At 36.8% G+C, this 57,671-nt stretch carries 51 protein-coding genes (1 of these 51 running past the window's edge); 10 read left to right on the top strand and 41 right to left on the bottom strand.

Annotated elements, in window-relative coordinates:
* A protein-coding gene (locus V6670_RS04015) for a CoA-acylating methylmalonate-semialdehyde dehydrogenase (protein ID WP_338652744.1) crosses the window boundary here: on the bottom strand, window positions 1–585 show its 5' end (the start). 936 nt of this gene lie to the left of the window's left edge; only the first 585 of its 1,521 coding nucleotides appear in the window; its start codon is at window positions 583–585; its stop codon lies beyond the left edge, outside the window.
* 16 nt (window positions 586–601) lie between these two features.
* Window positions 602–1,495, bottom strand: a complete 894-nt coding sequence (locus V6670_RS04010; protein WP_338652743.1) for an NAD(P)-dependent oxidoreductase — start codon at window positions 1,493–1,495, stop codon at window positions 602–604.
* A gap of 236 nt (window positions 1,496–1,731) precedes the next feature.
* Here V6670_RS04010 and V6670_RS04005 point away from each other — a divergent pair, with 236 nt between their 5' ends.
* The gene (locus tag V6670_RS04005) at window positions 1,732–2,343 is read left to right on the top strand and encodes a TetR/AcrR family transcriptional regulator (protein WP_338652742.1); all 612 of its coding nucleotides are present in this window, start codon (window positions 1,732–1,734) and stop codon (window positions 2,341–2,343) included.
* A gap of 48 nt (window positions 2,344–2,391) precedes the next feature.
* On the opposite strand, the gene V6670_RS04000 is transcribed toward V6670_RS04005, so the two are convergent.
* The 6 genes from V6670_RS04000 to V6670_RS03975 all read right to left on the bottom strand — a co-directional run bounded on the left by V6670_RS04000 (window position 2,392) and on the right by V6670_RS03975 (window position 11,617).
* On the bottom strand, window positions 2,392–4,398 hold the full coding sequence (locus V6670_RS04000) for a GGDEF domain-containing phosphodiesterase (RefSeq protein WP_141904830.1): 2,007 nt from the start codon (window positions 4,396–4,398) through the stop codon (window positions 2,392–2,394).
* A gap of 29 nt (window positions 4,399–4,427) precedes the next feature.
* The gene (locus tag V6670_RS03995) at window positions 4,428–6,584 is read right to left on the bottom strand and encodes an RNA degradosome polyphosphate kinase (protein WP_141904829.1); all 2,157 of its coding nucleotides are present in this window, start codon (window positions 6,582–6,584) and stop codon (window positions 4,428–4,430) included.
* Window positions 6,581–8,128, bottom strand: a complete 1,548-nt coding sequence (locus V6670_RS03990; protein WP_141904828.1) for a Ppx/GppA family phosphatase — start codon at window positions 8,126–8,128, stop codon at window positions 6,581–6,583. Before V6670_RS03990 ends, V6670_RS03995 begins: the two co-directional genes overlap by 4 nt.
* A 153-nt stretch (window positions 8,129–8,281) precedes the next feature.
* Window positions 8,282–9,184, bottom strand: a complete 903-nt coding sequence (locus tag V6670_RS03985; protein WP_036125743.1) for a chemotaxis protein — start codon at window positions 9,182–9,184, stop codon at window positions 8,282–8,284.
* 65 nt (window positions 9,185–9,249) lie between these two features.
* Window positions 9,250–10,572, bottom strand: coding sequence for an MFS transporter (locus V6670_RS03980; protein ID WP_058843413.1), 1,323 nt, complete (start codon window positions 10,570–10,572; stop codon window positions 9,250–9,252).
* 724 nt (window positions 10,573–11,296) lie between these two features.
* A complete protein-coding gene (locus tag V6670_RS03975; protein ID WP_036125834.1) occupies window positions 11,297–11,617 on the bottom strand; it encodes a helix-turn-helix domain-containing protein in 321 nt (106 codons plus the stop codon).
* A gap of 155 nt (window positions 11,618–11,772) precedes the next feature.
* On the opposite strand from V6670_RS03975, the gene V6670_RS03970 reads away from it, so the two are divergent.
* Window positions 11,773–12,165: a DoxX family protein gene (locus V6670_RS03970; RefSeq protein WP_036125836.1), complete on the top strand. Its 393-nt coding sequence runs from the start codon at window positions 11,773–11,775 to the stop codon at window positions 12,163–12,165.
* 60 nt (window positions 12,166–12,225) lie between these two features.
* Here the strand turns inward: V6670_RS03970 and V6670_RS03965 are convergent, their stop codons facing one another.
* The 3 genes from V6670_RS03965 to V6670_RS03955 form a co-directional block, all read right to left on the bottom strand.
* Window positions 12,226–13,092, bottom strand: coding sequence for an NAD(P)-dependent oxidoreductase (locus V6670_RS03965; RefSeq protein WP_338652739.1), 867 nt, complete (start codon window positions 13,090–13,092; stop codon window positions 12,226–12,228).
* Window positions 13,093–13,394: 302 nt separating this feature from the next.
* Window positions 13,395–13,571: an aspartyl-phosphate phosphatase Spo0E family protein gene (locus tag V6670_RS03960; protein WP_080717115.1), complete on the bottom strand. Its 177-nt coding sequence runs from the start codon at window positions 13,569–13,571 to the stop codon at window positions 13,395–13,397.
* A gap of 94 nt (window positions 13,572–13,665) precedes the next feature.
* Window positions 13,666–13,854: a hypothetical protein gene (locus V6670_RS03955; RefSeq protein WP_036125841.1), complete on the bottom strand. Its 189-nt coding sequence runs from the start codon at window positions 13,852–13,854 to the stop codon at window positions 13,666–13,668.
* 123 nt (window positions 13,855–13,977) lie between these two features.
* Between V6670_RS03955 and V6670_RS03950 the strand changes: the two genes are divergently transcribed.
* The 3 genes from V6670_RS03950 to V6670_RS03940 all read left to right on the top strand — a co-directional run bounded on the left by V6670_RS03950 (window position 13,978) and on the right by V6670_RS03940 (window position 15,614).
* Entirely contained in the window at window positions 13,978–14,166 is a 189-nt protein-coding gene (locus tag V6670_RS03950) for a DUF2187 family protein (RefSeq protein WP_004224583.1), read from the top strand.
* A gap of 79 nt (window positions 14,167–14,245) precedes the next feature.
* Window positions 14,246–14,863 (top strand): CPBP family intramembrane glutamic endopeptidase, encoded by a 618-nt coding sequence (locus tag V6670_RS03945; RefSeq protein WP_036125844.1) that lies wholly within the window; start codon window positions 14,246–14,248, stop codon window positions 14,861–14,863.
* Window positions 14,864–14,924: 61 nt separating this feature from the next.
* Window positions 14,925–15,614, top strand: a complete 690-nt coding sequence (locus V6670_RS03940; protein WP_058845178.1) for a hypothetical protein — start codon at window positions 14,925–14,927, stop codon at window positions 15,612–15,614.
* A gap of 85 nt (window positions 15,615–15,699) precedes the next feature.
* Here V6670_RS03940 and V6670_RS03935 read toward each other — a convergent pair whose 3' ends face one another.
* Both V6670_RS03935 and V6670_RS03930 read right to left on the bottom strand, forming a co-directional pair.
* The gene (locus V6670_RS03935) at window positions 15,700–16,146 is read right to left on the bottom strand and encodes a MarR family transcriptional regulator (RefSeq protein WP_141904826.1); all 447 of its coding nucleotides are present in this window, start codon (window positions 16,144–16,146) and stop codon (window positions 15,700–15,702) included.
* Window positions 16,147–16,266: 120 nt separating this feature from the next.
* On the bottom strand, window positions 16,267–17,634 hold the full coding sequence (locus V6670_RS03930) for an ATP-binding protein (protein WP_338652728.1): 1,368 nt from the start codon (window positions 17,632–17,634) through the stop codon (window positions 16,267–16,269).
* A 310-nt stretch (window positions 17,635–17,944) separates the two neighbouring features.
* Here V6670_RS03930 and V6670_RS03925 point away from each other — a divergent pair, with 310 nt between their 5' ends.
* Window positions 17,945–19,684, top strand: coding sequence for a radical SAM protein (locus tag V6670_RS03925; RefSeq protein WP_338652727.1), 1,740 nt, complete (start codon window positions 17,945–17,947; stop codon window positions 19,682–19,684).
* Window positions 19,685–20,677: 993 nt separating this feature from the next.
* Here the strand turns inward: V6670_RS03925 and V6670_RS03920 are convergent.
* The 7 genes from V6670_RS03920 to V6670_RS03890 all read right to left on the bottom strand — a co-directional run bounded on the left by V6670_RS03920 (window position 20,678) and on the right by V6670_RS03890 (window position 32,434).
* Window positions 20,678–22,033: a potassium transporter TrkG gene (locus V6670_RS03920; RefSeq protein WP_141904823.1), complete on the bottom strand. Its 1,356-nt coding sequence runs from the start codon at window positions 22,031–22,033 to the stop codon at window positions 20,678–20,680.
* Between the two features lie 108 nt (window positions 22,034–22,141).
* A complete protein-coding gene (locus tag V6670_RS03915; RefSeq protein ID WP_338652724.1) occupies window positions 22,142–22,903 on the bottom strand; it encodes a TerC family protein in 762 nt (253 codons plus the stop codon).
* A gap of 319 nt (window positions 22,904–23,222) precedes the next feature.
* Window positions 23,223–24,308: an SDR family oxidoreductase gene (locus V6670_RS03910; protein WP_141904821.1), complete on the bottom strand. Its 1,086-nt coding sequence runs from the start codon at window positions 24,306–24,308 to the stop codon at window positions 23,223–23,225.
* Window positions 24,309–24,328: 20 nt separating this feature from the next.
* The gene (locus V6670_RS03905) at window positions 24,329–27,382 is read right to left on the bottom strand and encodes an efflux RND transporter permease subunit (protein WP_338652723.1); all 3,054 of its coding nucleotides are present in this window, start codon (window positions 27,380–27,382) and stop codon (window positions 24,329–24,331) included.
* 181 nt (window positions 27,383–27,563) lie between these two features.
* Entirely contained in the window at window positions 27,564–29,141 is a 1,578-nt protein-coding gene (locus V6670_RS03900; protein WP_338652722.1) for a peptide chain release factor 3, read from the bottom strand.
* Window positions 29,142–29,275: 134 nt separating this feature from the next.
* Window positions 29,276–30,742 carry a UDP-N-acetylmuramoyl-L-alanyl-D-glutamate--2,6-diaminopimelate ligase gene (locus tag V6670_RS03895; RefSeq protein WP_036125930.1) on the bottom strand — a complete coding sequence of 489 codons (1,467 nt, stop codon included), beginning with the start codon at window positions 30,740–30,742 and terminating at the stop codon, window positions 29,276–29,278.
* A 303-nt stretch (window positions 30,743–31,045) separates the two neighbouring features.
* Entirely contained in the window at window positions 31,046–32,434 is a 1,389-nt protein-coding gene (locus V6670_RS03890) for an aldehyde dehydrogenase (RefSeq protein ID WP_141904817.1), read from the bottom strand.
* 209 nt (window positions 32,435–32,643) lie between these two features.
* Between V6670_RS03890 and V6670_RS03885 the strand changes: the two genes are divergently transcribed.
* Window positions 32,644–32,799, top strand: a complete 156-nt coding sequence (locus V6670_RS03885) for a hypothetical protein (protein WP_186436192.1) — start codon at window positions 32,644–32,646, stop codon at window positions 32,797–32,799.
* Between the two features lie 44 nt (window positions 32,800–32,843).
* Here V6670_RS03885 and ssuE read toward each other — a convergent pair whose 3' ends face one another.
* The 17 genes from ssuE to V6670_RS03800 form a co-directional block, all read right to left on the bottom strand.
* Window positions 32,844–33,377: an NADPH-dependent FMN reductase gene (gene ssuE / locus V6670_RS03880; RefSeq protein WP_141904816.1), complete on the bottom strand. Its 534-nt coding sequence runs from the start codon at window positions 33,375–33,377 to the stop codon at window positions 32,844–32,846.
* A 171-nt stretch (window positions 33,378–33,548) separates the two neighbouring features.
* On the bottom strand, window positions 33,549–34,763 hold the full coding sequence (locus V6670_RS03875; protein WP_338652721.1) for an NAD(P)/FAD-dependent oxidoreductase: 1,215 nt from the start codon (window positions 34,761–34,763) through the stop codon (window positions 33,549–33,551).
* A complete protein-coding gene (locus V6670_RS03870; protein ID WP_338652719.1) occupies window positions 34,723–34,890 on the bottom strand; it encodes an FAD-dependent oxidoreductase in 168 nt (55 codons plus the stop codon). The genes V6670_RS03875 and V6670_RS03870 overlap by 41 nt, the downstream gene beginning before the upstream one ends.
* A 127-nt stretch (window positions 34,891–35,017) precedes the next feature.
* Window positions 35,018–35,542, bottom strand: a complete 525-nt coding sequence (locus V6670_RS03865; RefSeq protein WP_338652717.1) for a hypothetical protein — start codon at window positions 35,540–35,542, stop codon at window positions 35,018–35,020.
* A complete protein-coding gene (locus V6670_RS03860) occupies window positions 35,521–37,602 on the bottom strand; it encodes a catalase (protein WP_186436191.1) in 2,082 nt (693 codons plus the stop codon). The genes V6670_RS03865 and V6670_RS03860 overlap by 22 nt, the downstream gene beginning before the upstream one ends.
* A gap of 127 nt (window positions 37,603–37,729) precedes the next feature.
* Window positions 37,730–38,305, bottom strand: coding sequence for an RloB family protein (locus V6670_RS03855; protein WP_338652716.1), 576 nt, complete (start codon window positions 38,303–38,305; stop codon window positions 37,730–37,732).
* Entirely contained in the window at window positions 38,302–39,579 is a 1,278-nt protein-coding gene (locus tag V6670_RS03850) for an ATP-binding protein (RefSeq protein WP_338652715.1), read from the bottom strand. Before V6670_RS03850 ends, V6670_RS03855 begins: the two co-directional genes overlap by 4 nt.
* A gap of 105 nt (window positions 39,580–39,684) precedes the next feature.
* The gene (locus V6670_RS03845) at window positions 39,685–40,626 is read right to left on the bottom strand and encodes an NAD-dependent epimerase/dehydratase family protein (RefSeq protein WP_036126473.1); all 942 of its coding nucleotides are present in this window, start codon (window positions 40,624–40,626) and stop codon (window positions 39,685–39,687) included.
* 186 nt (window positions 40,627–40,812) lie between these two features.
* Complete coding sequence (locus V6670_RS03840) at window positions 40,813–41,340, bottom strand: YceI family protein (protein ID WP_141904812.1); 528 nt, start codon at window positions 41,338–41,340, stop codon at window positions 40,813–40,815.
* A gap of 429 nt (window positions 41,341–41,769) precedes the next feature.
* Window positions 41,770–42,552 carry a class B sortase gene (srtB, locus tag V6670_RS03835; protein WP_141904811.1) on the bottom strand — a complete coding sequence of 261 codons (783 nt, stop codon included), beginning with the start codon at window positions 42,550–42,552 and terminating at the stop codon, window positions 41,770–41,772.
* 12 nt (window positions 42,553–42,564) lie between these two features.
* On the bottom strand, window positions 42,565–43,335 hold the full coding sequence (locus tag V6670_RS03830) for an ABC transporter ATP-binding protein (protein WP_338652713.1): 771 nt from the start codon (window positions 43,333–43,335) through the stop codon (window positions 42,565–42,567).
* Between the two features lie 6 nt (window positions 43,336–43,341).
* Window positions 43,342–44,307 (bottom strand): iron ABC transporter permease, encoded by a 966-nt coding sequence (locus tag V6670_RS03825; protein WP_338652711.1) that lies wholly within the window; start codon window positions 44,305–44,307, stop codon window positions 43,342–43,344.
* 94 nt (window positions 44,308–44,401) lie between these two features.
* Window positions 44,402–45,310 carry a heme ABC transporter substrate-binding protein IsdE gene (isdE, locus tag V6670_RS03820; RefSeq protein ID WP_141904809.1) on the bottom strand — a complete coding sequence of 303 codons (909 nt, stop codon included), beginning with the start codon at window positions 45,308–45,310 and terminating at the stop codon, window positions 44,402–44,404.
* 15 nt (window positions 45,311–45,325) lie between these two features.
* Complete coding sequence (locus V6670_RS03815) at window positions 45,326–46,612, bottom strand: NEAT domain-containing protein (RefSeq protein WP_338652709.1); 1,287 nt, start codon at window positions 46,610–46,612, stop codon at window positions 45,326–45,328.
* An 82-nt stretch (window positions 46,613–46,694) separates the two neighbouring features.
* Window positions 46,695–48,119 carry an NEAT domain-containing protein gene (locus V6670_RS03810; protein ID WP_338652708.1) on the bottom strand — a complete coding sequence of 475 codons (1,425 nt, stop codon included), beginning with the start codon at window positions 48,117–48,119 and terminating at the stop codon, window positions 46,695–46,697.
* Complete coding sequence (isdC, locus tag V6670_RS03805; RefSeq protein ID WP_338652707.1) at window positions 48,120–48,731, bottom strand: heme uptake protein IsdC; 612 nt, start codon at window positions 48,729–48,731, stop codon at window positions 48,120–48,122. It lies immediately after the preceding gene.
* Between the two features lie 475 nt (window positions 48,732–49,206).
* A complete protein-coding gene (locus tag V6670_RS03800; RefSeq protein WP_338652706.1) occupies window positions 49,207–49,779 on the bottom strand; it encodes a manganese efflux pump in 573 nt (190 codons plus the stop codon).
* Window positions 49,780–50,005: 226 nt separating this feature from the next.
* Here V6670_RS03800 and V6670_RS03795 point away from each other — a divergent pair, with 226 nt between their 5' ends.
* The 3 genes from V6670_RS03795 (at window position 50,006) to ugpC (ending at window position 53,391) form a co-directional block, all read left to right on the top strand.
* The gene (locus V6670_RS03795) at window positions 50,006–50,881 is read left to right on the top strand and encodes a glycine betaine ABC transporter substrate-binding protein (protein WP_338652704.1); all 876 of its coding nucleotides are present in this window, start codon (window positions 50,006–50,008) and stop codon (window positions 50,879–50,881) included.
* A 424-nt stretch (window positions 50,882–51,305) separates the two neighbouring features.
* A complete protein-coding gene (locus V6670_RS03790; protein WP_141904804.1) occupies window positions 51,306–52,211 on the top strand; it encodes a helix-turn-helix domain-containing protein in 906 nt (301 codons plus the stop codon).
* An 82-nt stretch (window positions 52,212–52,293) separates the two neighbouring features.
* The gene (gene ugpC, locus V6670_RS03785; RefSeq protein ID WP_141904803.1) at window positions 52,294–53,391 is read left to right on the top strand and encodes a sn-glycerol-3-phosphate ABC transporter ATP-binding protein UgpC; all 1,098 of its coding nucleotides are present in this window, start codon (window positions 52,294–52,296) and stop codon (window positions 53,389–53,391) included.
* Window positions 53,392–53,878: 487 nt separating this feature from the next.
* On the opposite strand, the gene V6670_RS03780 is transcribed toward ugpC, so the two are convergent.
* The 4 genes from V6670_RS03780 to V6670_RS03765 are packed head-to-tail and all read right to left on the bottom strand — an operon-like array spanning window position 53,879 to window position 57,658.
* On the bottom strand, window positions 53,879–54,799 hold the full coding sequence (locus tag V6670_RS03780; protein ID WP_338652701.1) for an ROK family protein: 921 nt from the start codon (window positions 54,797–54,799) through the stop codon (window positions 53,879–53,881).
* 54 nt (window positions 54,800–54,853) lie between these two features.
* The gene (locus V6670_RS03775) at window positions 54,854–55,870 is read right to left on the bottom strand and encodes an SIS domain-containing protein (RefSeq protein ID WP_338652699.1); all 1,017 of its coding nucleotides are present in this window, start codon (window positions 55,868–55,870) and stop codon (window positions 54,854–54,856) included.
* A 10-nt stretch (window positions 55,871–55,880) separates the two neighbouring features.
* Complete coding sequence (gene pfkB, locus V6670_RS03770) at window positions 55,881–56,819, bottom strand: 1-phosphofructokinase (RefSeq protein ID WP_338652697.1); 939 nt, start codon at window positions 56,817–56,819, stop codon at window positions 55,881–55,883.
* Window positions 56,816–57,658, bottom strand: a complete 843-nt coding sequence (locus tag V6670_RS03765) for a ketose-bisphosphate aldolase (RefSeq protein ID WP_141904801.1) — start codon at window positions 57,656–57,658, stop codon at window positions 56,816–56,818. Before V6670_RS03765 ends, pfkB begins: the two co-directional genes overlap by 4 nt.
* Window positions 57,659–57,671: the final 13 nt, after the last annotated feature.

Below are 57,671 nucleotides of genomic sequence, written 5' to 3'. Positions count from 1 at the left end.
CCACAGCTCACTAACAAACAATGCAGTCATTGGCACACGTTCTGATGCTTTTAACACAACAGCATTCCCTACAGCAATAGCCATACTTGTTTGAGCTAAAGGCACCATAATTGGGAAGTTAAATGGCGAGATGGCCGCCACTACTCCTAATGGATATTTTGCAGAATAGGCATTAATTTGCCCGCCAACATTAACAGAGTATTCCCCTTTCATTAAGTGTGGGGCACCGATAGCTAAGTCAACAGATTCAAGTCCTCGGGTGATTTCTCCTTTAGCATCTTCAAGCGTCTTCCCGCTTTCTGTACAAATAATTTGCAGTAGCTCCTCCATATTTTCTGTAATAAGGTTTCGAAACTTTAAGACAATTTCTGCTCGCTTTGCCACAGATGTGTCACGCCATTTAGGAAATGCCGCTTGTGCCTGCTCAATTGCCTCCCGTGTTTCTTCTATTGTGGCAAGTGGTACTTTTGCAATGACATCACCTGTTGTAGGATTGAATACTGAACCATAACGGCCGCTTTTTCCTTCCACTAAATGTCCGCCAATAAAATGTGTTAATGTTTGAATTTCTTGTGCTGTTGTCATTTTTCTTTTCCTCCTCTTAAAATTGTTCTATTTTAGCAGTTTCTTTTAAACTTAAATAAGCAGCAGACATATCGTTTTCACCATAGCCTTGCTGAGCAATTTCACTATACAAATCCACCAATTTTTCCCCGATTCGCAGCGTTAAGCCTGCTTCGTCTGCCATTTCCTTCGCTAGCTTTAAATCCTTTAATAGTAGGTTTGTCGAAAAGCCTGGCTCATAATTATCGTTTTTCATATATTCCACATAATTGCGTTCATAAATACGGCTTTGACCATAGCTATTACTTAACACTTCATACAGCACATCAGCATGAATGCCCATCTTTTCACCAAGTACGATTGTTTCAGCGACGGCCTCTGTATAAAATCCAATCATTAAATTATTTAATAATTTAATACGTGTACCTACACTTGACGAAATTCCTAGATGGTAACTATTTTTACCGACTATTGCGAATATTTTCGTAGCACTTTCATAATCTTCCTTGTCACCACCAACCATAATTGTTAGAGTAGCATTTACTGCTCCAATTACTCCCCCACTTACAGGTGCTCCTAAATATCGTAACCCTAAGGCTTTTGCTTCTTTATACAATGAATCGTTCAATTCGGGATTAACTGTACTAAAATCAATGAGTAAGCATCCCTTTTTAGCATGATGAATGATTCCTTGTTCTGATTGATACACCATTTCTACTACCTGAGGAGTCGGTAAGCTGGTCATCACCACATCACATTGCTGTGCAACGTCCTTTGCTGTTTCCATACCAATGCCACCCGCTGCTCTAAATTGCTCCATGGCCTTTGCATTTGTATCAAAGCCATACACCTGATAATTTGCCTTTAATAAATTGATAGACATCGGTAACCCCATATTGCCTAAGCCAATAAAACCTAATTTCTCCTTCATTTAGACTTCCCCCAATCTTTGAAAATTCAGCAGACAAGCTGCATGATACACTAGCCAACGCCTATTTTTTGTCGTAACATTAATAATGAGATACTTTCGTTGACCATAGTCAGTGACTGCGGTCAATTAAATCATAATCAAAATAATTCCATCTCGTCAATTAAAAAAAAGATATTTTCAGAATATTTTTACAGAAAATATTTTACAATACTTTACTTTGGAGGTAATAAGCTACGATGGAATCATTAACGAGCAGACAGAAAAAGGCATTAGAAACACGGGAAAAATTATTAAAAACCTCGTTAGATTTATTTAACAAGTATGGTTTTGAACATGTCTCTGTTGAACAAATTACAAAAGCCTGCAATGTTTCGAAAGGGACCTTTTATACATATTTCCCATCCAAATATGATGTTATATTAGAAAAATTTATGGAGCTGGATCAATTTTATAGCACTGTAGAAAAAAATATTGATCCTTCATTATCAGCAAGTGAAAAAATTTTATTTGTCTATCAACAACAAATGAACTATTTAACGAAAGTTGTAGGAAAAGATTTATTGCGCACAGTGTATACGGCTGCCATGACAAACCAAGTAGAACAAGATCACTACTTAATCAATCCACAACGTAAAATCTTTCAAATTATGAATACATATATCGAGGAAGGAATTCGACAGGGGGAATTCAGACAAGATGTATCTGCTCCTAACATACAAGCAATTATTCGGCGCTGTATGCGTGCCAATGTTTATGATTGGTTAATTCATAGTGAGGATTTTGATTTGGCCTCCGAAATGGCCCAATTCACAACTATTGTCTTGGATGGTCTTAAAAGCCATAAATAAAAAAGTAGCACTTCACCCATTTTAGGCGATGAAAGTGCTACTCGTTGATTAGCTAACAAAATATTGTTGAACAATTGTTTCCACTGGTAATGGTTTATTATATAAATAGCCCTGTCCTTTTTGACAGTGATGACGTTTAAGAAAATCAACTTGTGAAGCCTCTTCAATTCCTTCAGCAATGACCTCTAATCCTAAATTATGAGACATCGAAATAATTGCCTTAATAATGGCTTCATTTTTGTCATCTTTTGCAATATCTGCAATAAATGACTGATCGATTTTAATGATATCAATTGGATAGCGCTTGAGATAGCTTAATGAGGAATAGCCTGTCCCAAAATCATCCACTGACACATACACACCTAGTTGCTTCAACTCGGTCAAAATCGAGTAAGTTTCATGAACGTTTGTCATAGAACTTTCGGTTATTTCCACCTCTAATAATTCAGGTGGTACACTATATTTCTTCAAAGCCGCTTTAATTTTTCGAGCGAAATTTTCTTTTCTAAACTGCTTAGGTGAAATATTAACGGCTATCCGTACAGGACGATAGCCTTTCGATTGCCATTCTCTTTGGTAACGACAAACCTCATCAATAATCCAATCACCTATTTCGATTATTAAGCCTGAAGCCTCAGCAATCGGAATAAACTGTGCAGGTGACACAAAACCAAATTTACGATTATTCCATCGCAGTAATGCTTCAAAGCTATTGATGCTATTGTTTGCTAAATCCATTTGTGGCTGTAAATGGAGACTCAGCTCATTAAATTCAATGGCACGACGTAAATGTGCCTCCATTAATGCTTCATTTGGAAAGACAGCTGTCATATCTTCACGATAGTAACGGTAATGTGAGCGGCCATGCTCTTTAACAGAAAATAAAGCCTTATCAGCTTTCCGTACAAGTGTCTCTAAATCTCTTCCATCTGCTGGACTAAGCGAAATGCCAATCGATACGCTAATAAAATATTCCTGTCCATCTATCATAAACGGCTGTTTTAGAACATCCAATATTGCATTCGCAGTATGCTCAATTTTTTGGATGGTTGCATCTTTTAGCACAAAGATAAACTCATCACTGTTATAGCGATAAAGGGAGCATTTTGAGTAACAAAGCTCACGAAGCCTATGACTAAACATACGCATAAGCTCGTCACCCTTGCTCTCGCCAAGAGATTCATTAAATTTTTTAAAGCGATCAATATCAACCAAAATTAGGGCAGCTTGCTTGTGTTCTTGCTTTTTGTCATTTAAATGGTGCAGCCAGTGTTCTTTAAAAGCCTTCCGATTCCAAATACCTGTTAATTCGTCCATCAGCGCTAGGTAATAAAATGCCTCATGATCATTCATAAATGAATTGGCATCTTTGACAAATAAATGTACCCCTATTACCTCGCCATTATAATAAGTTGGATGCGTTCTTAAATAAAAAGGCTCTTGACTTAGCAATTGGCCCTTTAATAAACATCTAGGCATGCCAAAAGCTGAACCTTCAATGGTTTTAGCAAATAATAATTTAAATTCATTGCTATATCTACTTTCTAATAATGAAAAAATATCTAGTCCTATTAGGCTGTGCTGCTCTCTAGATAAGACAGAGGTAGCAGCAACGTTTTGATGGATAATACGACCTCGTATATCTGTCGTTAACACTGGGCTCACATGTTGCTCCACAAATTGTAAATAGGGCGCTACTTCGCTTTGTGTTGCACGAAGGATCATAGCAACCATAGAATTAGCTAAGTGCTGTACATGAATCACAAATGTTTTTTTTTGAAGATCAGTACCTAATGTTAGGACATGCTGTTGATTGACATCTTGATTTAGCAGTTCCGACAATTGCAGCCAGCATGGCTCTGAAAAAAAATGCTCCGCGTTCTTGGCTGAGCTATCCTGTAACTCAAGCAATAAAGATAGCTTATCATTAAATTCAACAACCTCAAATACGGCCGTATCCACTTTTTTCAAACAGACAACTGCATCAAATGGATTCAGTTGGATGAGCTGCTGATAATCTGCAAATGGCGCTACACTCTCTCTATATTTTTTCATTCTATCCCTCACTAAGTAGCGTGTTTGCTCTATTCTTCGTCTAGCGTAGGCTTTAATGCATCCTTTAAGAAAACTTCCTGGCTATTTAACGGATCTTCGCTACGATCAAACTCTTTGTAATGGTATTTACCATTTGAGTCTTGAATACGTGCTTTCGCAGTATCCATTAATTGTGCATTCATTATGTCAATAATACGAGTTTTTGCTTCACTTGCATATACAGGGAACAATATTTCTACACGTTTAATCATATTGCGTGTCATCATATCTGCTGACGATAAATAGACTTTATTTTCTCCATTATGATGGAACCAATAAATACGAGAATGTTCTAGGAAACGGCCAACAATACTTGTCACGGTAATGTTCTCACTTATACCAGGAATACCTGGTCTAATACAGCAAATACCACGTATAATGAGCTCCACTTTTACACCTGCAATGGATGCTTCATAAAGCTTCATCATTAAGTCTTTGTCTGTCAGTGAGTTCATTTTTGCCCTAATAAAACCATTACCATGTTTTTTATGACAAGCAATTTCCTCATCCATTAAACGAATAAATTCATCTCGAATATCAAATGGTGCCACGACTAAATGATTAAAGGTAGGCTTTTCTGTATAGCCGCTTAAGTAGTTAAAGAAGTTTGTCGCATCAATGCCAAACTCTTTATCTGTAGTTATTATGCCCATATCCGTATAAATTTTTGCAGTAGCATCATTATAATTTCCTGTCCCAAGATGGACAAAACGCTCAATTTTACCGTTACGACGACTAACAACTAGTGTTATTTTAGAGTGCGTTTTTAAATTATTCATGCCATAAATCACAAGACAGCCTGCTTGTTCTAATTGTTTTGCCCAGTGTACATTGTTTTCTTCATCGAAACGAGCCTTAAGTTCAACTAGCACTGTTACTTGTTTGCCATTTTCAGCCGCAAGTTTTAATGCTTGTATAATCGGTGAATTGCCACTTACTCGATATAATGTTTGCTTGATTGCTAATATATTCGGGTTAACCGCTGCCTCTGCAATAAAATCAACGATTGGAGCAAACGATTCATATGGATGATGGAAAAATATATCTTGTTGTAGAGCTTTTTCAAAAATATTTTCATCTGATTGTAAATCTAAAGGTGGCTGTGGAATAAAGCTTTCATATTCTAGATGCTCGCGGCCAACAGAAATACCTTTAACGAAAGAGAACATAAAGGTTAAATCCAAAGGCCCATCAATATGGAACACATCTGTTTCTTCAATTTCAAATTCATCTAATAAATATTGAAGTACTTCCTCATTCATTTCTCCAACTCGAACTTCTAAACGGCTCCCTACGCCCCATTTTCGTTTTTTTAGTTCCTTTTCAATTTCAACTAGCAGATCGCGAGCCCCCTCTTCATGGATCGTTAAATCTGCATTTCTTGTTAGACGGAAAGCTTGTGCTGATTTTACACTATAGCCATAAAATAGCTTTTCAATATGCGCTACAATCACGTCCTCCAATAAAACAACAATTGTTTTCCCTTCTTCGGATGGCACTTTTATATAACGGTCTAGGACAGAAGGGACTTGTACGATGGCTACTTTTTCCCGACTTTCAACTTCTGTCTCATCCTGCTCTAACAGTACGAGTAAATTCAATGTCTTACCAAATAATGTTGGGAAAGGACGATACGCGTCTACTGCTACAGGGGTTAAAACTGGGAAGATTGTTTCCGCAAACATCTCATTGATAAATGCTTTTTGTGCACTGTTTAAATCTTTCATATCTGCAATATGTACATTATGCTGTGGAAGCAAATCATAGATTAAATGACGATAAACTTCTGTCTGTCGACGAACTAATGCTTGTGTACGCTCTGCAATTTTCGCCAACTGCTCCTTTGGTGTTAATCCAGATTTATTTTCAGGCTTATGAAAGCCAGCTCGAACTTGATCTTGTAGCCCTGCAACACGCACCATGAAAAATTCATCTAAATTTGAGCTAAATATAGCTAAAAATTTCAAACGCTCTAGCAGAGGATTATTGATATCCTCCGCTTCCTCTAATACTCTTTCATTAAAGGCAAGCCAGCTCAGTTCCCGATTATTATAGTACTGAGGCTTGGCAATCTCCTCTAATAACCGACTATGTTTTTCTGAAAAGTCTTCCTCATGTAGCTCGTTTTTCGTTACTTCAGTTGTCATCCATTGTTCCACCCTTCTTCAATAAAATTGATCCTCATTGGGATTTTTAATGCTCGTTCTAAATGTTTTCTATGGCGATTGGCTTGATACTTTTCAGCAGCTGCATTCTTTTTTACATAAATATCCAGTTGTACATGATCCTCTTCTGTGCGCATCTCGATGGCATGGACAACATTGCGCTTTGACACATTTAAAGCATAGACAAATTTTAATAACGCTCCAAAATCTCGTAATTTGCGATATTCCTCACGATCCATCCATGTTGCAAACGGAGCGGCAAATCGTTCAAAATAATCTTTATTTTTATAGGATGCAAGAAGTGCTAGTTTTACTCGTTCTAAATGATTTAAACCATCAATGGATTGATTTGCGATTAAATAAAAAGTATGTTGGCTGGAAGAGCTTAATTCAATATACTCTCCAATATTAAAAACCTTGGCCGCTTTCGACAATAAATGCAAATCTTCTGGATGATATTGCAAATAACCTAAATGACAGCATTCACGATACAATTGGTCTGCTAAATTCATTAAATAATCAACTTCCATTTCAGTTCGACCATACTGACGTGCTAATCTTCTTGCATTCCCTTCAAATACATTGTATTTATCAAAGGCCTGTGCATCTGTTTGCAAAATCCGTTGAAAAATGAGTCCCTCACGTAAACCTCTCTTTGTCAGTTGGAATGTCCCACTACCAACCGCCTCCATTAACACTCTAAATACCTCTAATGCAGGTACAATAATATCTGCGCGATCCGATGAAAGCCCATCTAATTGTTTCAATTCCTGAAAGCTTAGTTGACCTAAAAATGAGCTTAAATCATCCAAATCTGCCTTAGACATTTCGTAGCCATGCACACTTGCAATTGGATAGTCATGCTTTTGCTGATGAATTTGTACAATATTCCGCGCACTACCACCAATTGCGATAATAGGTAATGCGACATTTTGTATCCAAGGGAGTGTTTGAAATTGCTCTTTAACAAAGGCAATGAGTTCCACTTTTTCACTACTATTCATAATGTCGCCTTTTACAAATCGTTGCTTTAAAGAAACTGTCCCAAATGGAAAACTATGTGATTGCTGAATTTCTTTATTTTCAAATAGCGTAATTTCGGTACTTCCACCACCAATATCAATCGTTACGGCCGATTTTGTACCCATGGAATAGGCAACTGCAACATAGCCAAAATAGGCTTCTTCTTCTTCTGATAAAAGCTCAATTTGGATACCAGTTCGTTTTTTCATTTCCTCTATAATTTGATCTCGATTAGTGGCTTGTCGGATAGCAGCTGTTGCAGCTGCTTTGACATCAGTTATTTCAAAATCCTCTAGCATCGCTTTGAATGTGAATAAAGTTTCTGATAACACTTGAATACCTTCTTCAGACATTTCTCCTGAAGGCAATATATATGTACGCAAACGTGCTACCGTTTTAATATTTCCTAGCTCACGAAGCCCCTCTTCATTATCATACTGATATAATACTAATCGAATGGTATTGGAGCCGATATCAATAATGGCTGTTTTTAGTTCATTCAAATCATCACATCCTCCAAGCCTATTTTGTTCATAAAATGTGGACCTATACAAAAAAGTCGGCACCTTTTTAAGGCATCCGACTTTTCTTTCATTTATTTTTACTTTTAGGATACCCATTATTAAAATTGTGAAGTATCTTGTAAGTCATTAACATTACAGAATAAGTTGGTCAACACGTAAAATGAGCTCTGCAATTTCTGGCTTACTAATTTGATCTTCTGCTCCTACTTGATCCCCTTTATGGCGAAGATCGTCTGTGATGAGACTTGAGAAAATGATGACAGGAAGCTTCTGAAGATCAGGGTGCTCTTTGATTTTTCGTGTCAAATGATGACCATCCATTTGTGGCATCTCAATATCAGTTACCACTAATTGAATATGTTCTGCGATATCGCTACCACTATTCGCAATTCCTTCTAAGTATTCATAAGCATCGCGACCATTTTCAAAGAATTCAACATTGTCATAACCAGCTTCGCTCATTGTGTCGAATAATAATTTGCGTAATAATGGTGAATCTTCTGCAATTAAAATACGCTTTCCAGAACGTTCACGTTTACCAAGCTTTTTAACAGATTCCACACTAATTCCTGATTCAGGATTGATATCCACCATAATTCTTTCGAAATCTAGCAATAGAATCATTTGTTCATTTTGTTTAATTACACCGATTACTTGTGATGTCCCACCTTGATACATATCAGATGGCTTTTCAATTTGATTCCATGAAATACGATGAATTTGTGTCACATTATCTACATGGAAAACAACACGTTGCTTATTGAATTCAGCCACAATATATTTTTGTTGTGGATTACGCTCCGCACCTTGAATTCCTAATACTCGCAGCATATCTACAACCGGTAATACTTCACCTCGTAATTGAATAATTCCTTCTACATGCGGGTGCGCGTGTGGGATAAATGTTACTGGTATCGGTTGAATAATTTCTTTCACTTTAATCACATTGATGCCGAATTTATTGTTTGCTACTTCAAATTCAACGATTTCTAGCTCATTTGTGCCACTTTCTAATAATATTCCTTTATGTTCCAATGCAATCCCGCTCCTTTCTCTACATCTATTTATAATTCAATTGTATCATAGGCAATACATTTCTCCTACTTGCTATTTCCATTTTTATCATTAACTTTTAGATGTACCAATAGGCCGATTACTGTCATCACTATTAATGTGGATAACGCGACACGACTAGCAAGGGTGCCATAATCCTTCATCCATAATGTCACTGTTCCATATACGGCTGGACCGATAATCGATGATACTTTACCTGAAAAGGCAAATAAGCCGAAAAACTGCCCGCGTTTCTCATATGGTGATAATTCAATAATATAGGTCCTAGATGTCACCCACATGGATCCAAGGGATATCCCAAATAGACTACCTGCTAGCCAGAACATCCATTGTGCTGAGGCAAAAACAGCGAACACTAAAGCGATAATCATAATGAGCGCAACTATCGTAATGGCACGTTTAGCTCCTATGGATTTCGTTATATAGCCAAATGCAAGAGAACCAATGATTGTTGATACCGTAGAGACCAAATAAAGAACGATAAACTGACCAGAACTAAATCCAACAATTGCCGTAGCATAAACAGCCATCATGGCGATCGTCGTAGCAATGGCATCATTTAAAAAGAAATAAGCAATCATGAACGTAAAAATGGCCTTATATTGCTTCATATCCTTAAAAGTTTGAATGATTTCTTTATAGCCGTCTAAAAACTTTATGGACTTGCGCTGCGCTTTTGGAATAGGTGTATCTTTATTAATTAAAAATAATGGCAATGAAAATAATAAATACAAGATAGCTGTTGGAATAAACGCTCGGTGAAAATCGCTGTTACCAACATATAAATATACAAGTAATCCAAAAAGTGTGCCCAAATAACCAATTGCAACTCCATACCCTGAGATTAATGGCATCTCTTCTTTTGTTCCTAAATCACCCATCATAGAGTCGTAGAATACTAGACTTGAATTAAAGAAAAATTTTGCAATGACAAAGCTTGCAACTACTAAAAATAAACTAAGAGGGACACCTGAGTAGTTGGTTGTCGATTGTACATTTGCAAAGATCCCCATCATAAATGTAAAAAGAATGGAAATAGATGCAAACCATACGATAAACCTCTTTTTGTAGCCAGTGTTATCAATCCAAACCCCAAAAAGCGGTGAAAAGATAACGAGCAACAAGCTTGCAATCGCATTGGCGTAGGATATAAAGGTGCTTGCTACTTGTTGCATGACTTCATTCGTACCCAGCACTTCATCCATGTAAAACGGGAAAAAAATTGTATTTATATTTGAAGAAAAAATTGTATTCGCAAAATCATAAAATGCCCATGAAAGTATTGGCAATGATAAATAAATGGCTAACTGACTTCGATGCTGTACATCGATTGCTGTACCTTTCTTCATATAAAACCTCCCCTCTATTTTCTATAATAATCAATTAACCTCTCTCTGTAATAAAAAATATCTTTTTTTAAAGAAAATTAATATTATTTACAATATAACAGCAATTTCATTGAAAAATAACTGCCAAATGATCGATAAATGAACACTCATTTTCCATCGTTTTCCGTGTAAATCAAAAAAAAGATCTTTTGACAAGGTGAGGGGGGTTGATTTCCGTTCCGCCGGCGTCCTTTCCAGGGGGCGTCCGATGAGCCGCTTCACTCACTGCGTTCGCTCCAGGGTCTCCTCTGGGACGCTAATCTCCTAGGAGTGACACTGGCTCCACTCCAATCAACCATTCTGTAAAAGTGTCTTTTCCTGAACAAAATAGCCCTTTATTTATATTATTAGAGAGAGGATAGGATCTTATTTTCAATGTGGAGAAGTGATGAGTGACAACACCTCACCATAAAGAGTAGTGAATACCCTTCACTTTATTTGAAGACCTTTGCTAAAAAGAAACATTTTTATGGATTGGAGTGGAAGGCTACTTGACTCCCGTGGGATAGCGAGACAGGCGAGCCTCTAAACGGAGCGGTAGCGGAGGAAGCGGCTCGGCGCTCGCCCACAGGAAAGCAAGTAGCCTGCAACGGAAATCCATTTTCACCTTTCACAAATTCTATTGATTGTTTGTTTTTCAACACTATAAAAAGGTATTCAAGCCCCTCACTTGAATACCTTTTTATCATTTTTCATTTAGTGTCACCCAGTCAGAAGACCATTGTTCAATTGCTTTTAGCACTGGCGCAATAGCATATCCCTTTTCCGTAAGCTCATACTCAATGACAACTGGTGTAGAAGGAATTACTGTACGTAACACGATTTGCTCTGTCTCTAACTCCTTTAATCGTTCTGTTAAAACACGACTGCTAATATTCAACTGATTTTTAATGGTTGAATAACGTTGTGGACCATCGAGCAACTGATAAATTAGCAAAGTATTCCATCGATGATTTAATATCATGAGTGCTTTTTCAAATCGTGGACAAATATTTTTTTGATCCAATCTACTAGCCTCCATTGTTGTTAGTTCCTATTTAACAGTATAGCACTTTTTCTAAAAAACCAATTCTAAAAATACATTAAGTTACTTGACAAAAGTTATTTTTAAAAATAAACTAGGTTACGAAATGTAAGTTAAAGAAAAGGAGTTATTTTATTATGCAAATGATTGGTTCAACTATTTTACGTGTCGTTCTTGGCATTATTTTTGCCGTACATGGTTTTCAAAAGTTTCAAGGTGGAATCAGCTACACAGCTGACTTCTTTGATAGTCTAGGTATACCAGGATTTATGGCGTATATCGTTGCGATTATTGAATTAGTAGGCGGAATTGCCATTATTTTAGGTTTAGCCACTAGAATCTTTGGCGCTTTACTAACGATTACAATGATCGTTGCTATCTTTACAGCAAAACTAAGCATTGGCTTTATCGGAGCTGATGGATTGGCTGGTTATGAATTAGATTTAGCTTTAGGCGCTATAGCTCTTTATTTTGCTTTAGCAGGAGCATCTAACTTCTCTTTAGATTCTCAACTTTTTGGTAAAGAGTAGTACTAAAAAACCTGAAGTCTCCCAAGAAATAAAGAGACTTCAGGTTTTCTATTCACGCCACTATTTATAATACTTTAGAAGAACTTGTGTACCATTATCACCATAGCCCTCTTCAATCAATTTCTCATACATGTCATATGCTAATGAAAGCCCTGGTAAAGAGATACCCATTTTTTTGGATTCATCTAAAGCAATTTTCATATCTTTGACAAAATGTTTAACATAAAAGCCTGGAGCAAAATCCCCTTGTATCATGCGTGGAGCTAAATTGCTTAAAGACCATGAGCCAGCTGCCCCTGATGCGATTGATTGTAATACCGTCGGTAAATCTAATCCTGCCTTTAAACCATATGCTAGTGATTCGCACACTCCAATCATACCTGAAGCAATGACGATTTGATTGCACATCTTTGCATGTTGCCCAGCACCCGCTTCACCTTGATAAACAATATTTTCCCCAAAATGCTTCATAATTGGCAATACCTTATCATAAGTAGCTTGATCGCCACCAATCATAATGGACAATGTACCATTTTGTGCTCCTATATCACCACCTGAAACAGGAGCATCTAAAGCCTCTACACCCATTGAAAGGGCGTGTTCATAAATTCTCTTTGCCAAGGAAGGCTCTGAAGTCGTCATATCAACGACAACGTTACCTTGCTCTGCTGTTTGGAAAAGACCATTTTGCCCAAAATATACTTCCTCAACATCTGAAGGATATCCAACCATTGTGAAGGCAATGTCACGATTTTTAAATGCTGCTGCTGGCGAACTTGCCCAAGACGCTCCCAATGCCACAAGAGGTTCTGCTTTTTCCTTTGTCCGCGTAAACACAGTTACTTCATGCCCATTTTTTATTAAATGTTTAATGATGCTAGCACCCATCACACCAGTGCCAATAAATGCTATACGTTTCTTCGTCATATGTACATGCTCCTTTATTTTAGAATGTCTGCACTCTCTGTGAGAATCCAGACTCTGTATCTTTTCAGTTTAGGTGAAGGAAACACATAATTCAAACTCTTCCCATAACTTGTACTAAACTTTTTATGTATGACATATATACCGAATAAGCGAAAAAAAAAAGAGAGCAAGTGATTGGGGGATCACTGCTCTAAAGGGGGAAATGAGAATGTTGCTGTGTTCATAGTAAGTTATTCCCCATTGAAATGCATTTTAAACATATATGTTAAAATGTTTTTACTCTGAATACTGGAACAATCTTTTTAGTTTTCTTGGTCTTTTTCTTCCTCAAATGCCATCTGTCTATAATAAGTGTTCATTAACTGATCTAATCTGCGACTCAGTTGAATGGTTTTTGCATTTTGTAACCCGTTTTCTACACCTGAGCGAATCATCATCTCACGAGTTTGTTCCATTTGTTTCAAGAGTAGATTGACCATTCATACAACCCTCCACACACAAATAATCATACCATTATTATACATTTATATTTTATTTCTTACAGCATTAACTTACGACAATGTTCGACAAATTTTAACTTCTCGGAAGTTCAGTATAAGTATATATAATCCGTCCATTTTGTTTGGCCTCACCCCTATAATGTTTAAATAAAGGATGCTTTACAAGTATTTCGCGAAATTCATAAAAATCTTCCTTTTGAATTTCAATACTTTCTATTTCCCCGTTTTGTAATTGTTTAAGCATATTTTCGTATTTTTCCATTTATTTTATACCTCTCTTTTCATCTTTTGTGTAATAAATTATGAATTATTTAAAAAAAGCTTTACGTTTCCCAAATTTTCATTCAAACTGTATATTATTAGTCGATGAAGGAGCTGACTGTCTGTGAAAATAGCTGAAGTTGGAAATATTATCGAGTTTAAAAATGGTCTACAAGGTATTGTCGAAAAGGTAAATGAAAATTCGGTGATTGTTAATTTAACATATATGGAGAATTTTGATTCCCTTGAGATTGAAGAGAAAACGGTCGTCAATCATAAACGTTATAAAATTTTATATACTAATGAAGCTTAATAGTCCGAATAGTCCCTATTTGTCTTTATAGATGATAAGGGGCTATTTTTTTGATAAAATTAAAGTATGGAGGTCGAATATGCTAACAAATTCGAAACAAACACTACTATTTCTCCTTTCTTTATTATTCGTTTATGGCATGCTTGCTTTTACCTTTGCTAACCAAGCAGTATTTTGGTACATGTATGCATTTACTTTATTAGTATGTATTGCCATCGCCATCTTAGCTGGCTCCATTGAAGATAAATTACCTACATGGCAATTTTTACTCTTTGGTATTGGATACGGTACCATCACATATGGTATCATTCGCTTTGGTTACTGGCTCGCTCCATATATTAATAATAATTTAGTACAATCCGTTCAAAAGTTTTTAACAAACTATGGACCACAAAATATTTGGCACTATGTTTTACTCGTATTCATCGTTGCCATAGGTGAAGAACTATTTTGGCGTGGTTATATCCAACAGCAGTTAAAACGCTTTATGCGTCCATCGTTGGCTGTTATAGTAACTGCAATACTGTGTGCGATATCAATTGCTCTAAGTGGTTTTATACTTGGTGTTATAGCTGTACTTTTGGCAAGTATTATTTGGGGCTTCATCTATGAGTGGAAAAAAAGTATGCCACTTGTTATTGTAGCTCATGTCGTTTTTGTACTATTATTATTTTTAGTGTTGCCTTTAACATCATAACATTTAATTTTGGAAACATTTTATCTTTACAAACGTTTAATTTAGAAAAGGAGGGTTTTTTATGCAAAAAAAATTATTTTCAATTCTTGCATTAGTACTAACAGCCGTATTAGTTGTAGGTTGTAATACCTCTGATAAAACAGGGGATTCAGATGCTCAACAAAATGAGCCATCCAATACTGGTGTTGATCAAAAACCATCTGGAGATGAAACTGCAGGCGAATCACAAGAAGAAGAGGAAACTCCTGCATCAGATGACACAAATACAGAGGATACTTCTAAACAGCCACAACAAGATGTGAAATACGTACAAAAAGGCGAAAATAAAACGGAAACAGCCACTCAGTCTGAAAGTGTCAATCAAACCTACAAGTTACAACAGCTTCCAGGATTTACAATGACACAGGAAGAACCAGGTAAAGATATGTTAGTATCTAATGATGATGACGAAGTGTTTATGCGTATTGAAACAATTGAAGCATCACAATCAAGCTTTGATGAAGTGAAAACAACTATGCAAGATTATATGAATGCTGTAGGCGAAACAGTAGCTTTAACTACTGAAGAATTAGCAGCATTTAAAAATGTTCAACATATCGAGGGTTATGTCGTAGACTTTGACACAGAGAAAGTTATTGGGGTTGTTTTTGAAAAAGATGGTCTCATTACAAAATTAACAATTCACGATAACGATAAACAAGATTTAACAGATGCTATGCTTAATATGGCAGCCACTATCTCTAAAAAATAGTAAGACAATAAGGACGATAGACAATGTCTATCGTCCTTTTATTTCCATTATAAAAAAGTTGTCTCAAATCAATGAGACAACTTTTTTAATAAGATAAATCCTTAATAGAAAGGCCAATTTTCTTTAATAACGTAATTGCTTGTTCCTTTTCTTGCGGCGATAGCACACTCATTAATTCATGCAAATGCTGCTCATGTTTTGGGAATAGCTCTGCCATAAAGGCTTCACCTTCATCAGTGATTTCTGCATATGTCACACGACGATCTGAAGGACAAGAAACACGTAATAAATAGCCTCTCTTTTCAAGCTTATCAATGACATACGTAATAGACCCACTAGCGAGCAAAATTTTATTGCCTATTTGCTGTAAAGGTTGTCTCCCTTTATGATAAAGAAGCTCTAGAACAGCAAATTCAGTTGGGTTTAAACCATTATCCTGAAATAATTGATGTGTTGTCTCATTGATCGCTTTCAATGCACGCGATAGTACAATATATAATTTTAAAGATTGTTTTAGATCTTCTGACTTCATATTCTTTTCCTCTCACTTCGCTCTTTATATGACATTATAGCGATATTAGAAAAGCATTGTCAAAAGCATTATATGATTTAGAAGGTTTTATTGTGAATTATCTCACCATTTTTACTCTATTTACGTTACTAAATAAGCAGAATCTTTTGAGGATACTTCCAATGTATCAAGTTGATTAAATGTGTAAATTGGGAACTGCAGATGGAAGCATGTCCCCTTCTGTAGTTCACTGTTAACGCCTATTACCCCATCATGTTCTTCAATCACCTTTTTCACGAAAGCAAGGCCCAGTCCTGTCCCTGTTGATTTTGTCGTGTAAAAAGGCTGGAATAGGTTTTGAAGTGTCGTGCTGTCCATGCCAACCCCTTCATCTTTAATCATAAGCTCGACAATCGCACAGTCATTTGTCGCCATTTCAACTGTAATTGTGCCACCATTATTCATGGATTCCATTGCATTTTTAATTAGGTTCATTAACACCTGCTTTAAGCGATTCTCGTTGCCACCGATATAAATTTGGTTAGAAGGAGAAATGTACTGAATCATAATATTTTTCATGAGTGCATCTGGTAGCATAAACTCAATGACTTGCTTTACAATATGATCCAGTTCTAATAATTCAACTTTCATCGTCGTTGGCTTAGACAACACTAAAAGCTCGGATAAAATTTGTTCCATCCGTTGAAGCTCACTGTCAATAACAGAGAGATACATGCGTGATTCATCATCAGCATTTAACTTTAATAATTCAGTAAATCCCTTTAAAGAAGTTAATGGGTTACGAATTTCATGCGCAATACTTGCAGCCATCTGTCCCACAACATTTAATGCTTGCTGATGCTCGACTTTATGCTGAAGTTGTTTTTTCTCTGTTTCATCATTGATAACCGTGACAATAATATTATTGTATTCATCAAAAATACTGGAAATTTCATAATAGCAAGTTCTGCTTACTTGTGTTTCATCGACCACATGAATACTTGCATGCTTGTCACCCATCAGCTTAGACAGGTATGATGTAATTTGTCCCTTTTTCAATGTAAATGAATCGAATATATGTTGATGTGCTTTATGGAGCAAATGCGAATTTTCAACTTTCAGAAACATTTCCGCATACTTATTAAGCCCAAGAATAATACCGCTAGCATCACTTACAATAACAGCATAAGGTAAATAATCGTATGCATTAAAAGATTGTGATCTTTCATGCGCCTGACTCATGTATAATTTATGAGCAACATCATCATTTAGTGTCGAAATTTGCGCAACAATTTCTTCTGTATTAGGATCATAAAAACATTTAAATGACAGCATTTCATAGTCGTTTCCAGTTGTACGAATATTAAAAATTTCTTCTGAACGTAAATCATTTTGTAATTGTTTGACGAATTTAGTCCATTTAAAATTAGATGGCTCGTCCATAGCTAAATAGCCAATATACGTTAAATTAAGATTAAAACGTTTAATAGCAGCCTCATTAACGTTCAAAATTTTTCCTGCTTTATTGAGTATAAGTGTTGGTGACGAAGTACTTTTCATAAGATTTCCAAAACATTGATTAATATCATTTTGCTTCAACTTTCTCACCGAACCTTTCAAAAGAGTAAAAAACCTCTAAATCGAATTTTGAGCCTTTACTATACTTTATGACAGCACGATTCTATTATTACAAAATTTAGTAAATTTAAGTATTTTAAATTATTTCACGAACCGTTCACAAAATAAATAGGTAAAAAGAATTATATTGTATGTCAGATACTTGACTGATACAATAAGATGTTGAAAGGAAGATTATTGCATGAATACTATTTTAACTACTTTAAATGCAAAGTATATTCACACAAATTTAGCATTGCGCTATCTTAAAGGCGCCGCTTTACCAGAATTTAATCCAATTATAGCAGAGTACACTATTAAGGATCCTGCTTTTAATATTGTATCAGATTTATTCCAAAAAAAACCTGATATTGTTGGATTTAGCTGCTACATCTGGAATATAGAAGAAACCATTCACGTTATAAAAATGTTAAAGACTGTCTGTCCAAATGTTAAAATTTTGCTAGGAGGTCCTGAGGTTTCTTACGACTCTCATCATTGGTTACGTCAAATACCAGAGGTAGACTTTATTATCATGGGCGAAGGAGAAACTTCTTTCAAACAATTATTACGCTATTTCCACGGTGAAATTTTGTTAGAGGATGTTCCAGGCATTTGTTATTTAGAGGATGGAAAAGTCAAAATTCACGCTATGCCACCTAAAATTGATCTGCGTGAATTACCAAGTCCATTCCGCTTTGAGGAGGATCTTCCCCATTTAGGTAAACGCATTCAGTATATCGAGACAAGTAGAGGCTGCCCATTTAGTTGCCAATTTTGTTTATCTTCCATTGAAGTAGGTGTACGATACTTTAACCGTGAAAAAATAAAAGAAGATATTCGTTTTTTAATGGATAACGGAGCTAGGACAATTAAATTCGTGGATCGTACCTTCAATATTAGCCGCAGCTATGCGATGGAAATGTTCCAGTTTTTAATTGATGAACATAAACCTGGTGTTGTATTCCAGTTTGAGATTACCGCAGATATTATGCGCCCTGAGGTGATTCAATTCTTAAATGACAATGCACCAAAAGGTTTGTTCCGTTTCGAAATTGGCGTACAATCTACAAACGATTTAACCAATACACTCGTGAAACGTCGTCAAAACTTTGAAAAGCTAAAACGAACAGTAACAATGGTGAAGGATGGCGGAAAAATAGATCAACATTTAGATTTAATTGCTGGTCTACCAGAGGAAGATTACGCAAGCTTCCGTCAAACGTTTAATGACGTTTTTGCGATGAGACCAGAAGAGTTACAGCTAGGATTTTTAAAGCTTTTACGTGGTACAGGCCTTCGATTAGAAGCTGAAAAGTTTGGTTATACCTATGTGGATGTCTCTCCTTACGAAATCTTTTCAAATAATGTGCTAACATTTGATGATATCGTACGCATTAAACATGCAGAGGATGTTCTTGAGAAGTATTGGAATGACCATCGGATGAATTATACGATTGAATACTTAGTTACTGAGGTCTTTGACACACCATTTGATTTTTTCCAAAACTTTGGAACGTATTGGGAAACAAAAGGTTGGTCTCGTATCGGCCATCAGTTGGAAGATTTATTCCGCCGTTTATTAATGTTTTTAGAAACTGTGGAGGGCGTGAATTTAAACATTATCCAAAGTCTCATGCAGCTTGATTATCTAATGGCACAGCAGTTCCAACCACGTAAGCTGTGGTGGAATGAACGACCAACAGAAGAGCAACAAAAAGCCCTTTATCAAGCATTACGCGAAGATCCTACTATCGCTGGCGAGGAATTTGCTAGCTTTAAGCTATCTGAGAAAGAGTTGTTTAAGCATACACTGATTATCCCTCATGGCCTTGACTATTCCAATTTCCTAAATGGCAAAATTGTACAAAAAAATGGCTATCTGTTAACCTATTTCCGTCACGGTCAGCAACCATATTTTGCATCTATCCACTCTAGTTAATAATAAAAGCTAGTCCTGTACTAACAGTCAGGACTAGTTTTTTGCTTTCTTAAACAATTCTTAAATCCTTTTCACAAAAATAACATGACTGTATATGTACTTTCTTCGACTAACTAAATGAGTTAGTCAAGTATTCATAGCCTCCCTTCAAAAGTTTAGGGCAAATGCCTTAAAGACAAGCTAGTTCTATTTTGTAAATAATACCCACAAAAATTTTAAAAATACGGGAAAAACAATTTTAAATTTTTTGAAAATTGTATGACAATTTCTTATTTTTCACCTTTTTTAATGAAAAATACGCTGGGATGTGATTTATTAAGTATCATTTGCTTCTAAACATTCCCCATTATTACGCATTTATTAGTGTAGCTTTTTTATGTGTTTTTTATTGTATTTGAACTACCTATGTTAAGGCAATTACTTTTTAATTCCTTAAAATTAACTTTTGATAGGGGACGCGAAGAAGGGGTATTCCCTTGTGTATATACATCTGTAATGACAGCTTTCGACAAATTACTTCTTTTTTATCTATATATAATAGAAGAAAGTCATTTACTATACTTACAACAACTACCAATAAATTTATTTTATTCATAAAATAATCTTTTACTTTAAACTATTATAAGATACCAATATTCAGAAACTAGATATTAGTATTGATTGGCCAAAATAGGGTAATTACTTTTTTAGAATCATATTAATAGTAATGTGTTAAATTCCTAGTTAGCATGAGTAACCGAGGTTTTTCAGATCCATACACTCTCTCAGTTATGAACTAAGAAGCTGATGTAGATATAACTTTGTTAGTACCATTCTTGCTCACAAAAATATAGAGATAACTGCAAATAGCTATTTACATGTAACCACTGAACATGAAAGAAGTCCCCTCAAAAAATTCAGTGATTATCTAGAAAATCGAACTTTCGGGGGCAAAAAAGGGCAATCTAATGATTGTCCCTTACAAAGCCCTTATATACCATCATTTCGTTATAATTACCCAATGATGATACGTTCCTTTGGATAATGGAAGCTTGATTTTTTCCCTCTACCCCCACCACCAAGTGTGTAAAGGAAGGAAATTAACCCTACTCGACCGATAAACATTAAAATAATGATAATGATTTTACCAATGACAGATAAGTCCTCGGTGATTCCTAACGACATACCACAAGTACCGAACGCTGAAGTGATTTCAAAAATGATCTGAATCAGTGATGCTTGTGGCTCTGTGATGAGTAAGATAAGTGTAGCAATTAACACCATAAAAAATGCTAATAAAATAACGACGAATGAGCGAAAGACATCTATTAAATGAATTTCTCGCCCAAATACTTGAATATCTTCTCTTCCCCTAGCAAAAGTAATTAAGAATAAAATAGCTAAGGCAAAAGTAGTTGTGCGAATCCCTCCACCAACTGAGCTTGGCGAAGAACCGATGAACATAAGGAAACTCATAAATATATCTGTTGCTTCACTAAATGTCGTAACATCGTATGTTGTCAATCCAGCCGATCTTGTTGATACTGAATGGAACATCGCCGAAAATAGCGCCTCGTGCCAGGACATTTCCTTGAAGGAATGGAAAGATTCAAGAAGTAAAATGACAAGTGCACCTACAACAAATAAAATAGCGTATGTGGATGTAGTAATTTTAGTAAATAAACTAAAACGAAAATTCGCACGTCGATTGAGCAAGAACGTTTTTAATTCGATTAATACTGGGAAGCCGATAGCACCTAACACGATCAGTACCATTGTAACCATTTGTACAAAGTAATCATCATGAAATGGCAGTAAGCTCATTCCAGTTATATCGAAACCACCATTTGTTGTAGCAGAAATGGAAGCAAATACCCCATGCAAAAAAGCTTCTTCTAATGTATCAAAATAATTGGTGAAATGCAGCGTTAAAATAATCGTACCCGCAACTTCAATGCCAAATAAAATCTTTATGATTTCACGAATTAATTTCACAACACCAGACAAATTATACTGGTTATGGTCAATCATAATTAATTGACGCTCACGCATCCCAATTTTTTTCCCCACTAGCAGCCACACAAAGGTACCAAGTGACATAATACCAATGGCCCCTAACTGTAAAATAACAAGAATCATCACAAGCCCAAAGGTTGTATAGGTTTCCGAAATAGTAATCGTTGTTAAGCCCGTGACACTAACTGCACTTACTGCTGTAAACAAGCTGTCTAAAAAGGAAATTCTTATGCCCTCTTGATGAACGCCTGGAAGTCGTAATAACAGGAAGGAAATCGCTATAGCTATAAAGTAATAAGAAACAAGTACCTGAAATGGTGTGACAAGTCTATTTGATGATTTTTTCCAAGGCACTTTAACAACTCCTCCCACATATGATGCCCAACTAGATAGATAATAGTATAGAAAAGATACATAAAAAAAGAAAGAGAAATAGTAACAACTATTCCTCCCGTTTAGATACTAATTATTTTTTTTATGACGAACTCCCACTAGGTAGCCCACAAATGCAATGCCTAGTAAGACTATCCAGAATGTTAATTCCCATGCAGTTGAATGGGGGAATTCTACAGATAGTATTCCTACTTTTTCATGAGCTAATGTTAAGACAACCAGCTTCACACCGACCCAACCAACGATAAGAAATGCTGCCGTTTCAAGTGAAGGATAATCGTTCAATACTTTAACAAACCATTGTGCTGCAAAACGCATCATAATGACACCGATAAATCCACCAAGAAGCATGACAATAAATTGTCCTCCATTGATGCCACCAATATCAAAATTTCCTAAGTGAGGCAAAGTTACAGCGATCGCAACGGCTGCCAGCATCGAATCAATAGCAAATGCAATATCTGCTGCTTCAACCTTAAGAACCGTTAACCAGAATCCAGAACCTTTTTTCTCTGCTCTTTCAGCTGTTTCCTCTTCATCATCTTTATGTTTACGCAAATCATATATATTTTTCGCAGACATAAACAATAGGTAGGCCGCACCGACTGCTTGGATTTGCCAATAGTTTACCAATACTGTAATAACAAACAAGGCGGAAAATCTGAAAATCAGTGCTCCAAATAGTCCATAAAATAACGCCTTTTTTTGCTGTTCTTGTGGTAAATGCTTGACCATCACAGCCATCACTACCGCATTATCAGCTGCAAGTAATCCTTCTAATACAACAAGGACAATTAACACCCAGCCGTATTGAAATATAATTGCTTCCATTCTAGTGCCTCCTCTAAGCTCTATCCCTAAAACGACCATTTTATCTAAAGTACAAAAGAAAAAAGCCTCTGCCCTAATTCAGGCAAAGGTCTCGCTAAGTAAATTCGTACCTATTTCTTTTATGGTACATCAATCTACACGTCATTACGTATAGAGCCATTCACTATCACACCCGATGGTCATAACCATGTCTTGACGAATGTGAAACCAGGACATATCATTCCTGCTAGCTACTCCCCTTTGACAAATTGTCGAAGGTATCTTCTTTCCATCATTATAGCACTATCATTTACAACTGACAAAAATATCTATATTGTTTTTACTTAATCTGAATTTGATAGCTCTTCTCTTCCTTATGTGCTAAATAAAAGGCAATCATTTTTGGCATCGTCTGTATAAAATCAGGGCAGGTAATACCACCTTTTTGTAAAATTTGCTGTGCTTCAGCTGTGTCAAATGTGGCATTCCATGTTAAGTAATCTAGCGTTTCTTGTTCAACTCCAAGTTTTTTTCGAATAAAAGGAACTTGTAACGATAGCTTTGCTAATGTAAATGGGAAACGTCCCTTTGGATAGACATTCGTTATTAATTTCACCATAGTACGGTATACTTCCTGTACAGGGTGAGGATTAGGATCTGTTAAATGAAGTGTCTTGCCTTCTGCATCTTGTTCATTCACTACAAAAACTGAGGCATTTAAAATATAATCAACGGGCACGACATTAATCGTTGATGTCGATCGGCCGATGTATGGAATAAAGGGTAAACCCTTTATTCGTTCTACTAAATTTAAAAAGAAGTAAGGTCCATCAAATTTAATGGTTTCACCTGTCATTGAATGCCCCCGCACTATTCCAGGTCTAATAATCGTAAGTGGTATTTCTGATTTTAAATCTTCAACTCGAAGCTCAGCCTCATATTTTGTTTCCTCATAGTAGTTTTTAAATGCTGGAGGCCGAATGAGTTCATTTTCACGGAGTATCCCTTCACGTGTGCCTGCCACATAGGCTGTACTAAAATACATATAGCGTTTTAAATTCGGTAAGGTGCGCACAAAATCATTGACCATTGTTGTACCATGGACATTCACTTTCCATGCAAGATCACGTGGTACCGCTAAATCATAAATAGCGGCTAAATGCCAAAGCACTTCTATTTGCGGTACAATTCCACTGATTATTTGATCATCTAAACCCAGATTTGGCAGCGTAATATCGCCTTCTACAATATGAATTGAACAGTCAGGAAAAGCTTCTATTATTTTGCTTTTCTCCTGCTCTGCCTTAATGGTTTCACCTGCCAACACAATCGCAATAACTTGTTGTGTCTGTCTCTTTTGGAATAATGTCCGAATGAGTTGACTTGAAATGAAACCAGGAAATCCAGTAAAAAAATGAACGTTCATCTCCTATTCCCCCTTGAAATCTAGCGCATCTTTCTTGTTTCTTTATCCACTAAACTATAGATAATCGGTACAATATATAATGTTAGCAATGTCGAGGTTACAAGGCCTCCAATAACCGCAATCCCCATCGGTTGGTTCATCTCTGTTCCTTCACCAATACCAAGCGCTAGTGGAAACAGCCCTAAAATAGTCGTTAACGCCGTCATTAAAATAGGTCGAAGACGATCTTGGCTAGCCAGTAAAATGGCTTCATAAGCAGACATGCCCTTCGCCTTTAGCTGGTTAATATAATCGACAAGCACAATGCCATTGTTTACGACAATCCCTACAAGCACTAAAATACCGATAACAGACGTCACACCGATTAAAGTATGTGTTGCGAACATAGCAATCGCCACACCGATGATCATTAATGGGACTGTAAACATGATGACAAACGGATATTTAAATGACTCAAATTGCGCAGCCATTACAATATAAACTAGTACGATTGCTAGCATAACTGCTAATAGCATATCGTCAATTGCACTATCATAAAGCTCTCGATCCCCACTAAAAACAATTTGAGTAGCAGGCGGTAAATGAACTTGGGTCAATGCTTTATCTACTTTTGCCGAAATGCCGCCCAATGATTCCTTTGTTTCATAATCTACAAAAAAGGCTACCGCTGCTGCCTGATCAGAACGACGAATGGACACGGGTCCCTCTTGTATAGAGACAGTAGCAACATCCTCTAATTTCACAAACAATCCTGCTGGAGAACGAAGCTGCATGGCTTTTAGCGCATCTATACTCGTATTAAATACCTGTCCAAAACCCGTATAAACGGGTAATACAGCGCCGTCCTCAGTAATTAGCTGGGACGTTAATTGTCCTTTTGTCATTTGGTTCACGGTTTGAGCAATTTGTGCTGGGATAAAACCGTAGTCTTTTGCTTTTTCTCGATCGACCTCAATTTGAATCTCTTGCACAGTCTGGTCTAGATCCGTTGAAACATTCGTTACTTCTTGAATCGCTTGTAGCTCTTGCTGCACTTTTTTAACAGTGTGCTGTAGCCTTTGTTCATCTGAGTCTGTTAATCGGAACGTTAATGTATGTGGTGACGAACCCGTTGCTGTTGATACATTAAATGTAATATCAGCTTGCTCTCCAAGCTCTCCCTTTATATCTTGCTCCAACTCTTCGACAAATTCAAAAATGGAACGTTGCCTTTCTGCTAATGGTACTAGTTTGACATACATTTCAGCTTGATTGGCGCTCGTTTGTCCACGCGCTTGCGATTGTTGCGTACCCCCAATTAAGCTAACATAAACATCCACATCTTTTTCCTGCTTCAAGCGCTCCTCAATATGCTTCACTACCTTTTCTGTTTCCGATACAGCGACACCTTTTTCAAGATTGACACTTATAGATGTGAATCCTTCATCGGTGGGTGGTAAAAATTCTGTACCAATTCTAGTCAGCCCAAATAAGGATAAACCAAAGCACATCACCGTAAAAATTAGTATTAGCAGTCGATGCCGTAATACCCATACAATAGAGGATTTGTAATGGTTGTAAAATTTAGAGCTACTGCGCTGCTCATAAAAATTGGCATTTTTCATTTTTAAAAGACGACTTGCTAGCATTGGGACGACAGTAAGCGCAACTACTAGAGAAGCGATTAGGCTGAACGAAATCGTTAGGGCGAATTCTGTAAATATTTGTCCAATCAATCCTTCGATAAACATAACAGGAATGAATACGGCTATAGTAGTTAACGTGGAAGCCGTAATAGCAAGTGCAACCTCCTTAGTTCCTTCCTGCGCTGCAGTAATAGGATCCTTTTCTAGCCCTAAATGTCTTTCGATATTTTCAATAACAACAATGGCATTATCCACTAGCATACCGATACCCAGTGCAAGAGCACCTAGTGTCATGATGTTAAGGGTAAAATCCGCAAAAAACATCAACACAAATGTCACAATAACCGAATAAGGAATAGCAATACCAATAATGATTGGACTCTTTACACTACGTAAAAAAACAAATAGGATGAACATCGCAAATAATCCACCTAAAATTAAAGAAGAGCCAATGTTATTAATGGCTAAATCTACATAATTACCTTGATCGACAAGAATGTCTGCCGTTATCCCCTTATATTGCTCTTTCTTTAGTAGTTCATCTAATGTTTGCTGAAACGCTTTCGAAACTTCTGCTGTATTCGCGCCAGATTCCTGTAAAACGGACATAAGGACTGCTGGATGCTCATTGGCACGAGTTGTCGTAATAGATTGTTGCTCTGTCCTCTCTACGGTTGCAAGATCGCTCACAGTTAGCGCTTCACCTGTTAACGGGTTCACTGAAACGATCAAACTTGCAATACTTTCAGGTGACGATAATGTACTTACAATACGTGTTGTTAACAGCTTACCATCATCTGTTGAAACAGGTTCACCAGGAAGAGATACATTATTCGCTTGGATTATTTGTATAATGTCTGTTTGTGTTAAGCCTTTTTCGACTAGCTTTGCTTCGTCTAATATTATTTGAACTTCCTCGATCAACTTGCCAGAAACATTTACACTTGCAACACCCTCTGTCCGTCGCAGTTCTTTTTCTAAGTCCTCTGCTAATAAACGTACATCTACATCACTATTTTCTGCACGTAATGATAGTTGAATAATGGGAAATTGAGACGGATCAAACTTTAAAAAACTAGGCTTGCCCGCATCATTTGGCAGTGGTGTCATATCAATTCGCTGTAAAATATCGAGTTGGATATCTTCCATATTCGTGGACCAATTAAACTCAAGCATAATTAAATTAGAACCTTCTTGTGAGGTTGACTGTAGTTTTTTTATGCCAGGTAAGGTGGCAAGTGTAGCCTCTAATGGTTTCGTTATCTTCTCATTCACCTCTGTTGGACTTGCCCCTGGATAAGAAGTGACAACAACACCTATGGGGGGATTTAACTCTGGAATTAACGTAATCGGTATTTTTAACAAGGAGACACCGCCTAACAGGATGACAAAAAGCATCGTAACAATTGTAAAGACGGGTCTTTTAATGGAAAAATGACTAATATTCATATAAACAAACTCCTTTTTCTACCTCTTCCTTTCTAGGATAGCCGATTTATAAATGAGCTAAGCCCCCTTCATTTAGTTCGTCGTGCAATATATTTCCTAATACTGTCTATATTCTACAAACAGTGTCAATTTTCCTTGCAAAAAAACACGAATCGCAAAATTGTCGATTCGTGTTTGGTAATTATAGAAGGCTATAAAGTTTAATGTTTTCGTTTTTATCAGCAAACCAGCGCATGGCAAACTCATTTTCAAATAGGAAAACAAGATTATCAAAGCGGTCTTTCACTAGCATAGATCGACCAGAAGACATGGACTCTTTAACATCATCTTCGTTTTCAATCCAACGTGCAATTTTAGAACCGATTGGCTCCATTCTTACTTCCACATTGTATTCATTTTTCATACGATGCTCAAATACTTCAAATTGTAATTGACCAACTGCACCAAGAATGACTTCCTCTGTATGCAGCGTTTTATAATATTGAATAGCACCCTCTTGTACCAATTGTAAAATCCCTTTATGGAATTGCTTTGATTTCATTACGTTTTTCGCTGTTACACGTACGAATAGCTCTGGTGTAAACTGCGGTAATTTTTCAAATTGGAATGTTTTCTTGCCACCTACAACAGTGTCCCCAATTTGGTAAGTTCCTGTATCATATAACCCAATAATATCTCCCGCAACCGCTTCATCTACGGTCTCACGATCATCTGCAAGGAACTGTGTAGATTGAGTCACTTTAAATGACTTACCTGTACGAGCTAATGTCATATTCATTCCGCGCTCAAATTTACCAGAAACAATGCGTACAAAGGCAATGCGGTCACGGTGGGCAGGATTCATATTGGCTTGAATTTTGAAAATGAAACCTGAAAACTCATCATGTTCAACAGGATCAATAAATTGCTCATCTTCGGTAATTCTAGGCTGAGGTGTCGGTGCAAATTGTAAATATGTTTCAAGGAACGTTTGTACACCAAAGTTTGTTAATGCTGAACCAAAAAATACAGGTGTTAATTCTCCACGACGAATTTTTTCCTCAGAATAGGCATTTCCAGCTTCATCTAGCAGTAAAACATCATCCATTGCTTGTGAATAATAAGAAGTAACTTTCATTGGGTGCTCCACAGCAAGCTCTCCATTGTCGTCAATTGGTAAGAATCGTTCAGCTTCATCTGTGCGGAATTGCTCAATACGTTTATTATAACGATCGTAAATACCAAGGAACTCTTTCCCCATACCAATTGGCCAGTTCATAGGATAAGCGTTTATGCCAAGTACTTCTTCAAGCTCTTCTATTAACTCAAGTGGCTCTTTCCCTTGACGATCCAATTTATTAATAAATGTAAAAATAGGGATACCACGCATTTTACAAACTTTAAATAGCTTTAATGTTTGAGCCTCGATCCCCTTGGCAGCATCCACTACCATGACAGCACTATCCACAGCCATTAATGTACGATATGTGTCCTCAGAGAAATCTTGGTGACCAGGGGTATCCAAAATATTCACACGAGAACCATTATAATCAAATTGCATTACGGATGAAGTAACCGAAATCCCACGTTGCTTTTCAATTTCCATCCAGTCAGACGTTGCATACTTACCTGTTTTTTTCCCTTTTACTGTCCCTGCGTCACGAATGGCACCACCAAATAGTAAAAGCTTTTCTGTAATCGTCGTTTTCCCAGCATCAGGGTGACTGATAATGGCAAAAGTACGACGTGATAGTATATCTTTTTCTAAATTTGAATTCATCTCGTCATTCTCCTTTTTTCATACTTAATAATAATAAAAGAAGACTTGCCTTTCGTACAACCTTTTTACATGAAATCTCAAAAAAGAAAACCCTTTAGTTCAACTAAAAGGGTTTCCTAACATTTAATCTTTCATTAAACAAATTTTAATCGGCCAGCTTCTATTGCAATTTCTGCATCACTATGTGGAAATTTTGTATCTTCAATAATTTGATAATCCTCATGACCTTTACCAGCAAAAATAATCATATCACCTGGTTCGGCAACCTCAATGGCATGGCGTACTGCCTCTGCCCGATCCCCGATACAAGCGTAATGGTCATGAAGCATCCCTTTGGCAAGATCGCCCGTAATGCTATCATAGTCCTCATAGCGTGGATCATCTGTCGTCAAAATGACATATTCTGCAGCAGACGCTTTTTCAGCCATCGCAGGACGTTTCGATTTATCACGATTGCCACCTGTTCCAACTAAGAAAATCAGCTTACCCTTTTTATAAGGCTGTGCCGCTTCAATCGCTTTTTCAATTGCATCTGGTGTATGGGCATAATCAATAAAAATTTGTACAGGTAAATCTGAACAAACTTTCTCCATACGACCTTTAACTGGCGGTAGTTGCTCTATTTGCTCAATAATGGACTCCATAGAATACCCACGACCGTAAAATGCAATCATAGCTGCCAACACATTGTAAATATTAAATTCACCAAGTAAATTCATTTTTACACGATAAATCCCTTCTGGCATTTCCACATCAAACAAAGTCATATAGTCGTGATATTCACAGTTAATGGCACGGAAATCGGCCTTTTCATTTTTTAAACCATATGTCCACACTGGAAATGGTGTCATTGCGGCATAGCGCTCTGACCAAGCATCATCAGCATTTAAGACAACAAATTTGCTCTTTTCTAAATCTTGTCCAAGTTGGGAAAATAATAAGCCTTTTGCATGGCCATATTCCTCCATCGTACCATGGAAATCAAGATGATCATGTGTTAGATTTGTGAAAATAGCGATATCATAATCAACGCCTGCTAAACGTCCAAGTGCTAAGCCATGTGATGAAACTTCCATCGTCATTAAACGACAACCTTCCATTTTTGCTCGGAAAATCATTTGTTGTGTCGATAACGCATCACTCGTTGTATTGGCAGATTCATATAAAATGCCATTTAAATTAAAACCGATTGTGCCGGATAAAGCGGATTTTTCGCCCATACCATGCATGATATTTTGAATAATTCCTGTTACGGATGTTTTACCATTCGTTCCAGTTACTCCAATCATCGTTATATCCTTAGAAGGATAATCAAAAAACTTTGCGGCTAATAAGCCTACCGCACGATCTGTATCTCTGACAATCACTTGTGCAATTGTCTCTCCTAACGGTAATTGACGTTCTGTTACAACGATTGTTGCGCCACCATCCACTGCCTTTTGCGCATAATCATGCCCATCCACTGTGTAACCTTTGATACAAACAAACATGCTATTTGGTTGCACACTTCTTGAGTCAATTACAATATCACTAACTTGATCTGGCAACACGCCAATTATTTTTTTCAAAGGTAATGCGCTTAACAATTCCTCTGCATACATTTCATAGTCCTCCAATCAATCTCTACACTCATATCATCATTTTTGATTACTCGACAAAAAACGACAAGATGAATACCCCCACGTTCTATTGAACTTATTTTACTACTTATTTCATGATAAATAAAATGCCTCAGATGTGTTTTTTCAACGAAAACGCTTTCATTTAAAGAAATAATTATGTTTTCTTCGAAATTTTCATTTATAATTACAAATCGACGATTTTCGACATAATTAGGAAGATTTTTTGAGGACAAAGAGGTTATTTTTCAAGGGAGACATCCTAAGATATCTCCCTTCTAATTTCTATTTCATAATGGACCGCACAATTTTCACTTTTTGTTTATATGGTGGGAACAATACATTTGTCTCAAGCTTAGAGGACTTCTTTAAAATGGATTTAGGATGTGTAAAGTTTTCAAAGCTTGCTTTGCCATGGTACGCTTTCACACCAGATGGTCCAACACCACCAAATGGTAAATGTAAATTTCCAACATGAGTGATGGTATCGTTTATACATCCACCACCGAAGGGTAATTCCTCCAAAAAGTATTGTATGGCCTTTTCATGTTCTGAGAAGAAATACGCCGCCAAAGGCTTTGGTAATTGACGAATTTGATGAATCGCCAGTGGTAACTCATTATACATCATAACAGGTAAAATAGGACCAAAGAGTTCTTCCTGCATAGATGGGCTTGTCCATTTTACATACTCGATGATTGTTGGCTCAACATATAAATCATCACGATCAATTCGGCCACCAAATGTAATGGCATCTCGTTCTTCCTTGATAATTTGTTGTAAACGATCGAATTGTCTCAAATTCACAATACGTCCGTAATCAGGGCTTTTTAAAGGATTTTTGCCATAAAACGATCGGATCGTTTCTTTTAAGATTTTCATAAAACGGTCATAAACATCTTTATGAACAAGTAAATAATCGGGGGCCACACATGTTTGCCCAGTATTTGTGAATTTGCCCCATACAATCCGCTTTGCTGCTACTTCTAAGTTTGCAGTTTGATCGACAATCGCTGGACTTTTTCCACCAAGCTCTAAAGCAATTGGTGTCAAACGTTCTGCTGCTGCCTTTGCTATCACTTTTCCAACAGCTACACTACCTGTAAAGAAAATGTAATCAAAGGACGCATGAATAAGAGTTGTTACTTCTTCTTTTTCACCTTCTACCACACGTACATAGGAGGAATGGAACGTTTCTTCAATTATTTTTTTCACAATAGCTGCTGTATGGACAGACGCTTCTGACGGCTTGACAATTGCTGTGTTCCCTCCAACAATGGCACCAATTAATGGTTCCATAACTAGTTGAAATGGATAATTAAACGGTCCAATAATTAATGTGACACCATAGGGTTCACGAACAATGAAGCTTTTGCCCATTTGATATTGTATCGGTGTTTTAACTGCTTCTGGCTCCATCCATTCTTCTACATGCTTTACCATATATGAAATACTATCTAAAACAATGCCAATTTCAGTTGCATATGCTTCAAATTCGCTTTTACGAAGATCTAAATACAGCGCATTCAAGATGTCTTTTTCGTATTTTAAAATGGAAGCTTTTAATTTTTTTAATTGTTCTTTTCGAAACTTTACACTTTTTGTTGCACGAGAAAAATAAAATTGACGCTGCTCTGTAATCATATTTTCCACATCTTGTGACGTAAAATTCATCAATAAAGCACCCCTTTTTTTAAAATGCCATACATAGTTTTTTCATTTTGAAACAAACTATCATTGTCTATACGATACAACATCGAAGGGCAAAAATCCTCTTTCTGCATCGGGGGTGAGATGGCTTTATGTGAAAATGAAATGTTTTAGTTTTTTTATCTCGGGAAATATACAACTACATATTAAAACTGAAATGGGGGCGTAGATGAATGACAACAACAACTGGGACATGGTGGGAGTCCATATTTTCTGGACCATTATCACACGGAATTTGTGAAGAAAAATTATTGCTATTGCAAGATGAAGCTTTTTTATATCTCTCTACAATACCTATGGAGAATGAAGAAAATGTTGAAATCAATTAAAGAAAGCGCATTATAGGATGCCCCTATAATGCGCTTTTACCACGTTAATTAACGATTAACACTTTCTGTAATTGTTCTAACACCGCTTCCAATCTGCTACTAGCCTCTTCTTCAATCGCAAAGCCACCTTCCTCAAGGCGAATAATTTGTTTATCCACAATATAAACAGAATGGGTAATTGATGTTGCTCCAAGCACAGCTAAAACTGGCTTTAATGCATATTCTAATGCCAATAAATGACCGATTGAACCTCCTACAGCAATAGGAAGTATGATCTTCCCAAGCAAGGCTTTTTGAGGCAGTAAATCCAAGTAGGTCTTCAAAATACCTGTATAGGAAGCTTTATAAATAGGGGTTAGTATGACAATAAAATCAGCTTCCTCAACATGCGCATTTTCTGCTTGGATTTCCTTACTGGCAAAATTGGCAGTGAGTAAATCGGTAGCTGGTAGTTCATGTACATAATTGGAATGTACCTCTATTCCTCGCGCAATAAAATGATTTTCCACCTTTTCATGAATGGCAGTAACTCTAGAATTTTTCGAATTGCTCCCATTCAAAATAACTGCTTTTGTCATTTTTCCCACTCCTTTTAATCATTATCATTGTCATAAAAAAGGCTTCTATTTTACAATCAGGCGGATTACCTTTTTGTAAAAATAGAAGCCTCTAGTTGCCTAGTCAACTCTAATACCTAGTATTCTTATAAAATTAATCTACCATAAATTCTCTGAATGTCAATAGCTTTTTCATGATTGGTGAATTGCTTTCCCAAAAACAGCCTTTGCAGCATCTCCAATATGCTCCGATACCGTTGGATGTGGGAAGATCATCTGCGCAAGTGATTGGGCTGTACCACCTGCATTTTTTGTTGCCAATATAGCATTAAGCATTTCTGTGGCACCATCGGCTACAACACATGCACCTAAAATTTGACCACTTTCTTCTGCTGCAATTAACTTCACAAAGCCTTCTGTATTCCCCTCCATTAATGCCTTAGGATTTGTCTGTAGTGGCATTTTGGTCACGGTGTAAGGTATTGTGACCTGCTCCTCTAATAAACCAAATGTAGCAATTTCCGGATGTGTATAAACGCAACGAGGAATTGATGTTTGGTCAATTGGTGTTGGCTGTTTGCCCACAATATAATCGACAACGTAAATGCCTTCAGCACTGGCAGAATGCGCTAGCTGATAACCATCTACTAAGTCACCTATGGCATAAACATGTGGCTGGCTTGTCTGTAAATGTTCATCCACTGCAATTAATCGACCATCTAAAGTTAAGCCTAATTGCAGAGCGATTTCTGTATTGGGACGACGACCAGTTGCAAATAAGAGATTTTCATATGTATAAGGACCTTTAGATGTATGGATGGTATTGCCTTCAAACTTTTCAAATTTGAAATCTGTTACAAGCTCGATATTAAGTTTTTTCATTTTTTCTCGAATCAGTGGTCTTGCTTCAGACTCTTCCGTTTGTAATATATCCTCACTATGATTCAGCAACGTTACCTTTGTACCAAGCGGCGCTAAACTAAAGGCCATTTCAACTGCAATTACCCCACCCCCAATAATAGTTAATTGCGCTGGTAACTCGTCTATATCAAAAAATGTATCCGTCGTAAAATAGGTCGAAGTTGCTAAACCCTCAAATGGCGGGACAAATGGTTTACTTCCTGTCGCTAAAATAATATCTGTAGCCATTATCGTCTCATTCCCAATTGTAATCGTTAAATCCTTTGCGACAGAGGCCTCACCACGATATAAAGTAATATGATTGCTGACAATATAGTGCTCAATATTGTTTAACAGCTGTTGAATAATTGTAGCTTTTCGCTGCATCAATCGAGGAAAATGAATTTCCACTTGAGGCACTTCAATTCCCCAGCTCGTTCCTCGTTTAATTTCCTGTACAAGCTTACTATGCTCTAATAAAATTTTTGAAGGAATGCAGCCAAACATTATAGCAGGCTCCCCCTAGTTTATCCCGTTCGATTAGAGCAACCTTTTTGCCATGTTTCGCTGCATGTATGGCAGCCACATAGCCACCTGGCCCCGCTCCAATGATAGCAATATCAAATTTTTCCATAATTTTCACCTCATGTACCACCATATCATTCGCAAAATTTGAATGCAATGACAGACAGAGGAAAAGCCTCTCATTCAATGAAAGGCCTTTTGACATGCACAATATTTACTTACCTTTTGCGAGTATTTCACTTCTCGTTCCGAGAGTATTCACTTCTCGTTCCGTGAGTTTTCACTTCGTTCCGCGAGTATTTCTCTTCGTTCCGCGAGTATTTCTCTTCGTTCCGCGAGTATTTCTCTTCGTTCCGCGAGTATTTCTCTCCGTTCCGCGAGTATTTCTCTCCGTTCCGCGAGTATTTCTCTCCGTTCCGCGAGTATTTCTCTCCGTTCCGCGAGTATTTCTCTCCGTTCCGCGAGTATTTCTCTCCGTTCCGCGAGTATTTCTCTCCGTTCCGCGAGTATTTCTCTCCGTTCCGCGAGTATTTCTCTCCGTTCCGCGAGTATTTCTCTCCGTTCCGCGAGTATTTCTCTCCGTTCCGCGAGTATTTCTCTCCGTTCCGCGAGTATTTCTCTCCGTTCCGCGAGTATTTCTCTCCGTTCCGCGAGTATTTCTCTCCGTTCTGCGAGTATTTCTCTCCGTTCCGCGAGTATTTCTCTTCGTTCCGCGAGTATTCGCTACTCACCGATCTATTTAATAGATATTTCGTTGCCAAAATCGTTGCTGGGCAATGGCTGCTACGAACTTTTTAGCGAAATCCTTGTTACCTGTAGCTAACACAATGCCAGGGCCTACGTTTGCATTAGACATATTGAAGAAGGTTGTGCCAGTAGCAGCAAATCCTATTGGCTTAAAGTGACGGTAAGCTTCATTGATATAATTGACGATATAAGTATTGAATTTCGCTTGATTGCTTGCCTTTACCCCAACAACATATAACGAATCAAATAATACTGCATCAGTTGTGATAAATGTGTCAGTAGCCGTTAATTGAACCCCATTATTTCCTGTCACGACGCCTAATCGATCGGAGATAATGCTGTAGCGTACACCTTGCCTTGTTAAATATTTCAATACTTCACCGACCTCATTTGCATCAAAGCCATCGCCAATTAAGACTCCTACTTTAAGTGTATAAGGCAATTTAATGGTATTGGCTTGACTAAGTGCTGGTGAGGAGGCTGTGACCTTGGACTGCTCTCCTGTAGGGCGATTAACACCAACATTGTCTGCCACTGTTGTAGCCATTACTTTATCTACATGGACAAACATATCCACAACTTGCTGACGAACTGATTTACTCTTCACTTTTCCTACCTCGAAGCTAAATGCCTCTATAATATGTTGTTTTTCAGGTGGGGACATACTGTTCCAAAAGAGTCGTGCTTGTGAAAAATGATCATCAAAGGATTTACTGCGCGCTCTTGTGATGCGTCCCTCAACCTTTTCCTCATAATGAACATATCCCCCTTCCCTTGCAGTAGAAGTGGCGGGTGTATTATTAGCCAGCGAATTTTTATGATAACTCACTCTTCCTAAATTAATGGTCTGTCGACTAAAGCCATTCCGCTGATTGTTATGCACTGGGCAAACCGGTCGATTGATGGGAATTTCTGCAAAGTTTGGTCCACCTAGACGGATTAGCTGTGTGTCTAAGTATGAAAATAATCGTCCCTGTAACAGAGGATCATTCGTAAAGTCTATGCCTGGTACAACACTACCTGGGTGGAAGGCAACTTGCTCTGTTTCAGCAAAAACATTATCCACATTACGATTTAAGGTCATTTTGCCAATCTTCTTCACTGGCACTATTTCCTCTGGCCAAAGCTTTGTCGCATCTAAAATATCAAAATCAAATTTAAATTCATCTTCAGGTTCAAGAATTTGGACAGCTAATTCAAACTCTGGATAATCGCCAATTTCGATGGCTTCCCATAAATCCCGTCGCTGAAAATCGGGGTCCTTCCCAGCAATTATCTGGGCTTCATCCCAAACGAGAGAATGTACACCGAGTACAGGCTTCCAATGGAATTTGACAAATCTCGATCTTCCCTTGTCATTGACGAAGCGGAATGTATGCACGCCAAAACCTTCCATCATACGAAAACTTCGTGGAATGGCGCGGTCAGACATAACCCACATCACCATATGCGCAATTTCCTGATTATTGGCTACAAAATCCCAAAAAGTATCGTGTGCAGAGGCTGCTTGTGGCATATCATTATGTGGCTCAGGCTTTACGGCATGAATTAAATCAGGAAACTTAATGGCATCCTGAATAAAAAAGACAGGAATATTATTACCGACTAAATCATAATTTCCTTCATCCGTATAAAATTTCGTTGCAAATCCGCGTACATCACGAGCTGTGTCCATCGATCCTAAGCTCCCTACCACTGTCGAAAACCTGACAAACACAGGTGTTTTCTTTTTTGGATCTTGCAAAAATTTTGCCTTCGTATACTCTGCCATTGATTCATACAATTCAAACTCGCCATGTGCTGCAAAACCTCTGGCATGTACGACGCGCTCTGGAATACGTTCATGATCAAAATGGGTAATTTTTTCTCTAAGATGAAAATCCTCCATAATTGTTGGCCCACGAACGCCTGCCTTAAGCGAATCCTCATCATTGGACACCCTTAGCCCCTGATTGGTTGTCATTCTCGTGCCTTCATTCTCAACACGGAATGGCTCTAGTTGCTGATCCTTGGCATTCTCCTCTAGATTTTTGCGTTGATTCGACTTTGAGTTATCCACACAATCCCCTTTCATCTATTTACTACTTTCGCTCCATATACACTATATGTTTTTGAAAAATAAACATGCTTTCATTTCGACAATGCATTGTGTAAAAATAAAAAAGCAGGTCTCTATTTGAAAATAGAAAACCTACTCATGCTTAAAATATGTATCGTATCATTTCATGTATGTTACAGTAAGGGTTGTCGCGGCTCTCCGTCTTTCGAAGAGCCATCATGTCTGTACAATTTTTAATCGCTACCTCATGTCGTAATGCGATGGGGGCAATAATGGATTCATCTGCCTTGTGACGGAAATAACGACTTACGCCAAGATGCTGTTCCATCTTGTCATTCAAGACAGCACGAGGATACTTTTCTGAACTGTCGACTTCCTCAAAATGCAGGAGTAGCCACAATTCAAATGCTTCATTTGTATAGGCAATGCGAATATTTTTTTCCTCGCAAAATTGATTGACTTCCTCTAATTGCTTTTCGGTTAAGTCATCCTTATCAAAAACAATCCAAACCTCATCAAAATATTGATAGCTGGAATCTCGATAAGCATGTTGAGCAAGCTTAATAGCTGAACGTTTAACGTTTTTTATTTTGACACTTACCATTTTAGAGCGCTTTAATATACGCATTTGTTCAAAATAAATACGTTCTGTCTCACCTTCACAATAAATTAAAATCGTTTTACGCAGTGTTCGGGTCCCTTGTTGACGTACTCTCAAGGCTCAGATACCTCCGCTTCTTCTAAATATTGTTCAGATAAATACTCATTGATAACAGGCATTGCACCAAACTCACCTTTTATATAGCGTTTCGCATAAGAAAGATCTCCACGCTTCTTTTGTAAATCTGCAAAATCAAATAAAGAGTAAAGTTCTGATTCATTTTTAAAGCTTTTATTAACAAACCAAATTTGATCTGAACGCAATGGCTGATCTAGCAATTCTATTTCATGACTTGTCACGATAAATTGATTATTTCGATTGCGTTTGCTGTTCATAATGGCCATTAAAAACTCACAAATCGACACATGGAATGCCGTATCGAATTCGTCTATAAAAATCGTTTTTCCTTTATTATAAGCATCCACCATCACACATGCTAAATGTAGCATTCGTACTGTGCCTTTCGAATCCATTGTCCAATTAATCGTTTCCGTTCCTATCGGTGCACCTGCTTCATCAAATGATAAGTAATGTAGGTCAATATCTACTTCTTGAATCACCTCAGACGATTCATACTCATAACCAATTGTATTTTTCTCTCGACGTTCCACACGTCTGGCTGTGACATCTTGAATGGATAGGTCTGCAATTTTAAGGAGTTTGATCACTTCTTTTTTAAAGGGCTTCTCTTCAAGTTTACGAATTAGAGGATGACTTGATAACCGATTTGCTTCATCAAGAAATAGAATTTTATGTAAAAACCAATCGAATATCTTTAAAGCATCTGAATCATTAAAAACATGCAAGACAGACAAAAAGGCTGTATTGTTACGTGTATATTTTGTCAGCTCCTGTGCACTCGTTTGAGCTGTTTCATATGAATATTGTGTACCATCCCATTGTCTGACAAACAGCTCTTCTTTTTGCGACTTGTTCGTCTTCACAAGACGCTCATAGAGAACTTGAGAAGCATTGTACTGTATTTCATAATCATAAAGAGCACCATCTAAAAAAAGCGATATCATAAACTCTGTTGGTGTGCCCTGCTGTCTTCCTAACTTAAACGGTTGATAGGGTAAACGTAACTGTTTAACATTATTTAAATTTTCAAAATTAAAAAGCAAAGTACGTAATACTTTAATAGCCGTAAAAAGATTGGATTTCCCACTACCATTTGGTCCAAAAATAAATGCACTTTTCACAAGTCGAAGTGAATCGAATTGAATGGTATGAGTATCCTTCCATTTTCGCAGACGGCTGCCCGCTACCATTGAAAATAACGTATCATCTTTATAACTTAAACAATTTTTCACTCTAAAATCTACAAGCATCAATAAGCCTCCGTCCACAACCATTTCTTTAATGAATTATTATACTATAGACATAGAAAAAGACATATTACACGATGTAATATGCCTACATAATTTAAATGCCCTTTATCCACTATTTTGTTGTATTTCTGCTAGTTTTTCATTTTGTAATGCATGCAATGTACGTTCGATTCCTTCTGCAAAAGAAGTTTTTGGCCTCCAGCCAATGGCCTTGGCTAATTTGTCGTTATTTAAAAATGAATGTTCGATGTCTCCTTCTCGTGCAGGGGCATATTGAATTTCAAGTGGGTGATTTAAATGTTGCAGCAGTAAGATGACTTGGTGAATAGACCAAGCTTCATTTGTGGATACATTATACGTGCCTTGCAAACGGGCAGATACACCAGCGTAAATAGCATCTGCAATATCATCGACATAAATGAAATCTCGTGTTTGTTCACCGTCACCATAAATCGTAAAAGGTTTGCCGGCCATACTGCTTTTTAGCATACTTGGGATCACTGCTGCTTCGCCCTGCATTTGTTGCCTTGGACCAAAAACATTAGCAAATCTGTAGATGAGAATAGGTAAACGATAATCTTTATGCCATTTCTCACAGTAGGTTTCCCCAATGCTCTTATTGAGTCCATACATAGATATCGGTTCACAGACATCTGTTTCTTCTAATGGCGGATAATGACTATCTCCATACACTGATGCTGACGAAGCAAAAACAAAATGCTGTACATTATACTTAGAAGCTAAAAAAAGCATTTGGCTTAGCCCAACGATATTTGTCAAAATATCCTTTACTGGCTCCTGGATGGATTGTTGTACGCTCGTTTGTGCCGCACAATGGATGACTACATCAAAATGTATTTCTTTAAAAAGATGCTCACAAACCTCATCCTCTACATTTAAAAGATAGGATTTATGCTCAAAGTCAACATTCCGTAAATGACCCGTACTTAAATTATCAATAATATAAATTGTTGCACCTTCTTCGAAAAAACGCCTACCTACGGCACTGCCAATAAAACCATAGCCACCTGTCACTAATACATTCATCCTATCGCCCCCAAAAACAATATGATGATTTATATGCAGTAATTACTAAAAATATGCAAGAAACTTATTTGATGGTAATTTCTAACAGAATAGCATTACTAGAATGATTAACTAAAAAACGTCTATATTTTTCTATATAAAAAGCATGCTTGAAAATTACTTCAAGCATGCTCTAATCATCTATTTTTAAGCTGGGTTTATTTCTAATTCAACCGTTACTTTAATATCTTTTCCAACAAGAACCCCACCCGTTTCTAACGCGGCGTTCCAAGTTAGGCCAAAGTCTTCACGATTGATTGTTGTTTCAGCTTCGAAACCATATACTTCTTGTCCCCATGGATTTGTACCTTTTCCATTGAATTCTGTATCAAACGTTACGGACTTTGTCACGTCTTTAATTGTTAAATCACCAGTTACTGCATATTCATCTCCTGCTTTTTTAGCAATGTTTGTCGATTTAAATGTAATTGTTGGATATTTTTCAGCATCAAAGAAATCTTCTGCTTTTAAATGATTATCACGATCCTCACTACGTGTATTAATACTCGCTGGATCAATTGTAAAGCTAATGTTAGCAGTTGTTAAGTCTGCAAGGTCTGTCGCTTCAATATCAGCTGAATAGCTATCAAATACACCTTTAACTTTTGATACCATCATGTGTTTTACTTGAAAGTTTACTGCTGAGTGTCCTAAATCAATGTTCCATTTTGCCATTATAAATTCCTCCAAATAAGTTGATTTTATCTCGATTTCGAGATATATTTTAAAATATGAAGCAACTACAGTATTTATGTTACCCAAAACGAAATTGGATAAACATTTGTAGTTACTCGATTGGTTAAACACTGTGATTACGAAAAGCAATCAATTACTTTATGTAACTTACTATATATTAATAATCAAGTTACGTCAAGTAATTTTAAAAAATAAAAAAGGATATCCAAATTATCGGTACATCCTTTCAGACGGTAGAGATCATTCTGTCTATTGATATAGGCTTTTATGAAAGTTTAATCATGAGCATTTAAATATGAAGAGATAACAATGAATGAAGGCAAGCTCCAACTCGCTGTGAAAAATCAAGGTTGGAGCTATTTTTGCCAACAAGCTTAAAGGTTCACCCACCCTTTGCATTTCTTCCCCTCAACGCTTGACTAACTTGCCTTGCACAACAAAGCGATGGTCGTCACTTAAAACCGCATCCTTACAAGTAGATAACGTCAGAATTTTATCGTCTGGACTTAGATCGACATCCATCTGAATAGAAGATCGCTGTTGTATCTCCTCTAAAAAGTTTTGGTAAGCTTCATTGTTGGCAAAGTCGGTCTCAATATAATAGAAATCAATCGTCGTCTCATATGCAGCAAAAACCTCAATATCATAGCCCTCATATAAGGTATCAAGATATAGGATGGGATGCTCATCTGCATAGTCTTGCTTTAAGTAATTTTTTAAACTACCGAACATCGTCTCGTTCTTCATGGCATGACCATATAAAATCGTATTTTTGTTCATGTCTAGTATTTGATTTCGATAATCCATAAAAACACTGCCTGCACGACTCTCCTTATTTTTAAAGTTATGGTTTAAATAATAGTCATTATTGTCAGCTTGTAAAATGGGGTTATTCAGCTTTGTTCCATCTACTGAAATCCACCCAATAATTTGAGGATTAATCGCCAATAAATCAAGGAATTGTGGTCGTATAGTTAATGCTGATACATCATTTGTCGTTTCTGTCTCCTTGATTTGTTCTGCCGGCTGTTCTTCATTAGCTGCTAATGTGGATTGATAAATATCCTGTACTTCTTTTAATGATTTTGACGTTTCGTAGTACGTATATAGATACTTCGCAAGTGAAAAAACAGAAAATAAAAATATGCCTAAATATAGAAGTGTTAGCAACTTGGATACTTTCTTTTTCATCGGATTACCTTCTTATATTCCCATTGGCATCATATAATAGCCAAGCTGTTTATCTTCATTAAAGATTGCATCCACTCCATACACTTCTTTAATCATATCTTTCGTAATCACATCACGTGGCGTACCCTCTGCAAAAATTTGACCTTCCTTCATCAAAATAATATGGTCGCTATAACGAATGGCTTGATTAATATCATGCAGTACCATGATAATCGTTAAACCATGCTGCTCGTTTAATGTTTTCACCAGCTCTAGCAATTCTATTTGATAGTATATATCCAAATAGGTTGTAGGCTCATCTAAACATAATATTTCTGACTGTTGTGCTAATGCCATAGCAATCCACACTCGCTGCCGCTCTCCACCTGATAACGCCTCTAAACTTGTTGTACCTTTATGCTGTAAATTTGTACAGGCAAGTGCCCATTCAATGGCTTTTGAGTCCTCATCGTGATTCTTTTTTAGCATTGTTTGGTGTGGCAAACGACCAAACCCAACTAGTTTTTCAATCGTTAAATCTCTCGGTATGTCATTCTGTTGATACACAATGGCCAGTTTTTTAGCAAATTCTTTCGGCTTATAGTGCAGTAAATCTTTATTTTCTAACGAGACAGTCCCTGATTTAGGTGAATGAAGGCGAGAGATAACACTTAATAATGTAGATTTCCCACAGCCATTTGGGCCAATGATTGTCGTAATTTTTCCTTGGACAATCGTTGTTGAAACACCATTTAAATGGTTACGTGTATTATCATGCGATACAATGATGTCTTGTATATCCATGTTTCGTCACTCTTTTCGTAATAAGAATATTAAGAATGGGCCACCTATTATTGCCATAATGGTAGAGGCCGGAATTTCAATAGGTGCAACAATTGTCCGCCCAATCGTGTCTGCTACTAAAATTAATAAGCCACCAGCAAGTGCTGTAAAAGGAATAAGCACAAGATGATCATGTCCAACCAATCTGCGTGCAATATGAGGTACTAATAGCCCCACAAACGAAATAACTCCAGCCACAACTACTGAAACAGCTGCTAATAGAACCGCGACAGCGGCAATCAGTAAGCGTGCCCGTGCTACTTGAAACCCTAAACTTTTGACTGTTTTATCTTGTAATACAAGCAAATTACACCAACTATATAATGCAAATGCGCCAATTAATCCGATTGTCCCATAGGTCACAATCGTGGAGACATCTTTCCATGTACGCATCGTTAAATTAGAACCGATCACACTGGAAGCTGACGTATTTAAGGAACCACCTAAGCTAATAAGTGCCTCTGTTAATCCTGTAAACATGGCGTTAATGGCAATCCCCACTAAGATCAATTTAAGTGGACTCAAGCCGGATTTCCACGAAAGTGCAAATACGAGTGAACAAGCCAATGCACCACCCATAAATGCTAAGACAGGTGTCATAAAAAATAATGCGGGGAAAAAGGCAATGATAGAGAGCTGTACAAATGCTGCACCAGAAGATATCCCAATGACACCAGCATCAGCCAAAGGATTACGCATCACGGATTGTAAAAGCACCCCAGAAACTGAAAGTGCTGCACCTGCAAATAATGCCACAATGATACGTGGAAACCGTAAATCTCGAATAGCCTCCATTTGGCTATTCCCTTCCTCAAATAATGCCCCTATAAACTCGAAAAAGCCCATTTTTATACTACCTGTTGTAGCTGAATAAACGATTGTCACTAGTAATAAAACAGTTACAATTAAAAAACTGACGATTCTTTTTGTCATATTGGATTTCCTTTTTTATATTTATATTCTCTCAGGATAAGAAAAACGCTCTATGACGAGTAGTAATACATCATACGAGCGACAATTCTAGTTACTATTTACGATAGAAGATTTCCATCAGTTGTCCTAAAGCTTGAGGTACTTGTAAGGAGGCTGTCGTCCCAAATAATTCTTCCTCTAAATCATACACTTTACCGTTTTTCACTGCATCGAAATGTTTCCAAATATCATTTGTTTTAAATTCCTCATCAAACATTTTCACAACCTCATCAGGCATACCATGTGATAAGCGTAAAATAATATCAGGATTACTGCTATGTAAATGCTCCGTATTTGAAGATAAATACTCAGCATCTTGCCCTTCCATGACATTGATTCCTCCTGCTCGTTTAACAAGATCCCCTGCATAAGAGTTTTCAGTTGCGACTAAATAGCTTCCTGGAATACCAAGTAAAATTAAGACACGAGGACCTTCTTTATTCGCAGCAACACCTTGAACCGCTTCCATATTTTTCTGTAAATCCTGTACTAATTCCTCAGCTTGTGCTACACGATCATAGCGTTCACCAAGTGTTGTGATTTCCGTTAACATCGCATCAACACTTTGTAAATTTAAAAAGTCTACAGGAATATTCAACTGTTTAAACTTATCCTTTAAATCGTACTCTAAGGTCGATACCGATAATACTTCTGTCGGATTCAATGATTTCACAATTTCCATATCAGGCTCCATTGCATTACCAATGGTCGGCAAATCCTCAAAACGTTTGGCTAATTGCTTTTCCGTTTCCGGTACTGCGATTGCGTCAAGCTCCAACTTATCTAGAATATCTGCCACTACAACTGTTCCAGCAATGATTCGTTGCTCACTCTCTTCAGCTACTTGTTCACTTACTGCAACGGTTTTATCCTTTGTTGCTGGTTTGTCACTGCCACTACAACCAGCAAGAAGCAGTGATAGTAATGTCACTAACAGTGCCCCTATTTTCCAATCCTTTTTCATTGTGTCATCTCCTACTTATTTCTGCTCAGTACGATCTTTTTTGGCTTTTTTAATACGGCGAATGAGTAACCAACCTGATACAAGACAAATAGCGATAAGCAACATAATTTTTACAATGTTTAACGGCTCTATCTGCTGCTTTGCCGTAGAATGGTTCACTACCTTATCAGTGGCAACCTCTTCTTTTTTATTTTCCTCTGCTACCTCTTCCTCTGCTTCGTCTACTGATTCATCCAGTGTCCGATCAAATGCTAGTTTTTCTTCCTGTGGTACAACAAGCATTGATTGAGTAGTTGGTACTGTCGATGTAGCCGAGCTCGCTTCCTTCTTCACATGGTTTTGTTCCGATGGCGTTTGCACTTGCTTTTGCACTTTTCCTACTATTTTTGCTGTTTTATCACTGTCTTTGGGTTCGGAGGATACTTCTTCTGAAGGTTTATCTAAAATCTTCGCAACCTGTGCTGGATCAAATACTAATTGAACAAAATATTGATGATGATAAGAAATATCAGGAATATCGATCTTCACCCACAATCGTAATGGTTGTGTTAAATCTTCAACCTCAAATTCCACGATTCGTACATTATCTAAAAGTGAAAGTAGTCTAGGTTCAACTTGCTGTCCTTTATAATCTACCGTTAATCCTGTGATCCAAGCTGATTGTAAAATCGTCATTTGTGCGTAGTATCTACCATCTTTTTCGATTACCTTTGCCACTGGATTCACATAGCTATTCATAATAGAGTGTTCTTGTTTACCATCTACCATTAACTCATAATCTAATGACCATTCCTGGCCCATTGTTCCTTCTGAATTTATTCCCTCAGTCACTTCTTCACTACCTTCACCTTGTGGAATATTTGGTGACAGTGTCTGCACTTTGAGGCGAAGCTCTTGGGAAAACGAAGCATATTGTTCTTCTGTTGCAAGCTCTATATTGCCCTTTAGGACAATTGGTTGTTGTAAGGCTAAAACATCAAACTGAACTAAATTTTCTATTTTATCTAGTGTAAAAGAAAGCTCATTGCCTTGCTGCTCGATATGTATATCTCGTATAGGATTGAGTTCTTCAAGTTTCATTGTTAATTGATATTGCCCATCCTTAACTGCGAGCGTTGCTACTTGTTTGAAAATCCTTCCTTCAAAGCCTTCGATCGGAGAAAAACTTAGTTCAACTTGATAACTACCATCTGCAATAACAGATTCCTCAGCTTCTGCTTCTAGAAAAATGAATGGAGAAAAAAAGATTAATAAAATTGTACAAACAGCCACTATGCAAAGGTTATTTGTCTTTAGAATCATTGCATCATAGCCTCCCATTTCTTTAAAAGCACAGGAACTTCCTTCCCCATCAATATGAGAAAGGAAGTTGCAGTGAAGATCATTATTTGTTGATGTATTGCAATGAACCATTTAAAATTTTCGCCATATGTGAACGTTTTAATGGGCTATTTGCATCAATAACTGTTTTACCATCTGCAGTAGGTGAACCAGTCATCACCTTACCTGCATATAGAAGTGCGAATGCTTTTTTCGCTTCTTCATCTTTCACTTTTACCCCATCAGCATAGTAAGAAAGACTTGGGTCGCCAAAGTTCATTTCTTTACCTGCTACATGTGTTACTGTGCGGTAAATCATCACAGCTGCTTGTTGACGAGTTAATGTGTCATTTGGATTAAAGTTTGTTGCTTTTTTAACAATCCCAGCTTCTGCTAATGCATTTATAGCTTGAACAGCTTCTGCACTAAGCTTACCTGTATCTTTAAATCCTGCATCTTTTGTAGAAGAGACGTTCAATGCACGTGCCACCATTAAAGCAAATTGAGAACGTGTAATGTTATCGTTTGGATTGAAGTTGTCTTGTCCTTTAACAATTCCTAAGCTGTAAAGTGATAGAATGGCTTCTTTATTCGCATCTTTACTAATATCTTTAAATGGATTTACAACTGGCTTTACTGCACCTTCGACAGCAAAACTAAATTGTACTGTATGATTCGAGTCATACTTCACACCTTGTGCTGGTTCATTAACAACGATGTGTAATTGAGCATTCACAAGTTTCTTTAAATCTGCTACTTCAAATGAGTATGTGCGTGCATTTGTAGCATCATCTTGTTTCACTAAAGTTGCTTCTTTCCCCTCTACAGTGAAACCTTTTACATATTGACCTTGAGGGAATGTCATTGTCACAATATTTTTACCGTCTTTAGCAGAAACGCCTACTTTCGGTGCAATATATTGTTTCATCATAGATTCTTCTGTTGTACCATTTTTGTAAACAGTAACAGCTACTTCATCCACTTTTACTTCTTCTTTTACTTCTTTCACTGCTTTTAAATCAAAATCATACCATTTGTCCATATTTGCTGAAGGAACAACCACATGGATTTTTGCTGATTTCACTTCATCAACAACAACAGGGAAACTGTATGTAATTGTGCCATCACTATTTTTCACTTCTGTAGCATCTACAAATTTATCACCTTGCTTTGTTTGTAGACCTGCAATCATTGGTGCTGATTTAGCTGTAATCGTTAAATTCGCTTCAAATTTTCCGTCTTTTTCAACGATTGAACCTTGAGGTACTAGATGAGAGCTAATAGCAGGTTGTGCTTCTGTTGTACCAGGTTTGAAGATTTGGAAATTGATAACTGCTGCCGTTTTGTCAGCTTTTGTTGCTTCTGCCTTCACTTCTGTATTTGTAGTTACTACCTCTGCTGCCGATGCAAAAGATGGAACTGAAAGAGATGCCGCTAGCAATGAAGCTAGTACTATTTTAGTTGCGCGAGATTGACGTTTTTTAGCCATTTATTGACCCTCCGTTTTTGTTTGGTATTTTTTTTTATAAAGTAAAAATGCTGATCCCACTAAAGCAACAATTAATAGATAAGGTGTTGCGTCACCTGTCTGTGGGTTCGGCACTTGACTTTCTGTTGTAGATGCTTGTGGTGTCTTTGATTCATTTTGTGTTGCTTGTTGCGTTGTAGCAGCTGGGCTAGCAGTCGATACGGCATCAAATACAAGCGATACACTGTATTCATGGTGATAATTAATATCATCAATATCAATTTTCATAGCTGTTACTACTGGTTTTGATAAGTCATTAACTGTGAATTGTACAGTGCGAGTATCTGCTGCTTTATCCTCACTCACAACAGTTGCTCCACCAGGTGGTTGAAATTTTGTAATCCACGCACTGCTTTTTAAAGTAATTTGTACTGTAGCAGTACCATTTTTCACTGTTACATTCGCTGGTTTTACAAAATAATCGTTGGCAATGGATGCAGAGTTACTGTCAGGTTTATTGACCTGATATTTTATCGAATGTGTGCCATCAGCCAGTTGAGCAGATGCTTGTGTCAACCCTAAGTTAACGACAATAATACTAACAAGCATGATCAACATGAGCATTTTCTTCATGTATTGCACGCCTCCCTTGGTCATAGTAAAACATCATAATTGAAAAAATATCCTCATGAAAGCACTTTCACCTAAACGAAAATTATTCTCAATTACGATTCTACTCCCAAGAATAATCGTTGATACCAGTGTATGTCAACTGTAAAACCAAATTAGTCCTCAATATGTCAAATTTTCCTCCTAATAAAAAGAATATAACCAAAATTTGGTTATATTCTCAGACTGTAGACAAACTCAATGAAATAAAGTAAAGCCGTTCATTTCCACTATGAGCGGACGCTTTCCGCGGGCGGGGTCGAGCTGCTTCCCTTGCTTCGTTACTGTCGCTTCGCTTTCGTACAGAAAACATCCGCTCAGTCTAGGATCTCGACTTTCCCGCTTTTCCCGCTGGAGTCGCTACTCTTCGTTCCAATCAACTTCTACATAAAGTACTCCATCTACATATGGTGTGGAGGTTACCCATTGTTTTCATATGTTATTTAGCAAAAATCTCGAAAATGCCAATCATAATTAGCAGCCATCCTGAGATCGCAGTTGAATGCTTACCAATATACGTTTTTGATAGTAAAGAGCCACATTGACCCCCCACTCCCACTGTAATAAACGAAAACAAACCAATAGATATGACCGTCCAAAGGGCCGAAATGCCATTTGCCCCAATAGCAATGCCCCCTGCTAAACAGTTCGCTGATAAAACGAAGCCGAGTGCCATTGCCTCTCGCGTTGAAATCACTAAGTTTTTATCTTCATCAAATAACTCAGGGTTGCCAGCTATCTGTTGTTTAGAAAAATTATTGGACATTAAAGTCCAGAGCCCAATAATACACAACAGCAAGCTGCCTAATAAATTGGCAGTATGCGGTGAAATATACGCAACAACTGTGCTGCCTGCTGTTACTGCGATGTATGTGACAATCATTGACATGACAGCAATCACAGCATTGGATAAAATCGGAATTTTAACTTGTTTGACGCCATAAGCTAGGCCGATTCCCAAATTATCTAAATTCGCTGCAATTCCTATTAAAATAATGGTAATCCAATGCATACTAAGCCTCCTCAAATCACAGTTTCCATTTTCACCTATCATATGTGATCAATAGAAAGATTTTTGGGCAGCCCAATATAGACTGCACGGCTAATCCCATGATTCCCCTCATGATTTGTACAACATCCATTTGACAAAAGTAACAACTTGTCATTAAAATTAAGTTGTTACTTATTGATTTTTTAATTTTCACAAGAATATAAGAATTACTGGAGAGGGGAAATTTATGAGATATCTAAAATTACGGAAAATAGGTTTTTCTTTACTATGTCTACTTGTTTTAACAGCATGTGGTTCAGCAGATGCAGGATCTAAAAAGGAAGATCGAAAGACAATCAACCTAGCCTATGTTGAATGGGATACTGAAGTAGCTTCTACTCACGTAGTAGGACAAGTTTTAGAGGATTTAGGATACGAGGTAACATTAACGCCACTCGACAATGGCATTATGTGGGAGGCACTTGCAAACGGAGAGGTTGACGGTATGGTATCTGCTTGGTTACCGCAAACACATGCTCCGCAAGTAGAGAAATACAAAGATAAAATTGAGAATTTAGGTGAAAATCTAACTGGTGCTAAAATTGGCTTAGTTGTACCAAGCTATATGGATGTCGATTCAATCGAAGACTTAACCATCGAAGCCAATAAAACAATTACAGGTATTGAACCTGGGGCTAATATGATGGCTACGACAGAAAATGCCTATAAGGAATATAACAATCTAGAAGGCTGGAATGTACTTACTTCTTCTGCTGGTGCAATGACAGCTGCCCTTAGTCAAGCCATTACTAATAATGAAGAAATTATCATTACTGGGTGGTCACCACACTGGATATTTAATGCATACGATTTAAAATATTTAGATGACCCAAAAGGTTTATATGGGACAGAAGAATATATTGGCACATTTGCTCGTAATGGCTTGAAAGAAGATGATCCCGATGCCTATCGTGTCCTTGATCATTTCCATTGGACTTCTGAAGATATAGAAAGTGTGATGTTCGATATTATGGAAGGTATGAGTGCCACAGAAGCAGCAAAAAAATGGATTGAAAACAACCAAGACAAAGTAGCGGATTGGACAAAAGATGTAAAGGCATAACAACTACAAAAGATCCAATTACTCATCATTAGTAATTGGATTCAGACTGTAGACAAACTCAAAAAATTTGAGAGTTTGCCTACAGTCTTTTTTCTTTTACAATTAAATGAAGTAAAGCCACTAATTTCACATAAAGCACTCTATCTACATATATAAATGAAAAATAAATCCTTTGAGGTGATGCTCCATGAATCAAACCTATACTTATTAACTTTTTTATCCTAGCACTTATTATTACTAGTAATAGGAGAAAAATTTATATCACATATTTTTTGATTGTACATATTTGGAGTTTTATAAGCCTTTTGAAATGCTTACATTTAAACGTTGTTTTTTTCCAACTTATGTCTTTTACAAAATTGTATGACTTTCATTTAGCGCTTTTTATATTTTTTACTATATATCGAAAGAAGAGGAATATTTAATGAACTTAAATCTCAAAGCATTGTTTCCTTCATATCGTTATTATCGAACAAAGCCAACTCAGCTATCATATGACTCTTATATTTTCTACCATCACCAAATAAAAGAATGGTTTTCCATCTCGAAGCATGAGGTGTCACAGCGAGACTACCAATGGCTTACTGTTTTTTATACTGAAGCTACCTCTTCACTATTCCAGGCATCGGATACTTGGTATGAATTTATCTATTCAAATGGTGATATACCATCCAATTTATCCTTTAATAAAGCTCGAGTTATTCAAATTACTTTTATAAATGAAAACCCTCCTTTAGAGGCTTTAAAAGAAGCTCTTTATAATTTTTTTCAGGAAGATACGATATTAATTCAAGTTACTACAAATCAATTTTTACTCATTGAACCTAAGAGTCATTCAATGAATGAAAAAGAAGATTTTATTGCACTTATTCGTACAATTGAAGCAGATTTTTATGTCAGAATCCAGTTATATCTTGGAGAATTTTATGAAATAGATAAGGAATTTCCATATAAATTTCAAAGAGAAGCACAATGGTTCAAGGAATGTTTACATTTAAGATTTGCTGAACCTTATTATTCATTTCAAACGATATTCCCTATTTTACTAACACAACAATTGCCTACTTCTATTCTAAAATTTTTAGAAGAGCAAATTATTATACCTTTAAAGTCTGATAGAGAATTACTTGAAACTGTTAAAACTTTTTATGAATGTGGTTTAAATATTTCGTTGACATCCAAAAAATTGCACATGCATCGTAATACATTAACCTATCGTTTATCAAAATTCCAAGAAATTACAAATATTAACATAAAAAATTTAGATGGTGCAATACTTGTTTACTTTGCTAGTTATCTTTGGTCATTTTTACAAAATGCACAAAAATAGTTAACTGAACATTATGCATTTTAGACATTGGTTTTCTTCCTCACTTTATTTAAACTGTAAAAAAGAACAAAGGGGATTAAATATGGAGAAAATCATACTTAATAATATTTATAAAATATACGATGGCGGTGTAACGGCTGTATCTGATTTTAATCTAACTGTTCAGGATAGAGAGTTTATTGTACTTGTTGGTCCATCAGGTTGTGGGAAATCAACCACCTTACGTATGATAGCTGGCTTAGAGGAAATCTCGGAAGGCGATTTTTTTATTGATAACAAGAGAATGAACGATGTACCTTCAAAGGAACGTGATATTGCGATGGTTTTTCAAAACTATGCATTATACCCTCATATGACGGTATACGACAACATGGCATTTGGCTTAAAGCTTCGAAAATTTTCAAAACAACAAATTAAAGAACGTGTCCACAATGCAGCAGCCATTCTTGATTTAGAAAAGTATTTGGATCGCAAGCCTAAAGCTTTATCGGGTGGTCAGAGACAACGGGTTGCCCTTGGTCGAGCAATCGTCCGAGATGCACATATTTTCTTAATGGACGAGCCGTTGTCCAATTTAGACGCAAAACTACGCGTACAAATGCGTGCAGAAATTACCAAGCTTCATCAGCGTTTAAAAACAACGACAATTTATGTAACACATGATCAAACTGAAGCAATGACAATGGCCACGCGTCTTGTTGTTATGAAGGACGGTATTGTTCAACAAATTGGTACACCTGAAGAAGTATACGGCTTACCTGAAAATAAATTTGTTGGCGGTTTTATAGGCTCCCCATCCATGAACTTTTTTAAAGGGGTTTTCCATGAAGAAGGGATTCAGATCGGTCCTATTACATTAACTATTCCAGCAGAAAAATCAAAATTATTATTAGAACAAGGCTACTTACAAAAAGAGCTGATTCTTGGCATTCGTCCTGAGCATATTTATGAAAATTCTTCTGTCATTTCTGAGCCATTCTTTTCGTCCATTGAGGCAAATATTGAAGTATCAGAATTAACAGGTGCTGAGCTGATGTTACATGCCCAGTTAAATGGACAGCCTTATATTGCACGTGTTAACTCTGATACAAAAATTACACAAGGCCAAGTTGCACACCTACAATTTGATATGTCTCGGGCACATTTTTTTGACTTAGAAACAGAGAAACGCATTCGTTAGAAGCAAAAAGTACTGCAAATATTAATCCTCATAGAAAGGGATTCAGACAAAGAGTCTGTTTCCCGCTTTTTTTACCTCCCACTCATAGTCCATACTCGATAATTGATTGACTATAGATTCAATCAACTTCACTGATTCGATCCAATTTTAGAAGATAACCAGTCTTTCTGCATCCAACAATCGTATTTTACTTGATGGATGTTATTTTGCTATTACTTTATATAAAACAAAGCAAAATAACCAAAAAAGATAGCTAGATGGAAAAATACACTGTCATTTCGTCACTAAGCTATCTCAACTATTTTATATGAGGTTTTCAACTATTACCTCCGTCTTGTAGAAATGAAACATTTCATGTCAAAAATTTCTCAATAGAATATATAAGGAAGTTGGATTTTTTTTATCGATGTAAATCCCTATTTTCCTAACGGTACCGCTATTTTGAAGTAGAAATATATAATATTAAGTATAAAAACGATTGCTATTTTTATTTCATTGCTGCACCGTACAGTCCCGCCTCACCTTTACGAATACTACTGCCTATAATTTGCTCTTTCCCTTCAAAAGGTGTGTTTAACAAACGTTGATGAATCACCTGTTTAATCTGCTCTATGATTTTCGGATGGTGATTAAAAAAGCCGCCACCTAACACTATGCAATGTGGGTCAAGCATCAAAATCATTTGATGCAATTGTTTTTCCATGCAGTAGATTAATTGCTGCAAAAGCTTATCCATGATGAGGTCTCCCTTGTAATAGAGCTCCATCATATCTTTTAATCGAATTTCCGAATTCCCCAGTAACGCTCTTCCTAACTTTTCTATAGCAGGTCCTGACACACTTTCTTCTAATGTTTCTCCATCATTACCAACGATATTAAAACCTATTTCACCAGCTAATCCTGTTCCTCTTATAAATTCGCCATTTACAACTGTACAACAAGATAATCCAGTGCTTAATGTTACATATACCATCACTTCTTTACGGAACCCTCTAGCATTGTATTCTCCCCAGGTTGCCATGTTAACATCGTTATCCATCAATATTTGTGCATATGGAAAAAATTCAATTAAACGCTCAGAAATCGGAAAGTTACTCCACGGTATATTATTTTGATAAACTGCTAGACCTTTTTGAACATCCACAATACCAGGTACGCCAATACATACCTTAGAGATCTCATTAATAGAAACTTCTTGCTCTATACATAGCTTTTCAAAACTATTAATTAAACAATGGAATAAAGTTTCTCTATTTGTAACATCACTTGGTACTTCCTTTTTGATTAATAACTGTTGCTGTTGATTAAATAAAGCCGTTGCTAATTTTGTTCCGCCAACATCTGCTACTAAAATATAACGCATCTTTCCACCACCAGTTTTCGCCACATGATCTACTCGAATTCGCAATTCTCAGAAAGTAAAGGTTATATATATGTCTATTATTCATTGCATCTGCTTTTGTTATGAAAGATTTACGACTTGCGTTAAATTACGTGGCTTATCAGGATCACAACCTTTAAATATTGCATTTTGATAAGCCAATAGTTGGAAGTAAGGAACAGCTTCAACAAGTCGATTTAAATCGTCCACTTCTTCTGATAGCTTAAAAATTAAATCTGCTTCCAATTCTTCTGAAGCTATACCAATGACAACAACGAAACCTCCAAGCTTTTGAATATCTTTCACTAATGCGTGATCATATTCCTTCGTTTCATTTTGTGTAAATAAAATAACAACCGTTTCCTTATCGACAATAGAGATTGGGCCGTGACGGAATTCTAAATTGGAGTAACTTTCACATTCCGTTTGCGTCATTTCCTTTAGCTTTAATGTCGCTTCTTTAGCTAACCCATTATAAGCACCAGACCCTAAAAAGATAAAACGCTTTTTTGAGACATCTTCTGTCACCTGTGTTAATTGCTTTCCATTGCCTAATGCCGAATGAACAAGTGCAGGAATTTTCTCTAACTGTTTCATCATATCCGTTCGTCCACTAATTTTCGCTGCATATAATTGGAGAGCGTATAGCATATTAGAAAATGATTGAGTCATTACCACACTTTTTTCTGATATATCATTTAAAGCAATCAATTCATCAGTTAATTTAGCCATAGGTGTGTCCCCATTACATGTCACTGCCATAGTACGTATATTTTCCGCATCATTCAAATGTTCTAAAGACATAATGATTTCCGAAGTTGTCCCCGAACGTGAAATGCCAATGATAAGATACTTTTTATTTTTTAAAATATACGTTTCTGTGTGTAAAAATAACTCAGATGCTGGTACAGCAATTGCAAACTCTCCAGTTACAGCTTGATAATAACGTGCTGCTGCAATCGCTAAATAAAATGATGTTCCACATCCTGTGAAAAGAACGACATCTACAGCATTTTCATTAAATCTAATTGATTGAACAATGTCTTTTGTTTTTTCTAACTTTTGTCCTTGTGCCATAATCTCATTGTAAGTGTACATAAACAAATCCCTACTTCTCTTTAATTTTAGTTATTTGTATCTCGTCTAAGAGACTTTCAACAGTCACTCTTTGTACTTTTGCAATCTCTTTATTTTCTGCATTCGCTGAACCACATGCAACAGCCCATTTATATGCCTCTGTAGGGTCTGCACCCTGTGAGAGCTTATAAATAAGTCCACCTAAAAAGGCATCACCACTGCCAACTGTATTGACAACATTTATCCGTGGTGCATTCACTTTGTAAACCCCTAACGAATTAACGAATAAAGCACCTTGCTCGCCCAATGAAAAACACACATGTTCAATCCCTAATTCTTGTAATTTTATACCAGCTTGAACTAAGTCTTTCTGAGCTAGAACTGGCTTACCAATCAATTGAGTTATTTCATCCTCATTAGGTTTAATGATAGAGGGTATTGCCTTAATACCATGTTTCAATGCATCACCACTTGTATCAAGTGCAACTCGAATCCCTTTTTGCTTTAATCTATGAATAATCTCCGCATAGGCCGTTTTTGGGATACCTTTAGGTAGGCTTCCTGACAATACAAAATAGCTAGCATGTTCGGCTTGTGCCTCAACCCAATTTAACATTTTATTCCATTCACATTCATAAATGGTTGGTCCTGTCTCTAAAAGCTCTGTCATTTCCTTCTTTTGCTGATTAATAACAGTTAAACAAATTCGGTTTTCTTCCTGTATTTGTATGAACTCTGTTTGTAAATTTTCTTCCTGTAAAAGTTCCGTTATTCTACTACCATTTAATCCACCAACGAAACCGCCAATAATCACATCGCCCCCAAGAGCCACGATAACACGAGCTACATTAACACCTTTCCCTCCGCCTTGTTGTGACTTCTGCGATACACGATTGGTTTGACCAACCATTAAAGAACCTATCTCATATACTTGGTCAATGGCTGCATTTAAGGTTAATGTAGTAATCATTTTTGTAACATCTCAATCTTTTGCTCTACTAACTTAATTAAAGATTCACGTGCTGGAAGGAAATACTTTCTTGGATCATTTTCAGTTGGATTATCCTTAAAATAAGCTCTTAATTGCTCAGCAAATAAATCCTTCAGCTCAGTAGAAAAATTCACTTTTGCAATGCCGTAATTCAAAGATTTACGCACATCCTCTTCTGGCACTCCGGATGCTCCGTGCATGACTAAGGGCACATTTGTAGAACAATGAATTTCTTGTAATAGATCAAATTGTAATTTTGGCTTTTGTTTATACTTACCATGCGCTGTACCAAAAGCTGGAGCAAATGACTGGATTCCTGTAACCTTCACAAAATGTTCAGCTTGCTTGGGTTCAGTAAAAAATGCATTATCCTCATGGACACTTAAACGATCTTCGACACCACCAATTGTCCCAAGCTCTGCTTCAACAGGCACATTTAACGCATTTGCAGCTTCTACTACTTTTTTTACTAATAAGATATTTTCCTCAAAAGGTAAGGAGGAACCATCAATCATCACAGAGGTATAGCCTGCCCGTAAACATTCCATAACAATCTTATAAGATTCACCATGATCCAGATGTAATGCCACCGGTACTTTTGCCTGTTCAGCTGCTGTTTTTACAAGTGCAATCATATAAGGCATCTCAACATATTTATAAGTGCTTGAAGTTGTTTGCAAAATGACAGGTGCACCTACTTTTTCTGCACCAGCAATTACTGCTTTTATAATTTCCAAATTATGTGCTCCAAAAGCACCGATTGCATAATTATTTTTATAAGCATCTTCTAACATAACTTTAGTTGTCACTAATGGCATAATAGAATTCCTC

It is taken from the genome of Lysinibacillus sp. Y5S-8 (assembly GCF_036894365.1).
GTDB classification, from domain to species: domain Bacteria; phylum Bacillota; class Bacilli; order Bacillales_A; family Planococcaceae; genus Lysinibacillus; species Lysinibacillus fusiformis_D.
Note: the sequence above shows the minus strand (reverse complement) of the source record. Positions and strands in the feature narration are given on the sequence as shown.

Bases quoted from the DNA above. Each gene is read 5' to 3' on its own strand.
- pfkB (WP_338652697.1), bottom strand. From the start codon at position 56,819: ATGATTACTACATTAACCTTAAATGCAGCCATTGACCAAGTATATGAG.
- V6670_RS03790 (WP_141904804.1), top strand. From the start codon at position 51,306: ATGAACTTAAATCTCAAAGCATTGTTTCCTTCATATCGTTATTATCGA.
- isdC (WP_338652707.1), bottom strand. From the start codon at position 48,731: ATGAAGAAAATGCTCATGTTGATCATGCTTGTTAGTATTATTGTCGTT.
- V6670_RS03955 (WP_036125841.1), bottom strand. From the start codon at position 13,854: ATGGAAAAATACGAAAATATGCTTAAACAATTACAAAACGGGGAAATA.
- V6670_RS03800 (WP_338652706.1), bottom strand. From the start codon at position 49,779: ATGCATTGGATTACCATTATTTTAATAGGAATTGCAGCGAATTTAGAT.
- V6670_RS03860 (WP_186436191.1), bottom strand. From the start codon at position 37,602: ATGAAAGGGGATTGTGTGGATAACTCAAAGTCGAATCAACGCAAAAAT.
- V6670_RS03965 (WP_338652739.1), bottom strand. From the start codon at position 13,092: ATGACGAAGAAACGTATAGCATTTATTGGCACTGGTGTGATGGGTGCT.
- V6670_RS03940 (WP_058845178.1), top strand. From the start codon at position 14,925: ATGCAAAAAAAATTATTTTCAATTCTTGCATTAGTACTAACAGCCGTA.
- V6670_RS03995 (WP_141904829.1), bottom strand. From the start codon at position 6,584: ATGACAACTGAAGTAACGAAAAACGAGCTACATGAGGAAGACTTTTCA.
- ssuE (WP_141904816.1), bottom strand. From the start codon at position 33,377: ATGACAAAAGCAGTTATTTTGAATGGGAGCAATTCGAAAAATTCTAGA.
- V6670_RS03875 (WP_338652721.1), bottom strand. From the start codon at position 34,763: ATGTTTGGCTGCATTCCTTCAAAAATTTTATTAGAGCATAGTAAGCTT.
- V6670_RS03905 (WP_338652723.1), bottom strand. From the start codon at position 27,382: ATGAATATTAGTCATTTTTCCATTAAAAGACCCGTCTTTACAATTGTT.
- V6670_RS03850 (WP_338652715.1), bottom strand. From the start codon at position 39,579: ATGCTTGTAGATTTTAGAGTGAAAAATTGTTTAAGTTATAAAGATGAT.
- V6670_RS03840 (WP_141904812.1), bottom strand. From the start codon at position 41,340: ATGGCAAAATGGAACATTGATTTAGGACACTCAGCAGTAAACTTTCAA.
- V6670_RS03935 (WP_141904826.1), bottom strand. From the start codon at position 16,146: ATGAAGTCAGAAGATCTAAAACAATCTTTAAAATTATATATTGTACTA.
- V6670_RS03845 (WP_036126473.1), bottom strand. From the start codon at position 40,626: ATGAATGTATTAGTGACAGGTGGCTATGGTTTTATTGGCAGTGCCGTA.
- isdE (WP_141904809.1), bottom strand. From the start codon at position 45,310: ATGAAAAAGGATTGGAAAATAGGGGCACTGTTAGTGACATTACTATCA.
- V6670_RS03960 (WP_080717115.1), bottom strand. From the start codon at position 13,571: ATGGTCAATCTACTCTTGAAACAAATGGAACAAACTCGTGAGATGATG.
- V6670_RS03870 (WP_338652719.1), bottom strand. From the start codon at position 34,890: ATGGAAAAATTTGATATTGCTATCATTGGAGCGGGGCCAGGTGGCTAT.
- V6670_RS03890 (WP_141904817.1), bottom strand. From the start codon at position 32,434: ATGAATTTTACGTCACAAGATGTGGAAAATATGATTACAGAGCAGCGT.
- V6670_RS03825 (WP_338652711.1), bottom strand. From the start codon at position 44,307: ATGACAAAAAGAATCGTCAGTTTTTTAATTGTAACTGTTTTATTACTA.
- V6670_RS03970 (WP_036125836.1), top strand. From the start codon at position 11,773: ATGCAAATGATTGGTTCAACTATTTTACGTGTCGTTCTTGGCATTATT.
- V6670_RS03925 (WP_338652727.1), top strand. From the start codon at position 17,945: ATGAATACTATTTTAACTACTTTAAATGCAAAGTATATTCACACAAAT.
- V6670_RS04000 (WP_141904830.1), bottom strand. From the start codon at position 4,398: ATGAAAAAATATAGAGAGAGTGTAGCGCCATTTGCAGATTATCAGCAG.
- V6670_RS03830 (WP_338652713.1), bottom strand. From the start codon at position 43,335: ATGGATATACAAGACATCATTGTATCGCATGATAATACACGTAACCAT.
- V6670_RS03885 (WP_186436192.1), top strand. From the start codon at position 32,644: ATGACAACAACAACTGGGACATGGTGGGAGTCCATATTTTCTGGACCA.
- V6670_RS03900 (WP_338652722.1), bottom strand. From the start codon at position 29,141: ATGAATTCAAATTTAGAAAAAGATATACTATCACGTCGTACTTTTGCC.
- V6670_RS03795 (WP_338652704.1), top strand. From the start codon at position 50,006: ATGAGATATCTAAAATTACGGAAAATAGGTTTTTCTTTACTATGTCTA.
- V6670_RS03815 (WP_338652709.1), bottom strand. From the start codon at position 46,612: ATGATTCTAAAGACAAATAACCTTTGCATAGTGGCTGTTTGTACAATT.
- V6670_RS04005 (WP_338652742.1), top strand. From the start codon at position 1,732: ATGGAATCATTAACGAGCAGACAGAAAAAGGCATTAGAAACACGGGAA.
- V6670_RS03775 (WP_338652699.1), bottom strand. From the start codon at position 55,870: ATGTACACTTACAATGAGATTATGGCACAAGGACAAAAGTTAGAAAAA.
- V6670_RS03945 (WP_036125844.1), top strand. From the start codon at position 14,246: ATGCTAACAAATTCGAAACAAACACTACTATTTCTCCTTTCTTTATTA.
- V6670_RS03765 (WP_141904801.1), bottom strand. From the start codon at position 57,658: ATGCCATTAGTGACAACTAAAGTTATGTTAGAAGATGCTTATAAAAAT.
- V6670_RS03980 (WP_058843413.1), bottom strand. From the start codon at position 10,572: ATGAAGAAAGGTACAGCAATCGATGTACAGCATCGAAGTCAGTTAGCC.
- V6670_RS04010 (WP_338652743.1), bottom strand. From the start codon at position 1,495: ATGAAGGAGAAATTAGGTTTTATTGGCTTAGGCAATATGGGGTTACCG.
- srtB (WP_141904811.1), bottom strand. From the start codon at position 42,552: ATGAAAAAGAAAGTATCCAAGTTGCTAACACTTCTATATTTAGGCATA.
- V6670_RS03910 (WP_141904821.1), bottom strand. From the start codon at position 24,308: ATGAACGTTCATTTTTTTACTGGATTTCCTGGTTTCATTTCAAGTCAA.
- V6670_RS03895 (WP_036125930.1), bottom strand. From the start codon at position 30,742: ATGTATGCAGAGGAATTGTTAAGCGCATTACCTTTGAAAAAAATAATT.
- V6670_RS03810 (WP_338652708.1), bottom strand. From the start codon at position 48,119: ATGGCTAAAAAACGTCAATCTCGCGCAACTAAAATAGTACTAGCTTCA.
- V6670_RS03915 (WP_338652724.1), bottom strand. From the start codon at position 22,903: ATGGAAGCAATTATATTTCAATACGGCTGGGTGTTAATTGTCCTTGTT.
- ugpC (WP_141904803.1), top strand. From the start codon at position 52,294: ATGGAGAAAATCATACTTAATAATATTTATAAAATATACGATGGCGGT.